This is a genomic window from Pseudomonas cremoris, assembly GCF_014230465.1.
In genome coordinates this window covers 173,015-230,361 of record NZ_JAAXCY010000005.1, presented here as the reverse complement: position 1 = coordinate 230,361, position 57,347 = coordinate 173,015, and the positions used below count along the sequence as shown (strand labels likewise).

51 protein-coding genes (2 of these 51 running past the window's edge) are annotated in these 57,347 nt (G+C 61.3%); 24 read left to right on the top strand and 27 right to left on the bottom strand.

Translation table 11 applies throughout. From position 1 onward, the window contains the following. Window positions 1–542, bottom strand: the 5' portion of a protein-coding gene (locus HF257_RS14120; RefSeq protein WP_185706501.1) for a glutamine--tRNA ligase/YqeY domain fusion protein. It extends 1,159 nt beyond the left edge of the window; only the first 542 of its 1,701 coding nucleotides appear in the window; its start codon is at window positions 540–542; its stop codon lies beyond the left edge, outside the window. Between the two features lie 260 nt (window positions 543–802). Here HF257_RS14120 and HF257_RS14115 point away from each other — a divergent pair, with 260 nt between their 5' ends. Together HF257_RS14115 and lpxH are read left to right on the top strand one after the other, a co-directional pair. Beyond that, window positions 803–1,306 (top strand): peptidylprolyl isomerase, encoded by a 504-nt coding sequence (locus HF257_RS14115; RefSeq protein WP_016977438.1) that lies wholly within the window; start codon window positions 803–805, stop codon window positions 1,304–1,306. After that, window positions 1,303–2,052 (top strand): UDP-2,3-diacylglucosamine diphosphatase, encoded by a 750-nt coding sequence (lpxH, locus tag HF257_RS14110; protein WP_185706499.1) that lies wholly within the window; start codon window positions 1,303–1,305, stop codon window positions 2,050–2,052. Before HF257_RS14115 ends, lpxH begins: the two co-directional genes overlap by 4 nt. 135 nt (window positions 2,053–2,187) lie before the next feature. Here the strand turns inward: lpxH and HF257_RS14105 are convergent, their stop codons facing one another. The 7 genes from HF257_RS14105 to HF257_RS14075 form a co-directional block, all read right to left on the bottom strand. Beyond that, window positions 2,188–3,717: a DHA2 family efflux MFS transporter permease subunit gene (locus tag HF257_RS14105; RefSeq protein ID WP_185706497.1), complete on the bottom strand. Its 1,530-nt coding sequence runs from the start codon at window positions 3,715–3,717 to the stop codon at window positions 2,188–2,190. Continuing rightward, window positions 3,717–4,910, bottom strand: a complete 1,194-nt coding sequence (locus HF257_RS14100; protein WP_185706495.1) for an efflux RND transporter periplasmic adaptor subunit — start codon at window positions 4,908–4,910, stop codon at window positions 3,717–3,719. Before HF257_RS14100 ends, HF257_RS14105 begins: the two co-directional genes overlap by 1 nt. A 15-nt stretch (window positions 4,911–4,925) precedes the next feature. Continuing rightward, window positions 4,926–6,377, bottom strand: a complete 1,452-nt coding sequence (locus HF257_RS14095; RefSeq protein ID WP_185707172.1) for an efflux transporter outer membrane subunit — start codon at window positions 6,375–6,377, stop codon at window positions 4,926–4,928. Further along, window positions 6,377–6,847, bottom strand: a complete 471-nt coding sequence (locus HF257_RS14090) for a MarR family winged helix-turn-helix transcriptional regulator (protein ID WP_185706493.1) — start codon at window positions 6,845–6,847, stop codon at window positions 6,377–6,379. Before HF257_RS14090 ends, HF257_RS14095 begins: the two co-directional genes overlap by 1 nt. Window positions 6,848–7,023: 176 nt before the next feature. Beyond that, the gene (locus HF257_RS14085; protein ID WP_185712091.1) at window positions 7,024–10,695 is read right to left on the bottom strand and encodes a translocation/assembly module TamB domain-containing protein; all 3,672 of its coding nucleotides are present in this window, start codon (window positions 10,693–10,695) and stop codon (window positions 7,024–7,026) included. Beyond that, complete coding sequence (locus HF257_RS14080) at window positions 10,695–12,422, bottom strand: autotransporter assembly complex protein TamA (protein WP_185706489.1); 1,728 nt, start codon at window positions 12,420–12,422, stop codon at window positions 10,695–10,697. The genes HF257_RS14085 and HF257_RS14080 overlap by 1 nt, the downstream gene beginning before the upstream one ends. A gap of 64 nt (window positions 12,423–12,486) precedes the next feature. Further along, the gene (locus tag HF257_RS14075) at window positions 12,487–13,137 is read right to left on the bottom strand and encodes a GNAT family N-acetyltransferase (RefSeq protein ID WP_185706487.1); all 651 of its coding nucleotides are present in this window, start codon (window positions 13,135–13,137) and stop codon (window positions 12,487–12,489) included. A gap of 169 nt (window positions 13,138–13,306) precedes the next feature. Here HF257_RS14075 and xthA point away from each other — a divergent pair, with 169 nt between their 5' ends. Further along, window positions 13,307–14,119 carry an exodeoxyribonuclease III gene (xthA, locus tag HF257_RS14070; protein WP_185706485.1) on the top strand — a complete coding sequence of 271 codons (813 nt, stop codon included), beginning with the start codon at window positions 13,307–13,309 and terminating at the stop codon, window positions 14,117–14,119. A gap of 92 nt (window positions 14,120–14,211) precedes the next feature. Next, window positions 14,212–15,543: a substrate-binding domain-containing protein gene (locus HF257_RS14065; RefSeq protein ID WP_185706483.1), complete on the top strand. Its 1,332-nt coding sequence runs from the start codon at window positions 14,212–14,214 to the stop codon at window positions 15,541–15,543. A 54-nt stretch (window positions 15,544–15,597) separates the two neighbouring features. Here HF257_RS14065 and HF257_RS14060 read toward each other — a convergent pair whose 3' ends face one another. Beyond that, window positions 15,598–16,827, bottom strand: coding sequence for an acyl-CoA dehydrogenase (locus HF257_RS14060; protein ID WP_185706481.1), 1,230 nt, complete (start codon window positions 16,825–16,827; stop codon window positions 15,598–15,600). A gap of 151 nt (window positions 16,828–16,978) precedes the next feature. Between HF257_RS14060 and HF257_RS14055 the strand changes: the two genes are divergently transcribed. The 3 genes from HF257_RS14055 to HF257_RS14045 are packed head-to-tail and all read left to right on the top strand — an operon-like array spanning window position 16,979 to window position 19,277. Then, window positions 16,979–17,914, top strand: a complete 936-nt coding sequence (locus HF257_RS14055; protein ID WP_016974062.1) for a LysR family transcriptional regulator — start codon at window positions 16,979–16,981, stop codon at window positions 17,912–17,914. A 54-nt stretch (window positions 17,915–17,968) separates the two neighbouring features. Continuing rightward, window positions 17,969–18,361 (top strand): MerR family transcriptional regulator, encoded by a 393-nt coding sequence (locus HF257_RS14050; RefSeq protein ID WP_185706479.1) that lies wholly within the window; start codon window positions 17,969–17,971, stop codon window positions 18,359–18,361. 16 nt (window positions 18,362–18,377) lie between these two features. Beyond that, a complete protein-coding gene (locus HF257_RS14045) occupies window positions 18,378–19,277 on the top strand; it encodes a hydroxymethylglutaryl-CoA lyase (RefSeq protein WP_185706477.1) in 900 nt (299 codons plus the stop codon). Window positions 19,278–19,893: 616 nt separating this feature from the next. On the opposite strand, the gene HF257_RS14040 is transcribed toward HF257_RS14045, so the two are convergent. Beyond that, on the bottom strand, window positions 19,894–21,531 hold the full coding sequence (locus HF257_RS14040) for an AMP-binding protein (RefSeq protein WP_185706475.1): 1,638 nt from the start codon (window positions 21,529–21,531) through the stop codon (window positions 19,894–19,896). A gap of 162 nt (window positions 21,532–21,693) precedes the next feature. Here HF257_RS14040 and HF257_RS14035 point away from each other — a divergent pair, with 162 nt between their 5' ends. The 4 genes from HF257_RS14035 to HF257_RS14020 are packed head-to-tail and all read left to right on the top strand — an operon-like array spanning window position 21,694 to window position 27,217. Then, window positions 21,694–22,857 carry an isovaleryl-CoA dehydrogenase gene (locus tag HF257_RS14035; RefSeq protein WP_185706473.1) on the top strand — a complete coding sequence of 388 codons (1,164 nt, stop codon included), beginning with the start codon at window positions 21,694–21,696 and terminating at the stop codon, window positions 22,855–22,857. An 11-nt stretch (window positions 22,858–22,868) separates the two neighbouring features. Next, window positions 22,869–24,476: a carboxyl transferase domain-containing protein gene (locus HF257_RS14030; protein ID WP_185706471.1), complete on the top strand. Its 1,608-nt coding sequence runs from the start codon at window positions 22,869–22,871 to the stop codon at window positions 24,474–24,476. A gap of 15 nt (window positions 24,477–24,491) precedes the next feature. Beyond that, complete coding sequence (locus HF257_RS14025) at window positions 24,492–25,298, top strand: gamma-carboxygeranoyl-CoA hydratase (protein ID WP_185706469.1); 807 nt, start codon at window positions 24,492–24,494, stop codon at window positions 25,296–25,298. Continuing rightward, complete coding sequence (locus tag HF257_RS14020; protein ID WP_185706467.1) at window positions 25,295–27,217, top strand: acetyl/propionyl/methylcrotonyl-CoA carboxylase subunit alpha; 1,923 nt, start codon at window positions 25,295–25,297, stop codon at window positions 27,215–27,217. The genes HF257_RS14025 and HF257_RS14020 overlap by 4 nt, the downstream gene beginning before the upstream one ends. On the opposite strand, the gene HF257_RS14015 is transcribed toward HF257_RS14020, so the two are convergent. Then, entirely contained in the window at window positions 27,214–27,852 is a 639-nt protein-coding gene (locus HF257_RS14015; RefSeq protein ID WP_185706465.1) for a LexA family protein, read from the bottom strand. The genes HF257_RS14020 and HF257_RS14015 overlap by 4 nt on opposite strands. Window positions 27,853–27,983: 131 nt before the next feature. Here HF257_RS14015 and HF257_RS14010 point away from each other — a divergent pair, with 131 nt between their 5' ends. Then, window positions 27,984–28,334 (top strand): DUF6124 family protein, encoded by a 351-nt coding sequence (locus tag HF257_RS14010; RefSeq protein WP_185706463.1) that lies wholly within the window; start codon window positions 27,984–27,986, stop codon window positions 28,332–28,334. Between the two features lie 465 nt (window positions 28,335–28,799). Continuing rightward, window positions 28,800–29,951 (top strand): M14 family metallopeptidase, encoded by a 1,152-nt coding sequence (locus HF257_RS14005; RefSeq protein ID WP_185706461.1) that lies wholly within the window; start codon window positions 28,800–28,802, stop codon window positions 29,949–29,951. Here the strand turns inward: HF257_RS14005 and HF257_RS14000 are convergent. Together HF257_RS14000 and HF257_RS13995 are read right to left on the bottom strand one after the other, a co-directional pair. After that, window positions 29,948–30,487, bottom strand: a complete 540-nt coding sequence (locus HF257_RS14000; protein ID WP_185706459.1) for a cytochrome b — start codon at window positions 30,485–30,487, stop codon at window positions 29,948–29,950. The two genes, HF257_RS14005 and HF257_RS14000, sit on opposite strands and share 4 nt — an antisense overlap. Next, complete coding sequence (locus HF257_RS13995) at window positions 30,484–31,566, bottom strand: catalase family peroxidase (RefSeq protein ID WP_185706457.1); 1,083 nt, start codon at window positions 31,564–31,566, stop codon at window positions 30,484–30,486. Before HF257_RS13995 ends, HF257_RS14000 begins: the two co-directional genes overlap by 4 nt. Window positions 31,567–31,735: 169 nt before the next feature. Between HF257_RS13995 and HF257_RS13990 the strand changes: the two genes are divergently transcribed. Together HF257_RS13990 and HF257_RS13985 are read left to right on the top strand one after the other, a co-directional pair. Beyond that, window positions 31,736–32,242, top strand: a complete 507-nt coding sequence (locus tag HF257_RS13990; protein ID WP_185706455.1) for an RNA polymerase sigma factor — start codon at window positions 31,736–31,738, stop codon at window positions 32,240–32,242. Then, entirely contained in the window at window positions 32,239–32,973 is a 735-nt protein-coding gene (locus HF257_RS13985) for an anti-sigma factor family protein (protein ID WP_185706453.1), read from the top strand. Before HF257_RS13990 ends, HF257_RS13985 begins: the two co-directional genes overlap by 4 nt. Here the strand turns inward: HF257_RS13985 and HF257_RS13980 are convergent. The 7 genes from HF257_RS13980 to HF257_RS13950 form a co-directional block, all read right to left on the bottom strand. Continuing rightward, on the bottom strand, window positions 32,970–33,905 hold the full coding sequence (locus tag HF257_RS13980; protein ID WP_185707170.1) for a Csu type fimbrial protein: 936 nt from the start codon (window positions 33,903–33,905) through the stop codon (window positions 32,970–32,972). The genes HF257_RS13985 and HF257_RS13980 overlap by 4 nt on opposite strands. 61 nt (window positions 33,906–33,966) lie before the next feature. After that, window positions 33,967–36,360, bottom strand: a complete 2,394-nt coding sequence (locus HF257_RS13975) for a fimbria/pilus outer membrane usher protein (RefSeq protein ID WP_185706451.1) — start codon at window positions 36,358–36,360, stop codon at window positions 33,967–33,969. Window positions 36,361–36,401: 41 nt separating this feature from the next. After that, window positions 36,402–37,187 carry a fimbrial biogenesis chaperone gene (locus tag HF257_RS13970; RefSeq protein WP_185706449.1) on the bottom strand — a complete coding sequence of 262 codons (786 nt, stop codon included), beginning with the start codon at window positions 37,185–37,187 and terminating at the stop codon, window positions 36,402–36,404. A gap of 26 nt (window positions 37,188–37,213) precedes the next feature. Next, entirely contained in the window at window positions 37,214–37,714 is a 501-nt protein-coding gene (locus HF257_RS13965; RefSeq protein WP_185706447.1) for a Csu type fimbrial protein, read from the bottom strand. Window positions 37,715–37,719: 5 nt separating this feature from the next. Next, window positions 37,720–38,253 carry a Csu type fimbrial protein gene (locus HF257_RS13960; protein ID WP_185706446.1) on the bottom strand — a complete coding sequence of 178 codons (534 nt, stop codon included), beginning with the start codon at window positions 38,251–38,253 and terminating at the stop codon, window positions 37,720–37,722. An 18-nt stretch (window positions 38,254–38,271) separates the two neighbouring features. Next, window positions 38,272–38,817 (bottom strand): spore coat protein U domain-containing protein, encoded by a 546-nt coding sequence (locus tag HF257_RS13955; protein ID WP_185706444.1) that lies wholly within the window; start codon window positions 38,815–38,817, stop codon window positions 38,272–38,274. Beyond that, window positions 38,811–39,311, bottom strand: a complete 501-nt coding sequence (locus HF257_RS13950) for a Csu type fimbrial protein (protein ID WP_456300216.1) — start codon at window positions 39,309–39,311, stop codon at window positions 38,811–38,813. Before HF257_RS13950 ends, HF257_RS13955 begins: the two co-directional genes overlap by 7 nt. A gap of 215 nt (window positions 39,312–39,526) precedes the next feature. Here HF257_RS13950 and zapE point away from each other — a divergent pair, with 215 nt between their 5' ends. After that, a complete protein-coding gene (gene zapE, locus HF257_RS13945; RefSeq protein ID WP_185706442.1) occupies window positions 39,527–40,615 on the top strand; it encodes a cell division protein ZapE in 1,089 nt (362 codons plus the stop codon). Window positions 40,616–40,654: 39 nt separating this feature from the next. Continuing rightward, window positions 40,655–41,956, top strand: coding sequence for a protein kinase (locus tag HF257_RS13940; protein WP_185706440.1), 1,302 nt, complete (start codon window positions 40,655–40,657; stop codon window positions 41,954–41,956). Window positions 41,957–42,078: 122 nt separating this feature from the next. On the opposite strand, the gene HF257_RS13935 is transcribed toward HF257_RS13940, so the two are convergent. Together HF257_RS13935 and HF257_RS13930 are read right to left on the bottom strand one after the other, a co-directional pair. Beyond that, entirely contained in the window at window positions 42,079–42,786 is a 708-nt protein-coding gene (locus HF257_RS13935) for a YebC/PmpR family DNA-binding transcriptional regulator (RefSeq protein ID WP_185706438.1), read from the bottom strand. A gap of 100 nt (window positions 42,787–42,886) precedes the next feature. After that, entirely contained in the window at window positions 42,887–43,744 is an 858-nt protein-coding gene (locus HF257_RS13930; RefSeq protein ID WP_185706436.1) for a LysR substrate-binding domain-containing protein, read from the bottom strand. Between the two features lie 110 nt (window positions 43,745–43,854). Here HF257_RS13930 and HF257_RS13925 point away from each other — a divergent pair, with 110 nt between their 5' ends. The 3 genes from HF257_RS13925 to HF257_RS13915 all read left to right on the top strand — a co-directional run bounded on the left by HF257_RS13925 (window position 43,855) and on the right by HF257_RS13915 (window position 46,477). Beyond that, window positions 43,855–44,982, top strand: coding sequence for a 2-aminoethylphosphonate--pyruvate transaminase (locus HF257_RS13925; protein WP_185706434.1), 1,128 nt, complete (start codon window positions 43,855–43,857; stop codon window positions 44,980–44,982). Then, window positions 44,979–45,806, top strand: coding sequence for a phosphonoacetaldehyde hydrolase (gene phnX, locus HF257_RS13920; protein ID WP_185706432.1), 828 nt, complete (start codon window positions 44,979–44,981; stop codon window positions 45,804–45,806). The genes HF257_RS13925 and phnX overlap by 4 nt, the downstream gene beginning before the upstream one ends. Window positions 45,807–45,919: 113 nt before the next feature. Beyond that, entirely contained in the window at window positions 45,920–46,477 is a 558-nt protein-coding gene (locus tag HF257_RS13915; RefSeq protein WP_185706430.1) for a cytochrome b, read from the top strand. Here HF257_RS13915 and HF257_RS13910 read toward each other — a convergent pair. Then, on the bottom strand, window positions 46,467–47,351 hold the full coding sequence (locus tag HF257_RS13910; RefSeq protein ID WP_185706428.1) for a 1-aminocyclopropane-1-carboxylate deaminase/D-cysteine desulfhydrase: 885 nt from the start codon (window positions 47,349–47,351) through the stop codon (window positions 46,467–46,469). The genes HF257_RS13915 and HF257_RS13910 overlap by 11 nt on opposite strands. Window positions 47,352–47,408: 57 nt before the next feature. Then, entirely contained in the window at window positions 47,409–49,448 is a 2,040-nt protein-coding gene (locus tag HF257_RS13905) for an NADPH-dependent 2,4-dienoyl-CoA reductase (RefSeq protein ID WP_185706426.1), read from the bottom strand. Between the two features lie 212 nt (window positions 49,449–49,660). Here HF257_RS13905 and HF257_RS13900 point away from each other — a divergent pair, with 212 nt between their 5' ends. The 3 genes from HF257_RS13900 (at window position 49,661) to HF257_RS13890 (ending at window position 53,148) form a co-directional block, all read left to right on the top strand. Further along, window positions 49,661–50,791 (top strand): carbon-nitrogen hydrolase family protein, encoded by a 1,131-nt coding sequence (locus HF257_RS13900; RefSeq protein WP_185706424.1) that lies wholly within the window; start codon window positions 49,661–49,663, stop codon window positions 50,789–50,791. After that, on the top strand, window positions 50,788–51,822 hold the full coding sequence (locus HF257_RS13895; protein ID WP_185706423.1) for an AraC family transcriptional regulator: 1,035 nt from the start codon (window positions 50,788–50,790) through the stop codon (window positions 51,820–51,822). The genes HF257_RS13900 and HF257_RS13895 overlap by 4 nt, the downstream gene beginning before the upstream one ends. A 333-nt stretch (window positions 51,823–52,155) precedes the next feature. Continuing rightward, the gene (locus HF257_RS13890) at window positions 52,156–53,148 is read left to right on the top strand and encodes a transketolase-like TK C-terminal-containing protein (RefSeq protein WP_185706422.1); all 993 of its coding nucleotides are present in this window, start codon (window positions 52,156–52,158) and stop codon (window positions 53,146–53,148) included. Window positions 53,149–53,195: 47 nt separating this feature from the next. Here HF257_RS13890 and HF257_RS13885 read toward each other — a convergent pair whose 3' ends face one another. After that, window positions 53,196–53,666: a MarR family winged helix-turn-helix transcriptional regulator gene (locus tag HF257_RS13885; RefSeq protein WP_185706421.1), complete on the bottom strand. Its 471-nt coding sequence runs from the start codon at window positions 53,664–53,666 to the stop codon at window positions 53,196–53,198. A 145-nt stretch (window positions 53,667–53,811) separates the two neighbouring features. Between HF257_RS13885 and aceE the strand changes: the two genes are divergently transcribed. Further along, a complete protein-coding gene (gene aceE / locus HF257_RS13880; RefSeq protein WP_185706420.1) occupies window positions 53,812–56,472 on the top strand; it encodes a pyruvate dehydrogenase (acetyl-transferring), homodimeric type in 2,661 nt (886 codons plus the stop codon). 1 nt (window position 56,473) lies between these two features. On the opposite strand, the gene HF257_RS13875 is transcribed toward aceE, so the two are convergent. Further along, window positions 56,474–57,253 carry a DUF2242 domain-containing protein gene (locus HF257_RS13875; protein WP_185706419.1) on the bottom strand — a complete coding sequence of 260 codons (780 nt, stop codon included), beginning with the start codon at window positions 57,251–57,253 and terminating at the stop codon, window positions 56,474–56,476. 89 nt (window positions 57,254–57,342) lie between these two features. After that, window positions 57,343–57,347, bottom strand: the 3' portion of a protein-coding gene (locus HF257_RS13870) for a LysR family transcriptional regulator (protein ID WP_185706418.1). Its footprint extends 895 nt past the window's final position; only the last 5 of its 900 coding nucleotides appear in the window; its start codon lies beyond the right edge, outside the window — the gene reads right to left on this strand; its stop codon occupies window positions 57,343–57,345.

Sequence of the window (57,347 nt, the reverse complement as noted above, 5' to 3'; positions counted from 1 at the left end):
GCACCGTCCGGGAACTCACCGGCACGCATGCGGGCAAACCAGTCCAGGTTCTCTTCTACCGAACGGTCGCGGAACGGGCTGTTCTTGCCAGGCTCGGTCAGGCTGCCGCGGTATTCCTTGGCTTGTTCCGGGCTCAGGTCGTCGACGTAGGCCTTGCCGGCCTTGATCAGCTCGACAGCCCAGTCGTGCAACTGGTCGAAGTATTGCGAGGCATAGCGCACTTCACCGGACCATTCGAAGCCCAGCCACTTCACGTCGCTTTCGATGGCGTCGATGTATTCCTGGTCTTCCTTGGCCGGGTTGGTGTCGTCGAAACGCAGGTGCGTGACGCCACCGAACTCCTGGGCCAGGCCGAAGTTCACACAGATCGACTTGGCGTGACCGATGTGCAGGTAGCCGTTAGGCTCTGGCGGGAAGCGGGTGACGATCTGCGTGTGCTTGCCCGAATCCAGGTCCGCCTGGATGATCGGGCGCAGGAAATTGACCGGGACGGCAGGTCCGGCCTTGGAATTCGAGGTAGGGTCGACAGTGGGCTTGCTCATAGGATCCTTGAACAGACAGGTTCGTGGCCGGTTGGGGCCAGATAAAACAAAGCGCTCATAATAGCCGAAGCGGTCAAGACACTGACAGGTCGCGACCAAAAACTGCTGCTTTAATTACTGCTTTAATGACGAACGCGATAAAAAACCACCTCGAAATTCCTGCTGGGCACGCTAAACTGCGCGCCTTGGCCCAAGTTTCGCCAAACCGGTAAGGCGCTGCCTGCGTCCACACCCACGAATTCCTTGAAAGAGAAACGACCATGACTCAAGTCAAACTGACCACCAACCACGGTGACATCGTCATCGAGCTGAACGCCGAGAAAGCGCCGATCACCGTCGCCAACTTCATCGAGTACGTGAACGCCGGCCACTACGAAAACACCGTTTTCCACCGTGTCATCGGCAACTTCATGGTCCAGGGCGGCGGTTTTGAGCCAGGCATGAAAGAAAAGAAAGACAAGCGCCCAAGCATCCAGAACGAAGCGGACAACGGCCTTTCCAACGACAAGTACACCGTCGCCATGGCCCGTACCATGGAGCCGCATTCGGCCTCCGCGCAGTTCTTCATCAACGTCGCCGACAACGCCTTCCTGAACCACAGCGGCAAGAACGTGCAGGGTTGGGGCTACGCGGTATTCGGTAAAGTCACCGAAGGCCAGGACGTCGTCGACAAGATCAAAGGCGTTCAAACCACCGGTAAAGCCGGCCACCAGGACGTTCCGGTAGAAGACGTTATCGTCGAGAAAGCCGAGATCGTTGGGTGATATTGCTGATTTCAGACTTGCATCTGGAAGAGGAGCGCCCGGACATCACCCGGGCGTTTCTGGATCTGCTCCACGGCCGCGCCCGTGGCGCCCAGGCGTTGTACATTCTGGGGGACTTTTTTGAAGCCTGGATTGGCGACGATGGGATGACACCCTTTCAACGTTCGATTTGCGCAGCCCTGCGCGAACTGAGCGACAGCGGCACCCCGATTTTCATCATGCATGGCAACCGCGATTTCCTGATCGGCAAGGCGTTCTGCAAAGCAGCCGGCGCTACCTTGCTCAAGGACCCGAGTGTCGTGCAGTTGGCAGGTGAACCCGTGCTGTTGATGCACGGCGACAGCCTCTGCACCCGCGACGTTGGCTATATGAAGCTGCGGCGCATCCTGCGTAACCCGATTGTGCTGTTTATCCTGCGACACCTTCCGCTCAGCACCCGTCATAAACTGGCGCGCAAGCTGCGCAGCGAGAGCCGTGCGCAAACGCGCATGAAGGCCAACGACATCGTTGATGTGACACCCGAGGAAGTGCCGCGGGTGATGCAACAGTTTGGCGTGCGCACCCTGGTCCACGGCCATACCCACCGCCCCGCCATTCATAAGCTGCAGATTGGCGACCAGGCGGCCAAGCGCATTGTGCTGGGGGATTGGGACAAGCAAGGGTGGGCGTTGCAGGTGGATGAGCAAGGGTTTGCGTTGGCGGCGTTTGATTTTGTGAACCCGCAGCTGGCATTGCCTGGCGCATAACCCCTGACAACACAGTTCAAATGTGGGAGCGGGCTTGCTCGCGAAAGCGTTGTGTCAGTCAACTCATGTATCAACTGAAACACCGCCTTCGCGAGCAAGCCCGCTCCCACAGGTTTGATCGCGTACATCCCGAAATCAGTGGCCAGAAGCCGCAGGCCCCGCCTTCGCCGTAAACGGTGGCTTCGCCAACCACACCAGCAACATCAACCCCATGAACATCCACCCCAGCAACGTGAAGTAATCCACGGTGGACATCATGTACGCCTGGCTGGTGAGAATCTGGTCCAGTTGCGCGTAGGCCTTGTGCCCTGCCCCACCCAGCGCCTGCAACGCATCGCGAGTGGCCGAGTCGTAGGTGGTCATGTTCTCGCTCATGTACGCATGGTGCTGGTCAGCCCGGCGAATCCAGATCCAGGTGGTCAAGGACGCCGCGAAGCTGCCGCCCAAGGTCCGCAGAAACGTCGCCAAACCAGCGCCGTCGGCAATCTGGTGCGGCGGCAGGTCGGACATCAGGATGGTCAAGGTGGGCATGAAGAACAGCGCCACGCCAATACCCATGAACAGCTGCACCAGGGCGATGTGCTGGAAGTCCACCTCATTGGTGAAGCCCGCCCGCATAAAGCAGCTTAGGCCAATCGCCAGGAACGCCAGGCCCGCCAGCAAGCGCAGGTCGAACTTGTGCGCATATTTGCCCACGAACGGCGACATCAGTACCGGCAAGATACCGATCGGCGCCACGGCCAGCCCGGCCCAGGTGGCGGTGTAACCCATCTGGGTTTGCAGCCACTGCGGCAAGATCAGGTTGATGCCGAAGAAGCCCGCATACCCCAGGATCAACACGATGGTGCCGATGCGGAAGTTGCGATAAGCAAACAACCGCAGGTTGACCACCGGGTGCTTGTCAGTGAGCTCCCAAATGATGAACACCGCCAGGGCAATCACCGAAATTGCCGCACCAATGATGATGAAGTTGGATTCGAACCAGTCCAGGTCATTGCCCTTGTCGAGGATGATCTGCAAGGCACCTACCCCGACGATCAGGCTGAGCAGACCGACGTAGTCCATCGGCTGATAGCTAGTTTCCACTGGACGTTTCTTCAACTGCGAACGCACCACCATCACCGCAAAGATGCCGATGGGTACGTTGATAAAGAAGATCCACGGCCAGCTGTAGCTGTCGGTGATCCAACCGCCGAGGATGGGGCCCGCAATCGGCGCGACCACCGTGACCATCGCCAATAACGCCAGGGCCATGCCACGCCTGGCGGGCGGGTAGACCGCGATCAGCAAGGTCTGGGTCATCGGGTACAACGGCCCTGCTACCAAGCCTTGCAGCACCCGAAAGCCGATCAGCTCGGGCATGGACGTGGAAATACCGCACAGGAACGAGGCCAGAACGAACAGGATGGTCGCCCACAGGAACAGCTTCACCTCGCCGAACCGGCGGCTCAGCCAACCGGTCAGCGGCAAGGCGATAGCGTTACTCACCGCAAACGAGGTGATCACCCAGGTGCCCTGCTCCGAACTCACGCCGAGGTTGCCGGAAATGGTCGGCAACGCCACGTTGGCGATGGTGGTGTCGAGCACCTGCATAAAGGTCGCCAGCGACAGGCCAATAGTGGCCATCAACAGGCTGGGTGGCGTGAAGGAGGCGTTATTGCTCATTAGCGTTGCACAGCCTTGGGTGCGGCGAGGCTGTTGTCATGGATCAACTGGGTGATCATGGCGTCGGCTTCGGCCAATTGGCGGTCATACACGTTGGTGGTGAACGAGGCTTTTTGCGGCGCTTGTTGCGCCAGCACCGGGCCGCTCTGGTCGTGCAGGTCGACGTTGACCACGGTGGACAGGCCTACCCGCAGTGGGTGCTTGGCCAGTTCGTCGGCGTTGACGTGGATGCGCACCGGTACCCGTTGCACGATCTTGATCCAGTTACCGGTGGCGTTCTGCGCGGGCAGCAAGGCGAACGCGCTGCCGGTTCCGGCGCCAAGGCTGTCGATGGTGCCGCTGAACTTGACGTCACTGCCGTAGATATCCGACTCGATGTCGACTGGCTGGCCGATGCGCATATTGCGCAGTTGGGTTTCCTTGAAGTTGGCGTCAATCCACAGCTGGTCCAGCGGGATCACGGCCATCAAGGCCGTGCCTGGCTGTACGCGCTGGCCCAATTGCACGGTGCGTTTGGCCACATAGCCGGTGACCGGTGCGATCAAGGTGCTGCGCGCATTGGTCAGGTAGGCCTGGCGCAGTTGAGCGGCGGCGGCTTGTACGTCCGGGTGAGACGAGATCACGGTGTCATCCACCAGCGCGCTGCTGGTCTTGAACTGCTGCTGCACGTTGGCCAGGGCGTTTTGCGCCGAGGTCAGGTCGTCACGGGCGTGGGACAGTTCTTCCTGGGAAATCGCGCCGCCGGCGGCGAGATTCTTACGACGGTTGTAGTTGTCCTGGGCCTTTTGCACATTGGCTTGTTGCGCCAGTACCTGGGCTTTCATGCCATCGACGTTGCTGTACAAACCACGCACCTGGCGCACGGTGCGGGCCAGGTTGGCCTGGGCACTTTGCAGGCCGACGGCCGCATCGTTCGGGTCGAAGTTGACCAGCACCTGGCCTTCGTGGACCAGGTCGCCATCGTCGGCGCCGATGCTCACCACAGTACCGGTGACCAGCGGGGTGATTTCCACCACGTTGCCATTCACGTAGGCGTCGTCGGTGCTTTCGCTGAAGCGCCCGTAGAGCTCATACCAGCCCCATACGCCCACGACGCCGAGGATGACGATCAGCGCCAGGCCAATCAGCATGACCTTGCGCTTGCGTGGGTTGGTGTCTTTTTCTGTTGCGGCGTTGCTGTCGGCAGTGGCCATGACTAATACCTCAAATTATTCCGTACGCGTTGCTGGGGTGGCCGCTGCCACATTTGCGGCGTTGAACCCGCCACCCAGGGCTTGCATCAATTGAATCGACAGATCGATCTGCGCGGCATTCAAGGTCGCCAGCTGACGCTGGGCCTGCAGCAATTGCTGCTCGATGCTGAGCACATCCAGGTAATTACCGATGCCGGAGCTGTAGCGCTGCACGCCGGTGTCGTAGGACTGCTGGGCAATGTCGGCAGCATGTTGCTGGGCCTGGATCTGCCGGCCGGTGTCGCGCAACTGAGCAAGGGTGTTGCCAATATCGCCCAGGGCTTGCACCAGGGTTTTGTTGTACTGGGCCACGGCCAGGTCGTAGTCGGCGTCGCGCGCATCGAGGTCAGCACGCAGGCGACCGCCGTCGAAGATCGGCAGCGAAAGGGTCGGCGCAATACTGAAGAAGCGGCTGGCCGAACCGAACATCGCATCCCCCAGCAACGACTCCGCCCCAGCGCTCGCGCTCAGGTTGAGGTTGGGGTAGAAGCGGGTCTTGCTCGCGGCCACGTTTTTGCTCGCGGCCTCGACACGCCAACGGGCGGCGATCAGGTCAGGGCGGCGACCCAGCAGTTCGGCAGGCAACACCGAAGGCACGGCTACGGCGCTAGGCTTGAGCACGTTGGGGCGGGTCAACTCGCTGCCACGGTCCGGGCCTTTGCCGAGCAACACGACCAGGGCGATCTTGGCACTCGACAGTTGTTTTTCCGCGTCGATCAATTGCGACTGGGAGCTGGCTTCCAGGCTTTCGGTCTGTTGGTACTGGTATTGGCTGTCGATGCCCGAGCTCAAGCGACGCTTGCCCAGGTCGAGCATCTGGCGGGTGCGCTTGAGGTCATCGCTCGCCAGGTCACGCACGATATGCGCCTGGCCCAGGTCGCTGTAGGCCTTGGCCACGTTGGCGGCCAGGGTCAGGCGTGCGGCCTGTTGGTCGACTTCGGCGGCGCGGGCCTGGCCCAGCGCGGCTTCCCAGGCAGCGCGCTGGCCACCCCACAGGTCGAAGTTGTAATTGAAGCTGGCGCCGATGTTACGCACGGTGGCGTAGGCATCGCCCTGCCCCAGCGGGTCTTGGTCCTTGGCCAGGCGCGAACGGCTGACACCGGCGCTGGCGTCCAGGGTTGGCATGCGCGCGGCGTCGGCAGCAAAGGCCGCAGCTTGCGCCTGGTGGGCACGGGCGCTGGCCACTTGCATGTCGGGGCTGTTCTGCAGGGCTTCCTGGATCAGGCCGTCAAGTTGTGGGTCGCCGAGGCTTTTCCACCAGTCGGCGGTGGGCCAGGCAGCCTGCGACAAGGTTACGCCGCTCAACGACTTGCCGGTTTGCAGGGTATTGGCATCGAGGCGCTGGCCCTGGGTGTCGAGACCACTGAAATTGGCGCAACCGGCCATGCTCATGGCCACCAACACGAGGCTAAGTGCGCGTGTGTTCATCATTTACCTACCCGCAACAGCGTGATCGAGTCACCTGCGGCTATCAGAATTTTCTTGAGAATCCGTTCCAGGGCTTCCAGCTCGCCGGGTTCCAGGGAGCCCGCCAATTGGTTCAAGGCGTCGGTGCCGACGTGGGGCAAGGTGTCCGCAAGTTTCTGGCCTTCGGCCGTCAATACGAGCTGAACCTGGCGACGGTCCTGGGCGGTGCGTTGGCGCTCAAGCAGGCCCTTTTGCTCCAGGCGATCGAGCATGCGCGTCATCGAGCCGCTGTCCAGCGACAGGTGGCGACACAGCTCGGCCGGAGTGTCGATGCCGTAGAGCGCCATGATCACCAACACCTTGAACTGCGCGGCGGTGATGCCGTACGGCTCCATGTGGGTGTCGATGATGCGGTCTTTGAGCAATGCGGCGCGGCCCAGCAACAGGCCGAGGTGGCAGTTGTGGAAGTTGTCGGGGGTGAAGTGTTTCATTGGGAAGTCACCTTATTACTGCCTAGGCAGTGAAAGTATGACCAGATGTTACTGCTTAGGCAGCGAATGTCAAATGGAATAATTAGCTTGCTTTGTATTTTTTGAGCTTTAGAGGTGGAATGCGAGCAAGCCCGCTCCCACACAAGCCCTTCCAACATTTTGAACGGAGGCGGGCGTTAGAAGTCGCGTTTGTAGAAGATATCCAGCGAGCTGGCCACACCACTTGCCACTTCCAGATACACCTTCTTGCTCAACAAATACCGCAACGCGATCGTGCTGGCCGGCTCGAACACGCCCACCCCATAACGCAGGCTGAGCTTCTCGGTGATCTTGCCGCTGGCCACCACCGCCGTGGAGGTGCCGCTGCCTTGGGTGTCGAGTTCAAAGTCCTGGATGCCCAGGTTCTTGGCCAGGTCCGAGGTGACCCCGGCGCTGCCCATCAGGCCCAGGCCCAATGCGGCTTGGGCGAGCATGTTGTTGTCTTCACCGGTGCTGCTCAACGGACGGCCCAGCACCAAGTAGGACAGCGCCTGCTCCTGGCTCATGGCCGGCTCGGAGAAGATCTGCGTGGTGGGCTGTTCAGCGCTGCCGCTCAGGCGGATACCGGCGACGATGTCGTCGGTCTTGCGGATGGCTTCAATGTCGAGGTACGGCTGGTCGAGCGGACCGGCGAACAGCAACCGCGCACGCCGCACATCGAGCTTCTGGCCGTAGGCGCGGTAGCGGCCATCGTTGAGCCAGAGTTCGCCTCGGGTGTCGAGGTTGTCGCCAATATGCACATGGCCCTGGACCTTGGCGGTAAGGCCAAAGCCCGAGAAGTTGAGCTGGTCTTCACCCGCTGCCACGTCGATATCCATGGCCATGGCCATCGGCGGCTTACCCTCCTCGGTCTGGCTGCCGACGATCACGGTGTCATCCGACACCTTGACGGTGGACGGTGGCAACTCGCGCACGGTGATATCGCCGCGCGGGATCTGCACCTTGCCAGCGATGGCCAGCTTGTCATTCTTCATGCTGATTTTCAGGTCGGGCGCCACTTCCAGCACGGCGTAGGGCTCCACCGTGACCGGCAACTGCGAGCCTTGCAGACTGAGGTCCACCACCAACGCTTGGCCCCAATCGATCTGCCCCTTGAGGCTGCCCTGCCCGGCCTTGCCACTGCGCCACGCGCCATTGAGCTGCACGCTCTCGCCGGCGATCAGCGCCTGCACATTCAGACCTTCCAGGCTGATGGGCAGCTCGGGGCCAGAAACCTCACCGCCGATCAGGTTCACATTACCGTTGACCTGAGGCGCCAACAGGCCACCCGAGATGCGGCCGCTACCGTTGAGCTTGCCGTTGAGTTTTTCCACCATCGGCACAAATGGCCGCGCCACCGCGAGGTCCAGGCCAGTGAGGCTGAAATTGCCGGTGATGGGTTTGTTCTTGGGCAGCGGGTTAATCTGCGCCTGCACCATCAGCTCGCCGAGCTTGCCGCCACGGAAATTCAACTGGGTGTCGATACGCTTGGGGTTGAGAGTGGTTTCCAGCTTCAGGGTGTCGTACGGAAAGTCCAGCCAGTGGTCCTTGTCCTTGACTCGCAGGGTGCCACCGCTGGCGTCTACCGACACCACGCCTTTGGGGCCGCTGGCGGGCAGGTCGAGTTGCACGTCGGCGTTGAGCTTGCCCTGCCACGCAAAGTCCTTGGGCAAGAACGCCGCCAGGCTGTCGATGGGGAATTGCTTGAGGTGGTAACGCAGCTTGGGCTCGGGCATCAGGCGCTGGTCTTCACCGCACAGGCTCGCCGCGCCGGACACCCAGCAATGCGCGGCGAAGGTCAGCTTGCCGTCGGCCAGGCGCTCGATCTTCGCTGGGGCTTGCAGCTTCCAGTCCTGGCCACCGGCCTGCACATCGCCACTGGCCAGGCGCCCGCGCCAATTGCCCTTGTCGAGGTTGCCGTCCAACGCCAGGGCCAACTTGACCAGCGGTCCGGCCAGGTCCAACTGCACCTTCTGGCTCTTGATATCGCCTTGGGCGCTGGCGGTGAGCGTGCCGACCTGAGTGTCGCCGGATTGAATGCCGCTGCCCTTGAGGTCGATCTTCGCGCGCTGGGCGTTATCGAGGGTCGCGTCGAGGGTGAGGTTTTGCAGGCGGTTGTCGGCGAAAGCCAGTTGCTGGCCCTTGAGATCAAGTTTGCCCTGCGGTGCCTTGAGGCTGCCCGCAACGTCGAGACGGCCATTGATCTGCCCGCGCAATTGCGGCCACAGCTGGGCCAGGCGCGCCAACTTGATATCAATCTGCCCGGCCAGGCGTTGTTGCAGGCTACCGCTGCCGTTGATGCGGTTGTCACCCAGACGAATATCCAGGTTGGCCAGGGTCCACTGCTCACCCGTGCCTTCGGCCTTGGCCGCCAGCACGGCGGTTTGCCCGCGCAGGCGACCCTTGAGGTCGAGGTCGGCGTTCAGCTTGAGTTGCTCATTCTTGAACTCGCCCTTGCTGCGCAGCGGCCCGGCCAAGGTGCCAGGCAACTCGGCGACCCAATAGGCCGGGTTTAGCGCCGACAGATCCAACGCCGTATCCCAGGCGATGCCATCGGCGAACTGGACGTTCAGGTGGCCTTCGGCCTTGCCCTGGCCTGCCGTAAGTTTCAGCTCGGGCAGGAAGATTTGCTTGAGGTCGCCACTGAAAGGCGTGACCACATTGAACTTGCCCGCCGGGCCGTCGAGGTCGGCCTTGAGGTTGCCCAGGTAGTTGCCGTCTTTATAGGAAATCTCACCATTAAAGGTACGCAACGCTACTTGGGGTTCGTCGATCAGCGGATAGAGGCGATGCCAAGGGAAATCCAGCCAGTCGATCTTGGCGTCGGCGCTGAAACCTTGCTGCCAGTCCAATTGGGCGGTGAGTTTGAGGCTTTGTTTATCGCCTGCCGTCAGGTCCAAGCCGGCAATCTGCGCGCCCTTGGCGTCGACCTTGCCTTGCAGCAGCAGGTCCACCGGGCCCTTTTGCGCAGGTAGCACGGCTTTGCCCAGCAGTTGATAGCCACGGCTCAGGTCGCCTTTGGCGGTGAGGTCCAGTTGATTGAGTTGCAGGGTGTCGGGCAGATCGGCGCTGGGTTTGAAGCCATCGGCGGTGATATGCACCTGGGCTGGCAGGTTCTCCACCAGCGGTTGCAGCTCGCCCGTGAGCTTGGCGGGCAGGTAGCCGCTGCTGTCGGCGTCGAGCTTGAGGGTCTTGAGCAGGTCACCATCGACCTTGAGGGCGACCTTCCACAGTGCGCCATCCGGCGCGTACGGCAGGCTCAGGTTACCGGTGGCGGTCAACGGCCAATCGCCGACAGGTTGCAGCAACCCGGCCAGGTCCAAGACAAGGCCATCGCGTTGCAGGTGCACCGATTCGATCTGCATGCCAGCAGCGGTCCAATGCGCCGCCAATTGCAGGCCCTTGAGTTCTTCGCTGCCGTTATACAGCAGGCTACCCACGCGAACGTCGCCCAACTGGATGGCAACCGGCAGCTTCAGCTCGGGCAATTGGATCGGCCCGCTGCTTTCTTCGGTACTGGGAGGAAATTGCAGACTGACCTGCTCTACATCCAACTGATTGATGCACAAGGTCATGCGCAACAGGCACGCCGGCGACCAATCAAATGTCGGCGTGGTGACCTCGACACGGCTGCCATCCTGCTGCCACAGCAGGTGATCGGCGCTCCACTGCCCACCCAAGTGGCCCTGGAAGTTCTCGACGGTCAAACCCGGCACGCGGCCCAAGGCCCAACGGCTGCCGGCCTGGGTACCGAGTACCGTCCACAGCGCCAGCAACACCAACGCGAGGATGGCCAACACGGCCAGCCCCGCTATTTTCAAACCACGCATCACAGCTCAGGCCCCATGGAAAAGTGCAAACGAATGCCGCCCGGATCTTCGAGGGCATGGGCCAGGTCAAGGCGAATCGGGCCAACCGGCGAAACCCAGCGGATACCGACGCCGACGCCGGTTTTCAAACTGGGCATTTCCAGGGTGTTGAAGGAGTTGCCCTGGTCGATGAAGGTCGCGATCCGCCATTTTTCGGCAATGGAATATTGATACTCGGCGCTCATGGCCACCATGTAGCGGCCACCGATGCGGTCGCCCCGATCGTTCTCGGGTGACAGGGTCTGATACTCGTAGCCGCGCACGCTCTGGTCGCCACCGGCAAAGAAGCGCAGCGACGGCGGCACCGACTTGTAGCCATTGGTGGCGCTGCCGCCGAACTGCGCACGCGCGAGGAAGCGGTGGTTATCCCACAGGGTGGTCAGGCCCTTGATCATGGCCGTGCCATAAAGCAGGTTGGTGTCGGAGCCCAGCCCTTCCTTGGCTACCTTGGTGTCGAATTGCAGGCGATAGCCATTGTGCGGGTCGATGCGGTTGTCACTGCGCAGGTAGGAATAGCTGACGCCCGGCATGACCAGATTGCTGAGGCCCGAGTCATTGCCCAGGCGATATTCTTCGCGCTGGTATTTGAGCGAGATCACCCGGGTCCAGCCGCTGGGCAACTTGCTGTGCCATTCAGGGCCGAGGGTGAGCAATTTACTCACGGTGTCGGTGTTGGCGATTTCTTCGTTCTGGTAACCACCGGCAAAACGCAGCTTGTCGGTGAGCGGTGGGTCCAGCGGAATGTCGTACCACAAGCCGACGTTCTGGCGCGGCGCCGACAACTCGGCCTCCCAGCCATAGCTGTGGCCCTGGGGATTGACCCAGTGCCGGGTCCAGTTGGCCTTGCCGCGCGGGCCGACGTCGGTGGAGTAACCGAGGCCCAGGCCCATGGTGCGCGGCTTGCGGGTTTCCAGTTGCACCGCCACCGGGATCACATCGTTGGTCGAAGCGGCTGGCGCTGCGTCCACGCGCACGCCTTCGAAGAAGCCACTGCCTTGCAGGTTCTGATTGAGTTCGGCGATCAGTTCGGAGTCGTAAGGGGTGCCACTTTTGAACGGCACCATGCGTTGCAGCAGCTCGTCATCAAAGGGTGTATCGCCCTTGAAGTTGACCTTGCCCAAGGTATAGCGCGGGCCACTGTCGTAGATCAGTTCGATATCGGCCACACCGGCCTGCGGATCCACCGAGAGCTTCTGACGGGTAAAGCGCCCGCTGAAAAAACCGTAGCGCGAGGCCTGGTTCTGGATCAGACGCTTGGCGTCTTCATAATGGCCGTGGTTGAGCACGGCACCGGATTTGAGGTCGTCGCTGGCGGGCACGCGAAACGCCCTGAGGTTCGCGGCCTCGCCGTCGACCCGAATGGTCACGTTGCGCAAATGCACCGGTTCGCCGGGGTCGATGGTGAGAACAAGGCGCGGGTTCTTGCCGCCCTTCACATCACTTTCGATCTGTGGCTGATAGAAGCCCAGAGCCTGGGCGGCTTTGCGCGCCTGCTCCTCGGCGCCGCGGCTGAACCGCAGCAACGCCTCTTCATCACGATCGCCCACCCCGCCGATGTAGCCTTCGATGTTGGCTTTCAACGCGTCGTTTGAGGGCTTGATCCGCACGTCCAGTTCGCTTTGCGCCAACGCGCCGCAGCTTGTGAACAGCAGAATCAAGCCGCTGGTGTATCTTCCTGGAAACTTCATAGGCGGGGATGCTACACGAGCAAGGGAGATTCTTTGAACCTGGATTTATCTGAATAATTCTGGATCAAGGCGTTGCAGCATGTAACGGCTGAGGGTTGGGATGGAAAAACACATGCTCCAGGATAGGTCCTACGGCGACCTCGCCGATTTCCTCGTAGCCCTGGCGTTTGTAGAACTCCAAGTAGCGAGAATTCCCCGTATCCAGCACCACACCGGACGAATGCGGGTCTTCCGCGCACCAGTTGTGCACCGCTTCCAGCAACTGTTCACCGTAGTGTTTGCCCTGAAACTGCGGGTGAATGCCCAACAATGGCAGCACGTGCACCGACTCGCTGGGCAGGCATGCCAGCACCGCATGGTGGTAGTCCAGGTAGCGTCGGGTACCGCGTACGCCGGTGCTTAGCCACATGCGCAGTTGCCAGGCCCAACTCTCGGTAATGCCCAGGCGCCGTTGCGGCGGCGCGATCAGCGCAATGCCGATCAACCGGTCGTTGACGAACAAGCCGATGGCGGGAAGTTTCTGAAAGAAATGTTGCTTGACCAGTTCACGCACCGTGGCACGCACCCGTTGTTCGTAGCCTGGGCGCTCGGCTTCGAAGATGTAGGCGAAGGTCGGCTCATGCCGATAGGCCTGGTACAACAGGGAACGGGCTTCGCGGGAATAGCCGCTGTTGAGCAGGCGAATTTCAGCGGGTGCAGTTGAAGTGTCCGGCATACAGTCAATCTCCCTGGGCGCTGCTCAAAAGGCAGCGTTCTTATGGGTACGAACCTACACAGCACGAGTCGTTCCCAGACATTAGCAGTGCAACTGTCCTACCGCCACGCTGGCCCACATCCGACTTGTCGGCTAGCATCGCCCTTTTGCCAAGACTGGACTGCCGACCATGAAAATCGTCTCCTTCAATATCAACGGGCTGCGCGCGCGCCCTCATCAGCTGGCGGCACTGATCGAGAAGCACCAACCGGATGTGATCGGCCTGCAAGAAACCAAGGTCCACGATGACCAGTTCCCGCTCGCCGAAGTACAAGCCCTGGGCTATCACGTGTACTACCACGGCCAGAAAGGCCACTACGGCGTAGCGCTGCTCTCACGCAAAGAAGCCCTGAGCGTGCACAAAGGGTTTGCCACCGACGAAGAAGACGCCCAGCGCCGGTTTATCTGGGGCACCTTCGCCGATGAAAACGGCAACCCGATCACCATCATGAACGGCTACTTCCCCCAGGGCGAAAGCCGCGACCACCCGACCAAGTTCCCGGCCAAGCAGCGTTTCTACGAGGACCTGCAGCAACTGCTGGAAAGCCAGTTCAGCAACGAGCAGCCGTTGGTGGTGATGGGTGACATCAACATCTCCCCGGAAGACATCGACATTGGCATCGGTGCCGACAACGCCAAGCGCTGGCTCAAGACCGGCAAGTGCAGCTTCCTGCCGGAAGAGCGCGAGTGGATGGCCCGCCTGAAAAACTGGGGCCTGGTGGACAGCTTTCGCCACCTCAACCCGGACGTGGCCGACCGTTTCAGCTGGTTTGACTACCGCAGCCGTGGGTTTGAGGATGAACCCAAGCGTGGGCTGCGCATTGATGTGATCCTGGCGTCTAATGGCTTGCTGCCACGAGTGAAGGATGCCGGAGTGGATTACGAGCTGCGCGGGCTGGAAAAGCCGTCGGACCATGCGCCGATCTGGCTAGAACTGAGCTGACAACCTTTTTGATCAGCAGTGTGCCAGTCACACTGCTGAAATCTTACTGACTTATTCTCGCGGCACTCCCTTTGGCTTAAGAAGGTGCCGGCATGAGGCTGCGCGTTCTGTTCCTGCTGGTCCTGTTCCCCCTGTCCGCTGTTGCTGCCCCCCTACCCGCTCCCGATCAAGGCCCCGCGTTGCGCATCCAGGGTTCCAACACCATTGGCGCCGCCCTCGGCCCTGCGTTGGTCAAAGGCTTGATGGAACATCAGGGGCTGCAGGTGGTGCACAGTGAACCCGGTGCGGGCGCCAATGAACAGCGCGTGCTCGGCAAGACTCGCCAGGGCAAGACGGTGACGATCGAAGTCGCGGCCCACGGTTCCAGCACCGGATTCAGCGCGCTGAAAAAGTCCGCTGCCGATCTGGCGGCAGCCTCCCGACCGATCAAGGACAGCGAGCTGGTCGACCTCGAACCCCTGGGCGACCTGAAAAGCCCCGACGCCGAGCAAGTCATCGCTATCGACGGCCTGGCGATCATCCTCAACCCGCAAAACCCGCTGAATACCCTGAACACCGAACAACTGGCGCAGATCTTCAATGGCGAGGTCAGCACCTGGGAAGCATTGGGTGGTGTCGGCGGGAGCATTCATTTATATGCTCGGGATGATCAGTCCGGCACCTACGACACCTTCAAGGAGCTGGTGCTGAGCCGGCGCGGTAAGCCCTTGGCGGTTGCGGCCAAGCGATTCGAGTCCAGCGAGCAGTTGTCCGACGCAGTGAGCCATGACCCACAGGGCATCGGCTTTATCGGCCTGCCCTATGTGCGCCAGGCCAAAGCGGTGGCGATTGTCGATGGTGATTCTCAACCGATGCTGCCTTTGAACAGCCTGATCGCCACCGAGGATTACCCGTTGTCACGGCGGCTGTTTTTCTACCTGCCGCCTTCGGGCCACAACCCGTGGGCCAAGGCGCTGGTTGACTTCACCCAGAGCAGCAAAGGCCAGGCGATTGTCGCGGCCAACGGGTTTATCGCGCAGCAGGTGCAGGCGATGGCTGTAGAGCCGCGCCCGTCGATGCCGGAGGGTTATCAAGCCATCGCACGGGATGCCCAGCGCCTGACCGTGAACTTCCGTTTTGAAGAGGGCAGCGCGAGCCTGGACAACAAGGCGCGCCAGGATTTGCAGCGGGTAGTGGCGTATCTGAAGAAGCACGGAAAGCTCGACAAACAGGTGACACTGGTGGGGTTCGGTGACGCCAAGAATGACCCGCAGCGCGCAGCGTTGCTGTCGAAGTTGCGAGGGATGGCGGTGCGCCGGGAGCTGGTGAAGAACGGCGTGGTGCTAAGGGATATCCAAGGGTTTGGCGCGCAGATGCCGGTGGCGGCGAATACGGCGGATGAGGGGCGGATCAAGAATCGGCGGGTGGAGGTTTGGGTGTACTGAACCCTGGGGTGATCGTTCCCACGCGGAGCGTGGGAACGATCACCCCATTTGGTCTTACTGACCGCTACGCATCAGCTCACGCGGCACATACTTGCCAATTTCGAACTTGCCAATCGCCGCCCGGTGCACTTCATCCGGGCCGTCGGCCAGGCGCAGGGTGCGTTGCATGGCGTACATGTAGGCCAGAGGGAAATCGTTGGAAACCCCGGCACCGCCGTGAATCTGGATCGCACGGTCGATCACCTTCAATGCCACGTTCGGCGCGACGACCTTGATCTGGGCGATTTCGCTTTTCGCCACTTTGTTGCCCACGGTGTCCATCATGTACGCCGCTTTCAAGGTCAGCAGGCGCGCCATGTCGATTTCCATGCGCGAGTCGGCGATCTTGTCGATATTGCCGCCCAGACGGGCCAGCGGCTTGCCGAACGCGGTGCGGCTGACAGAGCGTTTGCACATCAGCTCCAGTGCGCGCTCGGCCATGCCGATAGAGCGCATGCAGTGGTGGATGCGGCCTGGACCTAGGCGACCTTGGGCGATTTCGAAGCCACGGCCTTCGCCGAGCAGGACGTTTTCGTACGGCACCCGCACGTTGTCGAACAGTACCTCGGCATGGCCGTGGGGCGCGTCGTCGTAGCCGAATACCGGCAGCGGGCGCACGATTTTCACGCCGGGGGCGTCCACCGGCACCAGGATCATCGAGTGCTGCTGGTGGCGCGGCGCATCGGGGTTGCTCAAGCCCATGAAGATCAGGATCTTGCAGCGCGGGTCGCAGGCACCGGAGGTCCACCATTTCTTGCCGTTGATCACCCACTCATCACCCTGGCGCTCAGCGCGGGCGGCCATGTTGGTAGCGTCTGAGGAGGCCACGTCCGGCTCGGTCATGGCGAAGGCCGAGCGGATCTCGCCGCGCAGCAGAGGCTCTAGCCAGCGTTGTTTCTGCTCTTCGTTGGCGTAGCGCACCAACACTTCCATGTTGCCGGTGTCAGGTGCGGAGCAGTTGAACGGCTCCGGGCCCAGCAGCGAGCGGCCCATGATTTCGGCCAACGGCGCGTATTCGAGGTTGGTCAGGCCGGCACCCAGCTCGGATTCCGGCAGGAACAGGTTCCACAGGCCTTCGGCCTTCGCCTTCGCTTTCAACTCTTCCATGATCGCAGTGGGCTGCCAGCGGTCGCCTTCGCTGACCTGGCGCTCGAACACCGGCTCGGCCGGGTAAACGTAAGTGTCCATAAACGCGGTGACGCGTTCACGCAGTTCCTGAACCTTGGGCGAATAGGCGAAATCCATGAGCAGCTCCCTTCTGTGAGAGGTTGTTTAGGTCATGGGGTCGATGCTAGTAGAGCTACGAAAATTTACCTAACCTATTCTCGGCGTGTATTAACATTCATCACCGATATATGATCGACGTATGGCCACCTAACAATAAGAGCGCAACGAAATGAATCTGAGCAAGGTCGACCTCAACCTCTTTATCGTCTTCGACGCGATCTACACCGAAGCCAACCTGACCCGCGCCGGGCAGATTGTCGGCATCACTCAACCGGCGGTGTCCAACGCGCTGGCGCGTCTGCGCGAGACCTTCAACGATCCACTGTTCGTGCGCACCGCCCAAGGCATGGTGCCGACGCCCATGGCGCAGAACATCATCGGCCCAGTGCGCAACGCGCTGTCGTTGCTGAGGGTGTCGGTGCAGGAAAGCCGCATTTTCAACCCGCAGCAGGCGGCCAAGACCTATCGCATCAGCATGACCGACCTCACCGAAGCGGTGATTTTACCGCTGCTGTTCCAGCGCCTGCGCCGCCTCGCGCCAACGGTGGTGATCGAGAGTTTCCTGTCCAAACGCCGTGAAACCACCAAGGAACTCGCCGCCGGGCGCCTGGATTTTGCCGTGGATGCACCGCTCAACACCGACCCGCAGGTGCGCCACGTCAAACTGATGGAAGACCGTTACGTGTGCGCGATGCGCAAGGGCCATCCGCTGGCGGGCAAGGACAAGCTGACGCTGGATGATTACCTGGGTCTGACCCACATTCATATCTCCAGCCGCCGCAACGGCCTGGGGCATGTCGACCTGGCCTTGGGCAAGATGGGCCTGCAACGCAAGATCGCCCTGCGCTCCCAGCATTACCTGATGGCCTCGCAGGTACTGCAGCAGACCGACATGGTGATGACCGTGCCCGAACGTTTCGCGCGCCGCCACGAACTGCATTGGTTCAACCTGCCGGTGAACGACGTGCCGCCCGTGGAAACCCATTTGTACTGGCACGAAAGCACCGACCAGGACCCGGCGAACCGCTGGATGCGCGAGCAGATGATCGAGTTGTGCCAACAGGTCACAGCCCATGAAAAGAAGTTGGATGGCAAGCAGGCTTGACGTTAACGTCAACCTGCCTTTAGCTTAACGCCAAGACTTTCTTGAGCGCCGTCCATGAGCACCACCTACAGCATCTCCGACCTCGCCCGCGAGCTCGACATCACTACCCGCGCCATTCGCTTCTATGAAGAACAAGGCCTGCTGGCCCCGGAACGCCGGGGCCAGGAGCGCATCTACTCGGCGCGGGACAAGGTCAGCCTCAAGCTGATCCTGCGCGGTAAACGCATCGGTTTTTCCCTGGCCGAATGCCGCGAACTCATCGAACTCTACGACCCCACCAGCGGCAACCATGTGCAACTCAACAGCATGCTGGGCAAGATCGCCGAGCGTCGCGAGCAGTTGGAACAGCAACTGCTGGACATCGAACAGATGAAGCTGGAGTTGGACACCGCCGAAGAGCGCTGCACCCAGGCCCTCGCCCACACCATGAGCCAGGTTGGCCATTGATCAGAAGGTAACTGCCATGTCCCTCCCCTCTCATGTGCGCCTGGTGGAAGTTGGCCCGCGCGACGGTTTGCAGAATGAAGCCCAACCTATCAGCGTGGCAGACAAGGTCCGGTTGGTGGACGCGCTGAGTGCCGCAGGCTTGAGCTATATCGAAGTGGGCAGTTTTGTCTCGCCCAAATGGGTGCCGCAAATGGCCGGCTCTGCCGAGGTGTTTGCACAGATCCAGCGCAAGCCCGGGGTGACCTACGGCGCACTGGCACCGAACCTGCGTGGCTTTGAGGACGCATTGGCGGCCGGCGTCAAGGAAGTCGCGGTGTTTGCAGCGGCGTCCGAGGCGTTTTCGCAGCGCAACATCAATTGCTCCATCAGTGAAAGCCTGGAGCGCTTCGCACCGATCATGGCGGCGGCCAAGAGACATGGCATCAGTGTGCGTGGGTATGTGTCCTGCGTTTTGGGTTGCCCCTACGAAGGTGAGATCGCCCCGGAGCAAGTCGCGGCGGTCGCGCGGGAACTGTATGCCATGGGCTGCTACGAAGTGTCGCTGGGCGACACCATCGGCACCGGCACCGCAGGCGCCACGCGGCGGTTGTTCGAGGTGGTGGGCGCTCAAGTGCCAAGGGACAAACTGGCGGGGCATTTCCACGACACGTACGGCCAGGCCGTGGCGAATATCTACGCCAGCCTGCTGGAAGGGATCAACGTGTTCGACAGCTCTATCGCGGGCCTTGGCGGCTGCCCGTATGCCAAGGGTGCCAGCGGTAACGTCGCCACCGAAGATGTGCTGTACCTGCTCAATGGCTTGGGCATCGAGACCGGTATCGACCTGGAGGCATTGATTGGCGCGGGCCAGCAAATCAGCAGCGTGCTGGGCCGACCCAGCGGATCACGCGTGACCAAGGCGCGTAACGCCAGTTGAGTCGCTTAGCCGTGACAATGTGTTACCGCTCGCCTACCTATCGAGTAACACGGGAACATATTTTGTCGCATTTGCCGTAGGGCATTTCCTTCACAAAATCCAACTCATTGATTTTAAAGGAATTAAAAAAGTTGGCACGGCTTCTGCTATCTCTATGGCATAACAAGAATAAAAAGCGCCAAACCTAATAAAAATAAGACGAAACGACTCTGACATAACAAAAACAACACGGCAGAGACGCAGCTAACAGATTTTTTTGGAGAAGATGTGCTTCGCAGGGAACGGCAATGCCGAAACCCGCAACCGGTTAGAGAAAAATAAAACTACCTCAGGTAGCTACCCACTGGTTGGATCGGTAACGAAGAAGCAGATCAGCGCTCAAAAAAATACGTTTGCTCTTGATCCCGGATGGGGGTCGCCAAAAACAGCGGTAAAGGGTAACGGTTGCCAAAAACAACAATAGACCGCCCCTCAATAATAAAAAAAGAGCACGCAACGACAAATTAAAGGGGACCTTTGGGTCCCCTTTGTGCTTTCTGGTGTTTGATAGTTCCCTGTCGAATTTTGATCAACATGTGGGAGCGGGCCTGCTCGCTCCCACATTGGATCTGTAGCGTCAGGTAGATCGGGTTCGCAGCTCCTCGATCGAAATCTCGCGCATGCGAAATTTTTGGATCTTGCCCGTCACCGTCATCGGAAACTCATCCACAAACTTGAAATGCTTGGGCGTCTTGAAGTGTGCGATCCGCCCCTTGCACCACGTTTGCAACTCAAGCTCATTGGCCACGTGACCGGGATGGAACTTGACCCAGGCGACGATGGCTTCGCCGTAGCGCTCATCGGGAATGCCGATAACCTGCACATCCGCCACCGCCGGATGAGTGAAGAAAAACTCCTCCAGCTCACGCGGGTACACGTTTTCGCCACCGCGAATGATCATGTCCTTGTTGCGTCCGGCGATGCACACGTAACCGTGTTCATCCATGCTCGCCAGGTCGCCGGTGTGCATCCAGCCGGCGTCGTCGATGGCTTCGTGGGTGGCGTCTGGGTTGTTCCAGTAGCCGAGCATCACGCTGTAGCCACGGGTACACAATTCGCCGATTTCGCCACGTGCGACGGTGTTGCCGGCAGGGTCGATGATCTTGTTTTCCAGCTGTGGCTGAGTGCGCCCTACTGTGGTGACACGGCGTTCCAGGTCGTCGTTGGCGCCGGTCTGCAAGGACACCGGGCTGGTTTCTGTCATGCCGTAGGCTATTTGCACCTCATTCATGTGCATCTCGCTGATCACCCGGCGCATCACTTCGATGGGGCATGTAGCACCGGCCATGATGCCGGTGCGCAGAGTTGACAGGTCAAAGTCGCCAAGCTGCGGATGATCGAGCATGGCGATGAACATGGTTGGCACGCCGTACAGGCCGGTGGCGCGTTCTTCGCCGACGGCAGTGAGCGTCAGCAGCGGGTCGAAGCCGTCATTCGGATAAATCATCGTGGTGCCGTGGGTGATGCAGCCCAGGTTGCCCATCACCATGCCGAAGCAGTGGTACAGCGGCACCGGAATCACCAAGCGGTCCTGCGCGGTCAGGCCGAGGCTTTCGCCGACCATGTAGCCGTTATTGAGGATGTTGTGGTGACTGAGGGTGGCCCCCTTGGGGAAACCGGTGGTGCCGGAGGTGTATTGGATGTTCACGGGCTGGTCGAAGTGCAGGCTGGCTTGGCGCGTCTGTAACTGTTCGGGCGGAACGCCAGCGCCGAGGGCCGCCAGTTGCGACCAGGGCATGAACTCCGGCGGCGGGCTTTGGTCCAGGCTGATCATGCCGCGCAGGTCCGGCTTCAACTCCAGCAGCATAGCGTGGTAATCGGAGCTCTTGAACGCGCCGGCACAGACCAGCCACTGGCAACCGGACTGCTTGAGCACGTACTCCAACTCACTGCTGCGATACGCCGGGTTGATGTTGACCAGGATCACCCCGAGCTTGGCGCTGGCGATCTGGCTGATGCACCACTCGGCACAGTTGGGCGCCCAGATCCCCAGGCGGTCGCCGGTTTGCATGCCCAGTGCAATAAAGGCACGTGCGTGCAATTCAACCGCCTCGGCCAGTTGCCGCCAGGTATAGCGGCGCTGCTGATGACGCACCACCAAGGCCTCGCCATCAGGGTAGTGCGCGGCGGTTCTATCGAAGGCTTGGCCAATGGTCATGGCCAGCAAGGTCTTGTCCTGAGAGCCCCGGCTGTAGCTCTGGTTCGGTTGTTCCATAACGACCCCTATTGTATTTGTTGTAGGTGGATAGCGCTTGGTTGACGTAAACGTAAACTACGATTGACAGGCTTGCAACGCAAGGCTTACGTTAACGTAAAGGTGAGCGCCCTCCCCGACCGCCCGCCACACAAAAACAACGTTCAATTTAAGGTGCCTGTCATGAGTTACCCGTCCCTGAACTTCGCCCTCGGCGAAACCATCGACATGCTGCGCGATCAAGTGCAGTCCTTCGTGGCCAAGGAACTGGCACCCCGTGCGGCACAGATCGACAGTGACAACCTGTTCCCCGTCGATATGTGGCGCAAGTTCGGTGACATGGGCCTGCTGGGCATCACCGTGCCAGAGGAATACGGCGGCGCCGGCCTGGGCTACCTGGCGCACGTGGTCGCCATCGAAGAGATCAGCCGCGGCTCGGCTTCGGTGGGCTTGTCCTACGGCGCCCACTCCAACCTGTGCGTCAACCAGATCAACCGCAACGGCACGCACGCCCAGAAGCTCAAGTACCTGCCCAAACTGATCAGCGGCGAACACATCGGCGCGCTGGCCATGAGCGAGCCAAACGCCGGTTCCGACGTGGTCTCGATGAAGTTGCGTGCGGATAAACGCGGCGACCACTACGTGCTCAACGGCAGCAAGACCTGGATCACCAACGGCCCCGACGCCAACACTTACGTGATCTACGCCAAGACCGACCTGGAAAAGGGCCCACACGGCATCACCGCCTTCATCGTCGAGCGCGACTGGAAAGGCTTCAGCCGTGGCAGCAAGTTCGACAAGCTGGGCATGCGCGGCTCCAACACCTGCGAGCTGTTTTTCGATGACGTGCAAGTGCCCGAGGAAAACATCCTCGGTAGCCTCAACGGCGGCGTGAAAGTGCTGATGAGCGGCCTGGACTACGAGCGTGTGGTGCTGGCCGGTGGCCCGATCGGCATCATGCAATCGTGCATGGACCTGATCGTGCCGTACATCCACGACCGCAAGCAGTTCGGCCAGAGCATCGGCGAGTTCCAACTGATCCAAGGCAAGGTCGCCGACATGTACACCCAGCTCAACGCCTGCCGCGCCTACCTGTACGCAGTGGCCCAAGCCTGCGAGCGCGGCGAGACCACGCGCAAGGACGCCGCCGGGGTGATTCTGTTCAGTTCCGAGCGCGCCACACAGATGGCCCTTGATGCGATCCAGATCCTCGGCGGCAACGGCTACATCAATGAATTCCCTGCCGGACGCCTGCTGCGCGACGCCAAGCTGTACGAAATTGGCGCAGGCACCAGTGAGATTCGTCGGATGTTGATCGGTCGCGAACTCTTCAACGAAACCCGCTGAAGGAGCGCGCCATGGCCACCTTGCACACCCAACTCAACCCGCGTTCGGCGGAGTTCGCCATCAATAGCGCGTCGATGCGCCAACAGGTCGACGCCCTGCACTCCCTGCTAGCCCATGTGCAGCAAGGCGGCGGCGCGAAAGCGCAGGAGCGGCACACCTCGCGCGGCAAACTGCTGCCGCGCGAGCGCATCAATCGCCTGCTCGACCCGGGCTCGCCGTTTCTGGAGCTCAGCCAATTGGCCGCCCATCAGGTGTACGGAGAAGACGTGCCCGCCGCTGGCGTGATTGCCGGGATCGGCCGGGTGGAAGGCGTCGAATGCATGATCGTCGCCAATGACGCCACGGTAAAAGGCGGCTCCTACTACCCGCTCACGGTGAAAAAACACCTGCGCGCCCAGACCATCGCCGAGCAAAACCGCCTGCCGTGCATCTATTTGGTGGACTCCGGCGGCGCCAACCTGCCGCGTCAGGACGAGGTGTTCCCCGACCGCGAGCACTTTGGGCGCATCTTCTTCAACCAGGCCAACATGAGCGCCCAAGGCATCCCGCAGATCGCCGTGGTGATGGGCTCGTGCACCGCCGGTGGCGCCTATGTGCCGGCCATGGCGGATGAAGCGATCATGGTGCGTCAGCAAGCCACCATCTTCCTCGCCGGGCCGCCGTTGGTGAAAGCCGCGACCGGTGAAGTGGTCAGCGCCGAAGACCTGGGCGGTGCCGACGTGCACTGTAAAATTTCCGGCGTGGCCGACCATTACGCCGACAGCGATGAACACGCGCTGGCGCTGGCCCGGCGCAGCGTGGCCAACCTCAATTGGCGCAAACAAGGCGAACTGCTGCAACGCACGCCAATGGCGCCGCTGTACAGCGGCGAAGAGTTGTACGGCGTGATACCCGCCGATGCCAAGCAGCCCTTTGATGTGCGCGAAGTGATCGCACGGTTGGTGGACGGTTCGGTGTTCGATGAGTTCAAGGCGCTGTTTGGCACGACGCTGGTATGCGGCTTTGCACACGTGCATGGCTACCCGATTGCGATCCTGGCCAACAACGGGATTCTGTTTGCCGAAGCCGCGCAAAAAGGCGCGCACTTTATCGAGCTGGCCTGCCAGCGCGGAATTCCCTTGCTGTTCTTGCAGAACATCACCGGCTTTATGGTCGGCCAGAAATACGAAGCCGGCGGTATCGCCAAACACGGCGCCAAGCTGGTGACCGCCGTGGCCTGCGCCAAGGTGCCGAAGTTCACGGTGATCATCGGCGGCAGCTTTGGTGCCGGTAACTATGGGATGTGTGGTCGCGCCTATGACCCGCGTTTCTTGTGGATGTGGCCGAATGCACGCATTGGCGTGATGGGTGCCGAACAGGCCGCCGGCGTGCTGGTGCAGGTCAAGCGCGAGCAGGCCGAACGCGCAGGCCTGGGGTTCAGTGCCGAAGAAGAAGCCGCAATCAAGCAGCCGATCCTCGATCAATACGAAACCCAGGGCCACCCTTATTACTCCAGCGCGCGCCTGTGGGATGACGGTGTCATCGACCCGCTACAGACCCGCGACGTGTTGGCGCTGGCGCTCTCTGCCGCGTTGAATGCCCCCATCGAGCCGAGCCGCTTCGGCGTATTCCGCATGTAAATGGAGCTGTATCCCATGAGCGATTTCAACACTCTCGAACTGATCACCGACAGCCGTGGCTTTGCCACGCTGTGGCTCAGTCGTGAAGCCAAGAACAACGCGTTCAATGCCCAGATGATCCGCGAACTGATCATCGCCCTCGACCACGTGCAGGGCGATCCCTCCTTGCGCTTTTTGGTGCTGCGCGGGCGCGGCAAGCATTTCAGCGCGGGTGCCGACCTGGCCTGGATGCAGCAATCGGCCGAGTTGGATTACCACACCAACCTGGACGACGCCCGTGAGCTGGCAGAACTGATGTACAACCTGGCCAAGCTGAAAATCCCAACCCTGGCGGTGGTGCAAGGCGCAGCCTACGGCGGCGCGCTGGGCCTGATCAGTTGCTGCGATATGGCGATTGGCGCCGATGATGCGCAGTTCTGCCTGTCGGAAGTGCGCATCGGCCTCGCCCCTGCGGTGATCAGCCCATTTGTCGTGCAGGCCATCGGCGAACGGGCGGCGCGACGTTACGCACTGACCGCCGAACGCTTTGGCGGGCAGCGAGCGCGGGAAATCGGCTTGCTGGCGGAAAGCTACCCAAGCGCTGAATTGGCCCTGCACGTGGAGCAGTGGATCGCCAATCTGCTGCAGAACAGCCCGGCGGCGATGCGCGCCAGCAAGGACCTGCTGCGTGAAGTCGGCAACGGCGCCCTTACCCCGGCCCTGCGCCGCTATTGCGAAAATGCCATCGCGCGTATCCGCGTCAGCGCCGAGGGCCAGGAAGGCCTGCGCGCGTTCCTGCAAAAACGTGCGCCGAACTGGCAAGCACAGGAGCCGCGCTCATGAGCACACTGACCACCGTGCTGGTGGCCAATCGCGGCGAGATTGCCTGCCGGGTGATGCGCACCGCCAAGGCCATGGGCTTGACTACCGTGGCGGTGCACAGCGCCATCGACCGAGATGCCCGACACAGCCGTGAAGCCGATATCCGTGTGGACCTGGGCGGCAGCAAGGCCACCGACAGCTACCTGCAGATCGACAAATTGATCGCCGCGGCCCACGCCAGCAGCGCTCAGGCGATTCATCCAGGCTATGGCTTTTTGTCGGAAAACGCAGGTTTTGCCCGTGCAATTGAAGCCGCAGGGCTGATCTTCCTCGGCCCGCCGGCCTCGGCCATTGACGCCATGGGCAGCAAGTCTGCGGCCAAGGCCCTGATGGAAACGGCTGGCGTGCCATTGGTGCCGGGTTATCACGGTGAAGCCCAGGACCTGGAAACCTTCCGTTCCGCGTGCGAGCGCATCGGTTACCCGGTGTTGCTGAAAGCCACGGCCGGCGGCGGTGGCAAGGGTATGAAGGTGGTCGAAGACGTCAGCCAGCTTGCCGAAGCCCTGGCCTCCGCCCAGCGTGAGGCGCTGTCGTCGTTCGGCAATGGGCAGATGCTGGTGGAGAAATACTTGCTCAAGCCGCGCCACGTGGAAATCCAGGTGTTCGCCGACCAGCACGGGCACTGCCTGTACCTCAATGAGCGTGACTGCTCGATCCAGCGTCGCCATCAAAAAGTCGTCGAGGAAGCACCGGCTCCTGGCCTGAGCATTGAGCAACGCAAAGCCATGGGCGAAGCCGCCGTACGTGCGGCCCAGGCCATCGGCTACGTGGGCGCGGGCACCGTGGAGTTCTTGCTGGATGCGCGCGGCGAATTCTTTTTCATGGAGATGAACACTCGCCTGCAGGTGGAACACCCGGTGACGGAAGCGATTACCGGCCTGGACCTGGTGGCCTGGCAGATTCGTGTGGCCCAGGGTGAGGCATTGCCGATCACTCAAGAGCAGGTGCCGCTGATTGGGCATGCGATCGAAGTACGCTTGTATGCCGAAGACCCGGCCAATGATTTTCTACCGGCCACCGGCAATTTGACGCTGTATCGCGAGTCCGCACCCGGCCCTGGACGCCGCGTGGACAGCGGCGTGGAACAAGGGGATAGCGTGTCCCCCTTCTACGACCCGATGCTTGGCAAACTGATTGCGTGGGGCGAGGACCGTGAACAAGCAAGGTTGCGGTTGTTGAGCATGCTCGATGAATTCGCCGTCGGCGGGCTCAAGACCAACCTGGGCTTTTTGCGCCGGATCATCGGCCACCCGGCCTTTGCGGCAGCTGAGCTGGATACCGGTTTTATTCCGCGTTATCAGGATGAGTTGCTGCCCGAGCCCGGAGCGTTGAGTGAGGCGTTCTGGCAGGCTGCCGGTTCGGCCTTCATACAGAGCTTGCCGGCGGGTGATGGGCCTTGGGCTGACACACGTGGGTTCCGCACGGGCTTACCCGTCGAAGTGTCCCTGCATCTGAGCTGTAATGGGCAGGATCGGCTGGTCACGCTGACTGGAAAGTCTCGTCTGCACGGTGAGCAGTTGCTGATTGAGGATCAGGGCGTGCGTCGCGCCCATCTGGCCGTTCGCAACGAAGCAACCGTGTATCTGCGGTGGGATGGCGAGATGCACGCGGTAAGCCTGTTCGACCCGATTGCAGCGGTGGAAGCCAACCAGACCCACCAGGGCGGCCTGACGGCGCCAATGAACGGCAGCATCGTACGTGTGTTGGTGGCGGTGGGCCAATCGGTTGAAGCTGGCGCACAGTTGGTGGTGCTTGAGGCGATGAAGATGGAACACAGTATCCGCGCACCCCAGGCTGGGGTGGTCAAGGCGCTGTTCTGCCAGGAGGGTGAAATGGTTGCCGAAGGCAGCGCACTGGTGGAAATCGAGACGGCGGATTAAAACTTGGCTGTCGCCTGCACCACGACGCCAAGGACGCGGCAGTCGTCGGTGAACAGGACTTTGGGATACGTCGGATTGAGCGGCACCAGGTAAAGCTGGCCGCTCTCTTCGCGTAACTGGCGAAAGGTCGCCTGAGCGCTATCGGCCCATTGGGCGACTACCAGTTTTCCGGGTTCGGCGGTAATCGCCGGGTCCACCAGAATCATCATGCCTGCACTGATGCTCAAGCCGCTGGGCGCGGTCATGGCGTCGCCCGTGACGGGTAACCAGTAGGCTTCGCCCGCGGCGTGGTAATCCGTCAGTTCGAAGCGTGGCGCGCTATATGTCGCACGGTCTTCACGGACTTCGCACAGGCCTTTCCATTCGTTGACCGGGTAGCGGAAATACGGGTTGTAGTGTTTTTGCGGTGACCGGGGTTCATCGTCGCTGCGTTCGCGAATCTCCAGCACCACTTCCAGATCACCGAGCCCCAACTCGCGGAGCAGGCGATTCATGTCTTCCAGGCTCGGTACCCGTCGCTTGTTGAGCCAGTGGCCCACACCGCCCTGGGTCATGCCCAAGCGTTCAGCCAGCTCGCCCTGAGTGACCTTACGGTCTTTCATGTTGGCCTTGACCAACGCTATCCAGTTATCCATGGAGCGTGACCATACGCGAGGTATTTTGCAGGGCAATAAACAGTTTGTAGTAATCCATAAAACGACATAAATACGATACGTACTATTATCGGGCATGAGGTTTTCAACACCCACCCGGAGCACCGCCCGCTATGACGACAAGCCCCAGCCACCTGACAGAACCACCTGGACACGATGAACTGCACGACATGCGCAGCAGCGGCGCAGCCCAACGTGCGCTGGACTATTACCTGAAGGAAGAACTGTCGGCGCAACACCCGGACGGGGCGTTGTTTGCAATAAAACCCGGCATCAGCCAGGAAGAAGCCCTGGTACATGCCTCTGACCTGCTACGCAGCGCCGCCGCTACCGCTTATGAATCAGCGAGTAGCCATCAGGGCAACCAACGTGACCTGGCGTTTTCCGTGGTGTATTTGATTGATATGGCGAAGGCGATGGTGGAGCGGTCGTTGCAGGCGCCAGAGGCTCAAGCGAACGCATAACAGACGCGAAGCAAAAATATTTCTATCTCGCGGATAAAAACATTTGACTTGCAAATGATAATGATTATTATTGGACCTAGCTGATCGCGAGATCAGTCGATAGACCAAGGGACCTTAGGTCGGACTCTTGGAATATCTCCTCATCAGGCTAATCACGGTTTTTGACCCGGCTCTTTGGCCGGGTCTTTTTTTTGCCAGTTTCCCTGGCGTGGCTTCAGGCTAATGAAGACTGTGTGTTGCTCGATGGCGCGCATGGTAGCAAAAGACCATCGCCAAAAGAAAGCCGAACCAGCGCTCTAGACCGGATCTTTGCGAATTAGCGCTTGAGAATCAATCTCATAGACTCTAAGCTGCTGCGGCGTCAAGGACGACGCCCCCTCCTCCCTGCAACAATTTTGCGTCAAGATTTTGCCCCGCGCCTGTGTAAGATATCTGCTACAACACTCATATTCAGGCAACCAGACTATGACCGTGGCCTTGACGTCCATCAGGATCAGCACCGACTTCGACAGTGGCAATATCCAGGTACTGGATGCCCATGACGCCTATCAGTTACTGCTGGCAATCAAACCCGACACACGCAGCCAACATTTCCAATGGTTCCACTTCAAGGCCGAAGGCATGCACGTGGGCCACACCCACACGTTTCGCCTGAGTAATGCAGGCAAGTCCTCTTACCCACACGCATGGAGTGACTACAACGCCGTAGCGTCCTATGACCATATCAACTGGTTTCGGGTGCCTTCGCGCTTTGATGGGGAAATCCTGCATATCAGCCTCCAGACGCGTCAAAAGTACGCCTGGTTTGCCTATTTCGAACCCTATAGCCGTGAGCGACACGACTGGCTGATCGACCAGGCGCTGAACCGCGCAGGTACAAAACTGCTGGCGACCGGGAAAAGTGCCGAAGGCCGTGATATCCAGTTGCTGCGTCGTGGCAAGGGCGGCGAAGGCCGACGAAAGATCTGGATCATCGCCCAGCAGCATCCCGGCGAGCACATGGCTGAATGGTTTATGGAAGGCATCATCGAACGCCTGCAGCAAGACGGCGACACCGAGATGAAAAAGCTGTTGAAAGTTGCCGATCTTTACCTGGTGCCCAACATGAACCCGGACGGCGCTTTCCACGGCCATCTGCGCACCAACGCCATGGGCCAGGACCTCAATCGTGCCTGGCAGAGCGCTAGCCAGGAGATCAGCCCCGAAGTGCTGTTCGTCCAGCAGCAAATGGAACACTACGGCGTGGACCTGTTCCTCGATATCCACGGCGATGAGGAAATCCCCTACGTCTTCACCGCCGGTTGTGAAGGTAACCCCGGCTACTCGCCGCGCATCGAAAAGCTGGAGAAACATTTTCGCAGCCACTTGAGCTCACTGACCCGCGACTTCCAGACCACCCACGGCTACACCCGCGACCTGCCGGGCGAAGCCAACATGACGCTGGCCTGTAACGCCGTGGGTGAGCAATACGACTGCCTGTCGCTGACCCTGGAAATGCCCTTCAAAGACAACAACGACGCCCCCAACGCGCACACCGGTTGGTCGGGCAAACGCTCGATGCAACTGGGCAAGGACGTGTTGAGCAGCATCGCCGATATCGTCAACGTCCTGCGCTAGGGTTTGGTGCCGGTCATGCTCTGCAGCACACCATCGCGGCGGATCAACCCATGGAACAGCGCCGCCGCAAGGTGCAACAGTACCGTCAGAAACAACAGGTAGGCGAGATACCCATGGGCCTTGCGCAACACCGCAAACAACGGCGCGTTGGCCCCCACCAGCGCCGGCAACTGCAGCGAACTGCTGAGCATCACCGGGTCCCCCGCGGCTGAAATCATTGCCCAGCCCAGCAACGGCAACACCAGCATCAAGCCGTACAACACCAGATGGGACGCCTTGGCCGCCAGCGCTTGCCACAACGGCACGTCAGCGGGCAACGGCGGTTGCTGCGTGGAAAAGCGCACCACCAGCCGCACGATCACCAACGCCAAAATCGCAATCCCCAGTGGTTTGTGCAGGTGGATCAACCACTCATGCCGTTCCGAAACCGATGCCGCCAGGCCGGCACCGATGAACAGCATGGCGATGATCATCAGCGCCATCAACCAGTGCAGCAGGCGCGCCAACGGAGCAAAAAACCGTGGTTGAGCATTCATGGCTTCGACTCCTGGGGGGCGCTGTGCAACGCGCTGACTTCACCGGCGCGGCGTAGGTACGAACTGGCATACGCCGCCGAGCGGGCGGCCAGCAATGGGTCATTGGAGGCTTCGATGCCACTGGGCAAAATCAGCGGGTCGAAATTGATGTCGCGGCAATCACCGTCAGCTTGTGGCTGGCTGCTTTGCAGCACCAGGGTGCCGGCGTTCAGCACCTTGTGCTCGCCGGTCCAGGTCTTGCTCGCATCGTCCAACGGGTCACCTGGGTTGGCCAAGGTCATAGTCAATTGCCAGCGCAAAGACCCAGCAGCCAGACGTTGCCCCAAGTCTTTTTCGAGGAAGTCGCCACCGGCCGGCGCGCTATCACCCACGGCATCCTGACTCTGTGGTACCACGCCCCACCGCACGGCCTGGCGCTTGCCGTCGGCGCTCACCAGGAAAAACGCGTTGATGCCGTTATAGGTTTCGGTTGCGTAGCTCGCCGACGGCTTGGCGGTCTTGACCCACGCCAGGAACGGCGCCGTCTCGGGATGGGCGGCAAAAAACGCTGGCATCGCTGCAGGGTTCGGCTTGCCCGTGGCCGGATCGGGCGCGCCAGCCTTGAGCATCTGATAAAACGCCTCGGGCGTGCCGACCGGGAACACCGGCATGCTGTTCATCCCCGTACGCCACTGCTGGCCGTTGGCCTGGCTGAACTGCACGGCAAAGCTGCGGATGGGCACACTGCTGTCCGGCGCATAGGGGTTGCCGCTGGGCAATGCAAACCGCCCAATCACCGGGGTCTTGGCGTCGCTGAACACCTGGGCACTGGAGTAGGCTCGCGCCTCGGCACTGCTTTCAAAGTATCCGGCTACACAGACGCCCTTGGCATGGTTACGACGGAAGCCCGGGTGCACGCCATTGTTGGTTTCCAGTGCATTGACCAGGGTTTTCGGGCGCAGGCGTTGTGGGTCGAGGGTGCCATTGACGTAGGCAAACGCCCCCGCCACAACCGCAACCACGCCACCAATCGCCGCGAGTCGCGCGATCAGGCTCGCTTTACTCAACGGGGGACGGGGCGGTGATGAGTGATCTACCATGAAGGAACTCCAGGGCCAAAGGCCTTAGGGGGTGAAACATAAGGTCGGAGCATTAGGACGAACGCCAATCCGCTCTATTCCCAGGCCCTGGATTTATTTTTCGCAGCCTGGAATAACCGTCGAAGCCGGACGTCTCCCTAGTCCCAGCGTAGTGACCAACCAGACTCCCATGCATGAACTCGACGAACAGTTACGTGAACTCATCCCCAGGCTGCGACGCTTTGCCGTGTCCCTGACCCGTCACGCCAGCAGCGCCGACGACTTGGTGCAATCGACCCTGGAACGGGCAATCACCCGTTGGGCCGACAAACGCCTGGAAGGTGATCTGCGCGCGTGGCTGTTCTCGATCCTCTACCGGCAGTTCCTCGACGCCCACCGCCGTACGCGGCGCTATGCCCGCATGCTGGAATTCTTTACTGGCCGCGATGACGCGCAGCCGTCGGTGGAACGCACGGTCATCGCCCAGTCGACCCTGCAAGCCTTCGATCAACTCACCACCGAGCAACGCGCGCTGTTGCTGTGGGTATCGGTCGAGGGCTTGAGCTACAAAGAAGTCGCCGAGATCCTCGATGTGCCGATCGGCACCGTGATGTCGCGCCTGTCGCGGGCACGCCAAGCCCTGCGTTTACTCAGTGATGGCGAAATTGCCAGCCCTTCCCTGCGGATACTCAAATGATCAGCCTGCCCCCCAGCGAACGCGATTTGCATGCCTACGTCGATCACCAACTGCTGGAGAGCGACCGCCGTGTGCTTGAAACCTACTTGGCAGCCCACCCCGACGTGGCCGCCCAGGTCCATGCGTGGCAGCAGGACGCGCACTTGCTGCGTGCCGCGTTGGGCGGTGCCCTGCAACAGCCCGCCAACCCGGACCTGGACCCGGCATTGATACGTCAGCGCATCAAGCACCAATCACGCAGGCATTTGGCCACGGCGTCGCTGCTACTGATTGCCGTCAGCCTCGGCGGCCTGGGGGGTTGGCACGCCCGCGAAGCCACGCAGCCGCCGCTGCTGCCAATGGCCGATGCGATGCAGGCTTACCGGCTGTTTGCCCAGGACGGCATCATGCCCGCCGATTACCAGGCCCAGGGTAGCGGCAATATGCAGGCTTGGCTCGACCGCTACTTCAACCAGGCCCACCGCCTGCCGGACCTGAGCGCGGCGGGGTTTACGCCGGTCAGTGGGCGTTTGCTCACCACCGACCAAGGCGCAGCGGCGATGGTGCTGTATGAGGACCAGCAAGGTCGGCGTATCAGCTTCTACATCCGCCCGCCGGGTCCGGATAATGGTTTCCTGCCTCGAGGCAGCCGTAGCGCCGATGGCTTGCAGGCCGAGTATTGGTCCGGCGCCGGCTACAACTATGCGATGGTCCGCCCGGCGGATCAGCCGTCGCCGCTGCAGACGTTCTAGAACCCGACGTCCAGAATCACGTTATCCAGATAGGTACCACCCGGAGGCGTGGCCTGGTCGGTGTAGATCTTGGCGTTGTAGTTGAAGATCTGGCTGCCGGTGCCCAGGCCATTACCGGGGTTGACGTCGGCCGTGCCACTGGCCCGTCGCGCCGCGCCCACACTGCCCCAGCGGGTGGTGCTGGCACTCACAAAAATGTCGTAGGCCAACAGGTTGGTACCGGAAATCATCTGCCGTCGCCCTCCCACGCTGACCGGATGCTGGCCATCACTGAGCCCGACGGTATAGGCACTGCCCTTTGTGCAGTTGACGCTGGCCTGACCGGTCACGGTGGAAAAACCACTGACCACCGGCGCGCTGCCGAAGCTGATGGGAGGCGTGGTGATCTGACAGTCGTTGGTCACCAGCATGCTGACGGTCAACGTGGCCGTATTGGTACCAGTGTCGCGGCCCAGGCAGACGCCGATCAGGTTAATGCCCGAGCAATAGTTCCAGCTCCAGAGAATGCTCAGGGTTTCGCTGTACAAGCCCGCTGCCACGTTGCTACCCGTGAGGCTGCCCAGGTACAGCGGCAGGGTCTTTGTGCCGGGGCCAAACACCAGCCCATAAGACTGAGCGATACCACCACTGCCGCCAAAGTCGAACGCGGTACCGCGTGTCATCGGATAGGTCGTGGTGTTGTTGGCATAGAGGGTATAGCGGATCACGTCGCCCGTCGGCCCAAGCATTCCGCCCTGGGTCGACCCCGTGACAGTAGCGATGAAGTGGTCGCCACTCCCCAGCACCGACAGCAACAGTGGTGCGCAGCTCAAGCCGGCGTTGGGGGTGGAACTGGGCTGCACCGTGGTGAGCACCGACATCGAACTCACCGAGCCAAAACTGGCCGGTGAGGTAGCAACCACACTGCATGCGGCGTGTACCTGCCCCGCCATCCCCAAGCTCGCCAACAGACCCCACAGCCGTCCCTTGCCCCGCACACGCACACTCCTTAACTCATTGACACACCAGCGGACCAACCAGAGGCACCTGCTCCTGGGAAGTGTCCAGATCAAAGGTTGCCTGGCAGCTCTGCCCACTGCCGAGAGTGACCTGCAGGGTGTTATGCACCGCCAGGTTTTCCAGGTAGACCAAACCGTCCCAGCCGACCACCGCCACCCCACCGCTTTGTTCGTGGCGTACCTGGCTGCCCAGGGGCAAGTCCTGATGCTGGGAATCCACCAATGTGATACTGGCCGCCACCACCCGGCGCACCGGAAATTCCAGCAAATAGCCACTGCCCCGACGTACCGCCACCCGCTGCTCAACGTTGGCGACTTGCACGTTGGTGGGCAGGTTCAACGGGTCGATCTCATATTTGGCGCGGTAATAGGCGCTGCTCCACGGCACCAGTAAATGCCCGTTGCGGTCCGTTTCGCCGACCACCTGGTTCTCGTAGCGCACGGGCACCCCGGCAAAACCGTCGGTACTCACCACGACAAAGGCATCGTTGACCTGGTTGGCGGTAAAGAACTGCTTGTCCATCCACACCAGCGAGCCGGCGGCATCGGCCCAACGGGTTTGCGCATCGCGGGTGCCATACACACCGGCCTGCAACTGCACCGACTGCAAGCGCCAAGTCAGGTCAGCCTGGCGGTAGGTCGGGGCGTCGCCACTGGCATAGCCCAGGTTGAAACCTACACCGCCCGCCGCCGGGACCGCGCGGCTGTAATTGACCCGCTGTTGCACCTGGCCGGTATTGCTGCGCTCGCTGCCCATGCTAAGGCTGCCGTAGACATCGAACGGAATGATCAATTGCCCCTGCACCGCCCAGTTGCTGTCACCCATCTCACGGTTGGCCGAGAGATAAAAGCTGGTGTTGCGCCACAGCGATTTGCTCCACGTCAGGTTAAGCAGGCGAGTGCGCGAATCATCCGCCGCCTGCACATCGAAATAGCCCGCGCCCAGGCTGCCGAAGTCGTTGAGGTTCAGGCTCAGCGTCACCTGTTCGCTGCGCTTGCTGAGGCTGGCGTAAGGGGTGTCGATCAGGGTGAGATCGGCGTATTGGTCACGGCGCTCAATCCGCTGATAGGACAGGCTGTAGCGCTGGCTGCTGTACTGATACCCCAGGCTCAGTTGCTGCCCCGAACCGCCATCGAACTGGCTTTGACTCACTGCCGTATTCAATACGCCAAAATTGCCCAATCGCAGGTTGCCACCCACACCGCCGAGGGTCAGGTCATTCGACGCTTCGGCATGCCCTTCCACGGTCAACGCATCCGATAGCCCGTATCGAAAAGTGCCGCTGGTCACTCCCGGCCCGTAGCCAAAATCGCGCACGGTGTAGTCACGACGCAAATTACCGGCGGACACCGAAAAATCCGTCAGGCCCTTTTGCAGCAACGTGCTGGTGACATAGAACGGCACCGTGGTCGAGACCTGCCGCCCAAGTGCATCAGTCGTCACCACCACCGCTTCGCCAGCACCGTTGATAAACGGTACGTTGGTGAGGGTGTAGGGCCCGGGCTGCAGGTCGGCGCTGCTGGATTTGTAGCCGTTGATAAACAGGTCGACCGACGACGGCACTGCGGCTTCCCCGGCGAACTGCGGCAAGGGGTATGTCACCAAATCCGGACGCACACCAAAATCGCGGGACACCTGCACCCCACCCAGGCGCACCGAACTGCTCCAGGGCAACGCGCCGCTGATCACATCGCCCGCTTCGTAGGTCAGCAGGCGCTCATCGTCAGAGAAACGCCAAGTGGTGTCGTAGCGTCGGTAGCCATTGTTGAGGGTGCTGCCTTCGGTTTCACGGCCAATGGTGGTGCGGTATTGGCCGGTATTGGACAGCGTGCCCCAGATATCGAACAGGCGTACTTCGTTGAAGATGCCAAGGTAGGTGCCACTGTCGTCGGTGTCGTTGAGGTAGGCATCGTAGTTGAGCAGCGCGCCAAAACTGGTCAGCGCTTGGCCCCGCGGGTAGTTATTGCGATTGCCGATAAACTGCTCCGGTAACCACGCGGGTGGCACCGTGAGCACCAGGCGCTGGGCCTGGGTGTCGTAGTCGCTGTGCAGGCCCGGCAACTTGTCCAGGTCGACCTCGACGGGCAGGTCTCCCGGCAGTTTCATCCCGATCTCCTGCAACACGCTCGCCGGCAGAAACAAGCTCCCCGCTCGTTGACTGACGGCAACCACCCGTCCGGTATCTCGCTGGTTGACCACCAGTTCCAGGAACAATTGAGCATCGGCTACAGCCTCCATACTGCTGGGAGGGGGCGGCAACGGCGCAGCCATGCCCAGCGGTGCAAACACCAGACCAGACACGCTTCCCGCGACCCACACCGACCGCCATAGACAACGAGCCCGATCCAGGCTCACCAAGGCTTTGTGTCCATCAATGGACATCTCCATCCGCTAAAACCAAGGGCTATTCCCTGCCCTGTTGCACGCCTCTATCGGCCCGGTGCAATACTCTCCAGTTGTGTTGCGCCATTGATCCGCACCTGCAAGGGCTGGTCCGCGGGCAAACCGTCCGGTACTTGCCAGCGCATGGTCGCGCCCGGCAGCACATAGCCCATCAGGCCGTCCACCAGCGGGCGTGATTGGCCGCCCTGCTTGAAGCTGGCATCGGTCAGGCGGGCATGCACTGCGCCCTGGTTACGCATCTCCACATAATTGTGGCCAGCAACGCTGACTTTCTTCCAGCTCAGGTCTGGTTTGCCGGCGGTCTTGGGGTCACGGTCACGGGTGCCGTCGACCTTGCTCCAAAGGCCTGGACCATACGCGAACAACGGCACCGAATAGCGCATCTGAAAACGCACCGCTGCGGCGGTCTTGCCATCTGCCGGAGCCGCCACGGGCACTGCCGATGGGATCTCATCGATGATGATGCGGTACGCCAACTCCTGGCCTGGCGGCACCTCCTTCGTGCGGGTCAGGCGTACCAACTGCTTCTGTCCCGGTTCGATCTTCGCCACCGGCGGGCTGCCGATCACATCACGTTGGCTCTGGTATTGCTCATCGAAGCCGTTCTGGCTCCAGGCAAACACGCGAATCTGCAGGTTGGCGGTCTCGGTACCACGGTTCTCCAGCCACAACGCGCTGGCCTGTTGATCGGCCTCCAACACCGGATCAATCGGCCAGATCAACACAGAGCTGGCCGCCTGCGCCTGCCCCACCGCCAAGCCCAGCAAACCGAAACAACCCGCTACCCACCACCGCCGGGAAGCTGAAAACATAGACCCCACTCCTTATGCCAATCGCCTTACCACGTCAGCTGCACCTGCAGCGTGTCGCTGTACGTCCCCCCAGGCGTGTTGCCCGGTAACTGCACCCGGCCGTAAATCGGCAAGGTAATGTTGTTGGCGTTGCTGTAGACCACGCTGACGCTTTGGCTGATGCCAAGGCTTTGGCTGAACGCCGCATCGCGAAACAGCTCATAGGCCACCTTGGCCGTGCCGCTATTGAGCTGCATGCGCCGACCGCCGCTGTTATACAAACCGCCATCGACCGTCATGCTCAACGCGACCCCTGGCGTGCATTGCAGAACCACCGAACTGGTCAGTGCCACCGACGCAGTACTGGTCGCCAGTGCCGAATAGCTGCCAAAGGCCAGGCTTCCGTAATTGGTGCCGCCGCTGGCTACCAGGCAGCCCGGTGTAATCGTCGCGCTGACCTGGAACGATTGGCTGGTCACAGCCAGCAGCGACACCGGCATCCCCCAGCCGATGCACACCGCCAGCGCCGCCCAACGCACACGGTTCATGCTCGTTAGAACGTCAGCGTCACGTTTACCGTGTCGGTATAAGTACCGGCCGGCAGCCCCGCCTTACCGTTGGCCTTGCCATAGATATTCACTGCCTGGGCCACGCCCGTGCTGGGCGCGAGGTTGATCACCCCGCCGATCGCCAACAGGTTCGAATGGCCACTGTCGGTATAGAGGTCGTAAGGGACGTAGTTGGCCACGCCGTCGTACAACGCACGCCCCCCACCGACGGATTTACCGTCGTTGGCACCGGCCGATACCGTCAGCGTCGGCGATGTTCCCGCCGAGCAAAGAATGGACAATGCACCGCCGCCGCCCCCCAGCACCTGGCCATCGGCTTCGGTGAACAGGCTATTGGCAGTGCCGAAGTTCAACGCACCGAAGCTCATCCCACCAGTCGCCGCCGCGCCGTTAACCTGGCAACTACTGGTCAGTATCAGCGTCGCAGTCACTGTGCCGGCCACCGTGGCCGCCTGTGATCCTGACACCCACGCCAGTGCCAGTAATGGAAAAACTGCCTTGGATACAAGTGCATGCATGATATTCATCCTCATGGTTTACCAATCCAGAGTCACCGTCAGGGTGTCTGTGTAGATTCCGGCCGGTAAGGCCCTGGTATTCGCCACCACCGAGCCAAATACCGGGATCGGTACTTGGGCGCCCTTGGTCACGACGAAATTGCGTTGCTGGCCGATGCTATAGGTGCTGCGACCCAGCGGGTCAGCCGACAAACGATAGGGAATAGTCTGGCGACCGTTGCTCAGGCGCCGCGTGGTGCCGTCGCCGTTTACGCCACCATCGATGGTCACGGTGAAACTGCTGACCAGCGAGGGGTTGCAGGACACGGCCAAAGGCGCCTTATCACTGTCGGTGACGCCACTGGTGAGGCGGTTGTCCCAGGTGGGTCCATGACTGCCGAAATCGAGCAAGGCCGAGCCACTGTCCGGGGTCACCGGGGCGCTCTCGACGCCTTTACTCACCTCGCAACTGGCAGTAATCACCAACCGTGCGTGGATCTGCCCAGCGACGGCCGCCGCCTGCGCATCATCCGCCAGCAGAAGCAGGCCACCCATGGCCACCAGGGCCAGACAACGGCTCACCATGTGACCGTGACCTTGAGCAGGTCGGAATAACGACCGACGGCGGGAATGTCCTTGAGCGGTTCGATGCGGCCGTAGAGAGGCAAGTCGACGCTACCGGAATCCGGTACACGACCGCTGAGCGGCACATCCACCGGCAACGGGATACGCCGCGCAGCATCGGCGTAGATACGATAAGGAATGGGTTTTCTCGAAGGAACGGCGGCGCTCAGGTAACGCACTTCACCAGTGCCACCATGCAGTCCGCCGTCGACACGCATCTGGTAAGGCGTGTCGGGGTTGCACTCCAGGCGTGGCTGGCGCTGGCTGATCAAGGCCGCACTCAGGGGCCCGGCCGGGTCATCCAGACGCGGGCCGCTGCCGAAATCCAATACGCCAAGTTGCTCGATACCCGCCTCGCGGGTCATGCCCACCAACTGGCAGCCCCGCTGCACGTCAATACGCACCTCAACCTGCAGTTGTGCGCCGTAAGCCGTGTTGCAGAGCATCGCGCTCATGACTATCCCTACTGCTCGTCCCTTCACAGCCCCAAATCCTTGTACAGGGGTGACTACGTTGTAAGAGGTTAGTCAGTCAGCGGGAATCTGCCAGTGTTCGGGGAAATGCACCGACGGCATGCCGTTTCGAGATAGCTGGGCGCGCCCTTCTCTATTGGTCAAATCGCGATGAGCGCCCTAAAGTGAGCGACCACTGAAATGCAGAGTGATTTGCCTTGGCCGCGCGTTCCCTGATCCGTCGATTGTTCGCAAAAAAAACCGACACACTCGACGCCTCGCCCATTCCAGCTTTTTTTCAGAAAAAAGCCGCGCAGCAGGGCTATACCCTCAGCGCCGGCCAGACCTCGGCTATCAATGCCCTGGCCCGCGAAACCCAGCGCCTGCTCGCCGGCCAGCCCGCGCGCAGCCTGTATCTGCACGGGCCAGTGGGACGTGGCAAAAGCTGGCTGCTGGATGGTTTTTTCCAGGCGTTGCCTCTGCCGGAAAAACAGCGCGTGCACTTCCACGATTTTTTCGCCCGACTGCACCAAGGCATGTTCCGCCATCGCCAACAATCCGACGCCCTTGCCGTGACCCTGGATGAGCTGCTGGCAGGTTGCCGGGTGCTGTGTTTTGACGAGTTCCACGTCCATGACATCGGCGATGCGATGCTCATTACACGCCTGTTCAAGGCGCTGTTCGAACGCGGCGTACTGGTACTGGTGACCTCCAACTACCCACCCGAAGGGCTGCTGCCCAATCCCCTGTACCACGAACGTTTCAAGCCGGTGATCGACCTGATTGCTGCGCGCATGGACGTGCTGGAGGTCAGCTCGCCGCAAGACTTTCGCAGCCTGCCCCAGGCCCAGAGCACGCAACGTTTCACCACTGGCAAATACGTGTGGCCGGGCACCGCCAACCAGCGTGAAGTACTTGGCCTCCCTGCTGCCGATTGCCCGGCGCAGCCGCTGGCGGTCGGCAACCGCCAATTACGCTGCCGCCGCGAGCAAGGGCGCTCCATCGCCTTCACCTTCAACGATCTGTGCGAGCAACTCACGGCGGTGATGGACTATCTGCTGTTGTGCCAAGACTTCGACCACTGGATCATCGACGGCCTGCCCCACCTGGCGGAGTGCCCGATTGCCGTGCAGCAACGCTTTATCAACCTGGTGGACGTGCTCTACGACAAGGACAAGCACCTGATCCTGATCGGCGAGCAGCCGCTTGAACACGCGTTGCATGGCCAAGCCATCGACCTTGCCCGCACCGCCAGCCGCCTGGGTCAATTACAACAAGCCAACCCGCAGGCCGCCCCGGTATCATGAGCGCCATTCACGCCCCATTGCCCTGAGATCGCGTTGTTCATGCATACCCTCGCCCAACTCAAAGCCGGCCAACTGGCTGGCATCACGCGCCTGGACCTGTCCTGCGGGCTGACCGAATTCCCCCGGGAAATCTTCGAACTGGCCGACTCCCTGGAAATCCTCAACCTCAGCGGCAACGCCCTGAGCAGCCTGCCGGATGACCTGCACCGCCTGCCCCATCTGCGTGTGCTGTTTTGCTCGGACAACGCCTTTACCACGTTGCCGGAATGCCTGGGCCAATGCGCCAAGCTGAGCATGATCGGCTTCAAGGCCAACCAGATCAGCCTTGTACCCGCTGCCGCGCTGCCGCCCCTGCTGCGTTGGTTGATCCTCACCGATAACCAGATCAGCCAATTGCCCGATGAGCTGGGCGCGCGACCTTTGCTGCAAAAGCTCATGCTCGCCGGCAATCACCTGGCGCAATTGCCGCAAAGCCTGGCCAACTGCCATAACCTCGAACTGCTGCGCATCGCGTCCAACCGTTTCACCCAACTGCCGCAATGGCTGCTGGCACTGCCAAGCCTGACCTGGCTGGCCTACGCCGGTAATCCAGTGGAAATGGCGGTTGAAGTTCAGGCTGACGATGCGACGCCGAACATCCCATGGGCCGAGCTGGAGCTGGACGAAGTGCTGGGCGAAGGCGCCTCTGGGGTCATCCGCAAGGCCTTGTGGAAAGCCTCGGGCAAGCCCGTGGCGGTGAAACTCTACAAGGGCACCATCACCAGCGATGGCTCGCCGCTGCACGAAATGCAGGCGTGCATTGCCGCCGGGCTGCATCCCAACTTGATCAAGGTGGAAGGCCGCGTGGTCGGCCATCCGGATGACCAGGCCGCGCTGGTGATGGACCTGATCGACCCGAGCTACCGCAACCTCGCCGCCCTGCCAAGCCTGGCCTCGTGCACCCGCGATATCTATGCGCCCGACACCCGTTTCAGCATCGAGGTGGCGTTGCGCATGGCCCGGGGGATTGCCTCGGTAGCGGCGCACCTGCACCGGAACGGCATCACCCATGGCGACCTGTATGGCCACAATATCCTGTGGAATGAAGCGGGCGACTGCCTGCTGGGGGACTTTGGCGCGGCGTCGTTCCATGCCACGGCGGACACCTTGGAAACCCGCGCGCTGCAACGCATTGAAGTGCGGGCGTTCGGGGTGTTGCTGGGGGAGTTGCTCGAGCGGGTTGAAGCGGGGGTGAGTGGGGAGCTGCTGGCGCTAAGGGACAGATGCTGTCAGCCGGATGTATTGGCGCGGCCTGGTTTCGAGGAAATTGAAGCTCTATTCAACTCTAACCAACACCACTGAACCAATGTGAGAGCGGGCTTGCTCGCGAAAGCGGAGTGTCAGTCGATGCATCATCAACTGACAGACTGCATTCGCGAGCAAGCCCGCTCCCACATTTTGACCGCATGTATCCAGTTGGATAATCAGCCAGCCAGCCCGACGAACATGTCCTGCACGTCATCGTGGTTGTCCAAACCTTCCAGAAAGGCCTCAACCTCAGCCATCTGCTCATCGGTCAACCCGCTTACCGGGTTCTTCGCGATGTAGCCCAGCTTGGCCGACAGCACGGTGAAACCCTGCTCCGGCAACGCCTTCTGCACGGCATCCAGGTCGGTGGTCTCGGTGATGAACAAGGTGCTGCCTTCCTCTTCGCCGTCTTCGAAATCCTGGGCACCGGCTTCGATCGCGGCCATTTCCGGGTCAGCGTCCGGGGTGTCCGGCGAGGCTTCGATCAGACCAACGTGGTTGAAGTCCCAGGATACAGAGCCGGAAGCCCCCAGTTGCCCTTTGCGGAACGCCACGCGGATTTCCGCCACGGTACGGTTGATGTTGTCGGTCACGCACTCGACGATCAACGGCACCTGGTGCGGGGCGAACCCTTCGTAGGTCACACGGTGGTACTGCACGGTTTCACCCAGCAGGCCTGCGCCTTTCTTGATGGCGCGTTCCAGGGTTTCCTTGGGCATCGAGGCCTTTTTGGCCTGCTCCACCACCAGACGCAGGTGGGCGTTGGTCGCGGTGTCGGCACCGTTGCGCGCGGCGATGGTGATTTCTTTCACCAGCTTTCCGAAGATCTTGCCCTTGGCATTGGATGCCGCTTCTTTATGTTTGACTTTCCACTGTGCGCCCATGACTCACTCTCTTTTCGTCCATCGCGCCCAAACGTCTACTGGCCGGCGCTTTGGGGGCAGAGTTTATAGCGCAAAAACCCATCGTTCCACCAAAAAACCATCAAGGCACCCACTCGAAAAACGCCTGGATCAGGCGCAATGAGCGGCGGCGCTCCATGCAGCCAAGCATGTGCCGGTTGACCAGCCCGTTACCCTGTAGGGGGATGGCCTTGACTCGCGGGTCCGGGCTGACCTCCATCGACGACACCACCCCAATCCCCAACTCAGCGGCAACCGCCTCGGTGACCGCCTCGCGGCTGTCCAACTCCAGCAGCACCTTGGGCTGCACACCGGCGGCCTGGCACGCGTCATCGAAGGTACGCCGGGTGATGGAACTGGGTTCGCGCAGCACCATGATCACTTCGTTCAATTGCGCGAGGTCGATGCCCCCGGACTGCGCCGCCCATGGATGATTGGCCGGCACCAAGGCGCAAATCCGCGATTCGTTCAAGGGCTGCAGGTGCAGGCCTCTGCGCGGTTCCACCTCGGTGAGCACCGCCACATCCGCATGCTCGGACAGCAGCGCCGCCAAGGTTTCCTGGGCATTGCCCAAACGCAGGTTGACGGTGATGCCGGGGTAGCGCGCCCGCAGGCTGGCGATCATCGGCATCACCAGGTGCGGGCCGTCCGCCGCCACTTCCAGGCGCCCGGTCAGCAATTGGCGGTTGGCCTCCAGCAGGGTCTGCGCTTCGTCCACCAGGCCAAAAATGGCCCGGGTGATCGCCGCCAGTCGTGCGCCCTCCTCGGTCAACTCCACGCGCCTGGCGGTGCGGCGCAGCAACGGGATCTGGTAGTGCTCCTCGAGGGCTTTGATATGCCCGGTCACCGCAGGTTGGCTGATAAACAGCCGCGCCGCCGCACGGGTGAAACTGCCCTCGCGGGCCACGGCATCGAATGCACGCAGTTGGAACAGGTTCATAGCTATCGGCCTCACTGATAGCTCGCATAACAACAAACAATTTGATTGATGACAAGCCAAACTGCAATTTAGGCGCCGTAGATTCAGCCCCAGCTTTGCGAGGATTTGTGATGACCACCGCTGCGCCCATCCTGCTCACTCCCGGCCCTCTGACCACCTCCGCCCGCACCCGCCAGGCCATGATGGTGGACTGGGGTTCATGGGACGAGCGCTTCAACCAGCTCACCGCCAGCGTCTGCGAGCAATTGCTGGCAATCATCGACGGCGCCGACAGCCACCATTGCGTGCCGTTGCAGGGCAGCGGCACCTTCGCCGTCGAGGCCGCCATCGGTACGCTGGTGCCGCGTGACGGCAAGGTTCTGGTGCTGATCAACGGCGCCTACGGCAAACGCATGGCGAACATCTGCCAAATACTGGGTCGCGAGTTCAGCACCTTCGAAACCGCCGAAGACGAACCCACCACCGCAACCGACGTGGACCGCCTGTTGCACGCCGACAAGGCCATCACCCACGTCGCGTTGATCCACTGCGAAACCAGCACCGGCATCCTCAACCCGCTGGCCGAGATCGCCAAGGTCGTGAAAAGTCATGGCAAGCGCCTGATCATCGACGCCATGAGTTCCTTCGGCGCACTGCCGATCGATGCCCGCGCCGTGCCGTTCGACGCGCTCATTGCCGCTTCGGGCAAGTGCCTGGAAGGCGTGCCAGGCATGGGTTTTGTGTTCGCTGACAAACAGGCGCTGGCTGCCGCCCAAGGCAACTGCCATTCCCTGGCGATGGACCTGTTCGACCAGCACGCCTACATGACCAAGACCGGCCAGTGGCGTTTCACCCCGCCGACTCATGTGGTCGCAGCCCTGCACGAAGCGCTGCTGCAATACGCTGAAGAAGGCGGCTTGCCCGCGCGTCATCAACGTTATGCGCGCAACTGTCAGGCGTTGCTGGACGGTATGGCCGAACTGGGCCTGCGCAGCTTCCTGCCCGAAGCGATCCAGGCACCGATCATCGTCACGTTCCACGCGCCACAGGACCCGCGCTACCAGTTCAAGGCGTTCTACGAACGGGTCAAGGCCAAGGGTTTTATCTTGTATCCGGGCAAATTGACCCAAGTGGACACCTTCCGCGTGGGCTGCATCGGCCACGTCGATGCCACCGACATGCACGCCGCCGTCACCGCCATTGCACACGCCTTGCAGGCCATGGGCATCACCCTTTCTTCTTCTGGAGCACACGCATGAACTATCAAAAACCCAACACCCTGCAAGCGGTGATCCTCGACTGGGCCGGCACCGTGGTCGACTTCGGCTCTTTCGCCCCCACGCAGATCTTTGTCGAGGCCTTCGCCGAGTTCGACGTACAGGTTTCCATCGACGAAGCCCGTGGCCCGATGGGCATGGGCAAGTGGGACCATATCCGTACCCTCTGCGACCAGCCGCACGTTGCTGAACGCTACCGCAAGGTCTTCGGCCGTATGCCGACGGATGATGACGTAACCGCGATCTACCAGCGCTTCATGCCACTGCAGATCGAGAAGATCGCCGAGCACTCGGCCCTGATTCCCGGCGCCCTCGACACCATTGCGCGGCTGCGCCTGAACGGGATCAAAATCGGTTCCTGCTCCGGTTACCCCAAGCAAGTCATGGACAAAGTGGTCGCCCTGGCCGCCACCAACGGCTATATCGCCGACCACGTGGTGGCCACAGACGAGGTGCCCAACGGTCGCCCTTGGCCGGCCCAGGCCCTGGCCAACGTGATTGCCTTGGGCATTGATGATGTGGCGGCCTGCGTGAAGGTCGACGACACCGTGCCGGGCATCCTCGAAGGTCGCCGCGCGGGGATGTGGACCGTGGCGTTGACCTGCTCCGGCAACGCGCTGGGCCTGACCTACGAGCAGTTCCGTGCCCTGGACGCCGCTACCTTGGCGGGCGAACGCACGCGCATCGAAACGATGTTCGAAGGTTCACGCCCGCACTACCTGATCGACACCATCAACGAGCTGCCAGCGGTGATTGCCGATATCAACCTGCGCCTGGCCCGCGGTGAAATGCCGCAAAGCCACTGATAGAGGTCAAGACAACGGCATTGCGCCAGGCAAAGCGCTCAAAACCGGCATACAGTTAAAGGACTCCGTCGCCAAAGAACGGAGGTTTGCCCTGATGAGTGAGGAACACAGCGATGCCGTGGAAAAACTCCGATACGCGTTACAGCACCATGTCGATTGCGTTGCACTGGTTGATGGTGGTGCTACTGGCGGTGGTCTACGCCTGCATTGAGTTACGCGGGCAGTTCCCCAAAGGCAGTGGTGGGCGAACGTTGATCGTCGAAATGCACTTTATGTTCGGCCTCACCGTGTTTGTGCTGGTTTGGCTGCGCCTGTTTGCGCGCAGCCTGGGAATGGCACCGAAGATCGTGCCCGCACCGCCGCAATGGCAAAGCCTGTTGGCAACCCTGATGCACTTTGCGTTATACGCGTTGATGATCGGCATGCCGATTGCCGGTTGGCTGATCGTCAGTGCCGAGGGGCATTCGGTGATGTTCTACGGCATCGAGTTGCCGCCATTGATCGCCGAAAACAAGGCACTGGCCAAGGAAATAGAAGGCTGGCACGTGCTGTTCGGCAAGGTCGGTTACTGGCTGATTGGGCTGCACGCGTTGGCGGGGATCTATCACCACTACATCCTGCGCGATAACACCGCGTTGCGGATGATGCCGGGTAAACGCGCTAACTATTAAACCCTCGACGGCCTTGCAGGCCGCCGGTATGAATGAAGATCAGGCGGGTGCCGGGGCGAAAGCGCCCGGCCTCGACCTGCTGCTTTAATGCCAACAGCGCTTTGCCGGTGTAGAGCGGCTCCAGTGGCAAGCCGCACGCTTGCTCCGTGGTTTGAATAAACTCGAGCAACACCGGGTCGACCTTGGCGAAGCCGCCTCGGCTAGCGTCGAACAGCTCGTACTCTCCCTGCACGATAGCCTGCACGTTCTGCGCAATACCGTGGTCATCCGGCACCGCCATGGCGCCGTATACCGGATGCGCACCCGCCTCCGCCAACACCAACCCCGCCAGCGTGGTCCCCGTACCCGCCGCCAGCCACCACGCGTCGTAATCGTCCCAGCCCAACGTGTGCAACTGAGCGCGCGCCTGTTCGAGCAGCACGCCGCAACCGACCGCACCGGCAAGCCCGCCACCGCCTTCGGGCACAGGATGAAAATGCGGATATTGCTCGCGCCACGGTTGCCAGAAATCCGGCTCATGCCGCGCACGATAGCCGCCATAGCCTAGCCAATGCAGTTGCATGCCAAAAGCTTTCAGGTCGTGGATGGTGGCGTTTTCTTGAGGGTTGCCGCGCAACAGGCCGACGGTGGCAAAACCAAAGCGTTTTCCCGCCGCCGCCAACGCATGCAGGTGATTGGAATACGCACCGCCCAGGCTGATGACGCCGCGGGCGCAGTGCGCCTGGGCCAAATGCCCGGTGAGCTTGAACCACTTGTTGCCGCTGATCAGCGGGTCGATGCAGTCCAGCCGTAACACGGCCAACTCCACACCTTGCAGCCAATCCAGCTGCAAGGGTTCAAGCGGTGCGTGGGGAAGCCAATCGAAAGGGCCCATCGAAGTGCATCTGCGTCATAAAAGGGGCGGTAGTCTATCACCGCCCCTCCTGTCGCCTTACAGCTCGGCGGCGAGGCGTGAGCCCTGGTTGATAGCGCGTTTGGCATCCAACTCGGCCGCCACATCGGCGCCGCCGATCAGGTGCACGTTCTGGCCTGCCGCGACCAGGCCGTCCTGCAGCTCGCGCAGTGGGTCCTGGCCGGCGCAAATGACGATGTTGTCCACCGCCAACACCTGCGGCTCGCCTTCGGCGCCGATGCGGATATGCAGGCCTGCATCGTCAATCTTCAGGTACTCGACGCTGTTGAGCATCTGCACGTGTTTATTCTTCAAGCCGGTGCGATGAATCCAGCCGGTGGTCTTGCCCAGGCCGTCACCGACCTTGGAGGTTTTACGTTGCAGCAGGAACACATCACGTGCCGGGGCGTGAGGCTCAGGCTTTATACCGGCCACGCCGCCACGGGCTTGCAGTTGGGTGTCGATGCCCCACTCTTTCCAGAACGCTTCGCGATCCAGGCTGGTAGACACGCCTTGGTGCACAAGGAATTCCGACACGTCGAAACCAATACCGCCCGCACCGATCACTGCCACGCGCTTGCCAACCGGTTTGCGTTCCAGGATCACGTCCAGGTAGCTCAGCACCTTGGCATTCTCGATGCCGGGAATCGCCGGCGTGCGCGGCGCAATGCCGGTGGCCAGGATGATCTCGTCGTAGCCGCCCGCCTTGAGTTGCTCGACATCCACTCGGGTGTTGAGGCACAGCTCAACGTGGGTGGTCTGCAATTTACGCTTGAAGTAGCGCAGGGTTTCGAAGAACTCTTCCTTGCCCGGCACGCGCTTGGCGATATTGAACTGGCCGCCGATCTCGCTGGCAGAGTCGAACAGGGTCACTTGATGGCCACGTTCAGCCGCGACCGTGGCAGCGGCGAGGCCGGCAGGGCCGGCGCCGACCACTGCGATTTTCTTGATCTGCTTCACCGGCAAGTAATTCAGCTCAGTCTCATAACACGCCCGCGGGTTGACCAGGCAGGTGGTCAGCTTGCCGCCAAAGGTGTGGTCCAGGCAGGCCTGGTTGCAACCGATGCAGGTATTGATTTCATCCGCACGCCCGGCCGCTGCCTTGTTGACGAACTCCGGGTCGGCGAGAAACGGCCGTGCCATCGAGACCATGTCCGCGTCGCCTTCGGCCAGGATTTGCTCGGCCACTTCCGGGGTGTTGATACGGTTGGTGGTGATCAGCGGAATCTGCACGGCGCCACGCAGCTTGGCAGTGACTTTGCTGAACGCACCGCGCGGTACTTTGGTGGCGATGGTCGGGATCCGCGCTTCGTGCCAGCCGATGCCGGTGTTGATGATGGTCGCACCGGCGTGCTCGATGGCCTTGGCCAACTGCACGATTTCTTCCCAGGTGCTGCCGCCTTCCACCAGGTCGAGCATCGACAGGCGGAAAATAATAATGAAGTTTGGCCCTACCGCGTCCCGCACCCGGCGCACGATTTCCACTGCCAGACGCATGCGGTTTTCATAGCTGCCGCCCCAGCGGTCGGTGCGATGGTTGGTGTGCGCGGCAAGGAACTGGTTGATGAAGTAGCCTTCGGAACCCATGATTTCCACGCCGTCATACTCGGCGACCTGGGCCAGCAGCGAGCAGGTGACAAAGTCCTGGATCTGCTTCTCGATACCCTCTTCGTCCAGCTCCTTAGGCTTGAACGGGTTGATCGGCGCCTGGATCGCGCTCGGTGCAACCTGCTTGGGGCTGTAGGCATAACGGCCGGCGTGGAGGATCTGCATGCAGATCTTGCCGCCTGCCGCGTGCACCGCCTGGGTGACGATCTTGTGCTTTTGCGCTTCTTCGTCGGTGGTCAGCTTGGCTGCCCCCGCGTACACGCCGCCTTCATCGTTTGGACCAATGCCGCCGGTGACCATCAGGCCCACGCCGCCACGGGCACGTTCGGCAAAATAGGCCGCCATGCGCTCGAAACCACCGGGCTTTTCTTCCAGGCCAGTGTGCATCGAGCCCATCAGGGTGCGGTTGCGCAAGGTGGTAAAACCCAGGTCCAACGGGGCCAGCAGATGCGGGTAGGCAGCAGCGGTCATGGTCAAGCTCCACAACAGATCATCACGGGACGTGGCAGGCTCGAATGGCCTGCCATCGGTTTATGTCCCACAGACTAAGAGGCGGTGGACGACGGCTCAATGACCGAAACTGACAAGTTATTGATCCAAATGCACAGCGCCCCTTGGCAATCCGTTGCGCGGGCCCTACCCTAGTCGGCGAACCCTGCACACGGTCTGTTGTCTGTTGCCCCATGCGTAAACTTCTAGCTTTTACCGTCTCCCTGGCCTTGGTTGCCGCCATCGCCGCGTATCTGGTCTGGACCCAGGAGCGCCCCGTGGCGCATTACCTGTCGGACCTGCGGATCACCCTCGCCGTGAACGAAGGCCTGCCGGCCGATCGCGGCAACTTGCTGGGCATCCAGCCGGAGCTGTTCCCGGCGGACTACCAGAGCCTGGAGCGCCTGCACCTGAAACTCGCGGCCTACCTGCAAAAGGCCCGCGACCAGGGGTTGATCAATGACAAGACCATCGTGGTGCTACCCGAACATATCGGCACCTGGCTGATGCTCAAGGGCGAAAAGAATGAGGTGTACCAGGCGTTGCATGCAAAGGATGCGATGAATTGGTTGTCCGTCAGCAATCCACTGCAGTTTGCCCGCGCCTGGATCAGTGCGACCGGCGACAACCGCACCGATGACGCCTACCTGCGCATGAAGGCTTCCGGCATGGCCCGCGACTACCAGGCGCTGTTTGGCGGCCTGGCCAAGGAGTTTGGCGTCACCCTGGTGGCCGGCTCCATCGCCCTGCCCAACCCAAGTGTGAGCCAGGGACAATTGCAGGTCGGCCATGGCGCTTTGTTCAATGCCAGCCTGGTGTTCAACGCCGACGGCTTGCCCGTGGGCCAGCCCCAGCGCCAGCTCTATCCGATCTATGATGAGCGCGGGTTTATCGCACCCGGCGACGAAAATGTCGTCAGCGTGGTCGACACCCCGGCTGGGCGCTTGGGCGTGCTGGTAGGCAGTGACAGCTGGTACCCCGATAACTACCGCAAGCTCAACGAGCAAGGCGCGCAATTGATTGCGGTGCCGGCGTTCGTACTCGGTCGCGACACCTGGGACCGGCCTTGGCGCGGCTTCAAAAGCGTATCCACGCCGCCGGAAATCAGCCTCAGGCCCGAAGAGCTCAGCGAGGGCGAAGCGTGGCGTCGCCTGACCTTGATCAGCCAACAACCCATCAGCCAAGCCGCTGCGGGCATGAGCGTGTTCCTGCGCGGGCAGTTCTGGGACCTGGGCACCGCCGGGCATAGCTTCCTCAGCAGCAACGGGCAGATCAGCGCCGACGACGGTGCCCGTGGCGCGCGCCTGTTGAATGTGTGGTTGTGAAGCCGGTACGGCTGGGGGACCTGTCGGTGGGCTTCGTGCACACCCTGGCCGATGCCATTCAAAGCCACGGCCTGGACCCGCAACCGCTGCTGCTGCAATACGGCCTTGATCCGGCGCGCCTCGCCGAGGCCGGGGCACGCTTGTCGATTCCGCGCTACATGCGCCTGGGCCATGCGGCCATCCAACTGACCGGCAACCCCGGCCTGGGCCTGCGCATGGGCCAGCTCAGCCGTTTGAGCCAGGCCGGCCTTGCGGGCGTGACGGCGGCCCAAGCGCCCAATGTCCGCGAGGCCGCGCGCACCCTCACTCGCTTCGAAGCGCTGTACGGCTCCAATTATCGCGGGCAATCGAGCTTTCATGAAGATGCCGAAGGCGCCTGGCTGCGGTTCTATTCCATCAGCCCGTATAACGCCTACAACCGCTTTGTGGTGGACTCGATCATTGCCGGCTGGCTGTTTCAGTTGTCGGCGCTGGTGCAGCAACCGGTGCAGGCGCAACGCATCGAAATCGAGTTCGAAGCACCGGACTACAGCGAACAGTACAGCGTGTTGGGGGACGGTCACCTTCTGTTCGGCGCCGAGTCCAATCAACTGCGTCTGAACCAGCACACCCTGGCGTTGCGCAACCCACAGCATTGCCCCAGTACCTGGCACCTGTTGTTGCAGCTATGTGAACGGGAATTGGAGCAGTTGACGCGCACCCGCAGCCTGCGCGAGCGCATTACCCGGTTGCTCGGGCCGATGCTCAATGGTGGCCGGGAACCCGACCTGGAAGAAGTGGCGGCACGCTTGAAGCTGCCTACCTGGACACTGCGCCGCAAACTGGCCGAAGAAGGCACTCAGTTCCGCGCGATTCTCAACGATACCCGCCGCGACCTGGCCATGACCTACATTCGCGATACGGAACTGGCATTCGGCGAAATCGCCTACCTGCTCGGTTTTGCCTCAGCCCAAGCGTTTCAACGGGCGTTCAGGCGGTGGAACAACCAGACCCCAGGGGAATTTCGCCGCAGTCAGCGGCATTCCGCCTGAAGTCGGTCTTACAGCTCTGTTGCGTCGTCTGCCGGTTCCAACGGGTCCAGCTCAATCGCGTGGTACTCGAGCAGTTCTTCCTGGTAATCGTCCATGCTGGACTCCTTCTTGAATTAAAAGCGGCTGCAGATAAATGACCTGCATCACCAGCCTAAAGTGCCGTCGTGACGAAAAAATGTCGACGCCATGACGTTCCTGCGCTTCAGGATTAAACGTAGCAGCGTTGTAGGAATTTAGCACCTGGGTTTTCACCAACTATTGCAATCATTGCAATTGCAATCAAATGACCTTCTCCGTTAGGGTACGGGCATCCGCTCTCAGGAGACTCAACCCATGCCCGCCTCTACCGCCCACGCTGCACAGCTCTGCCTCGATGCTTTGAGCACTGCCGACCCTTCCTGCCATTCGCCGTTGTACACCGTGATGACCATGGCCAATACGCTGGAACTCAGCCGTCAGGCGTGGGTGATTCGGGGTCAGACACGCTCTCGGCGCCCGGGCAGTTGGCCCACCTGGTTTGCACGCAATACTTCGGAAAAGCCAATGCTGTACCTGCACAGCGCGGCATCGTCGGCGCAGTTGTGTGCCCTGTCGGAGGCTACGGCGCTGCGCGGCATTTTGTGCAACGACATCGAGAACCACCCCTCCCCCTGGCCCAAGGGCGCACAGCCGTCCTTGCCTCTTTGGCTGACCACCCACCCACGCTGTACGCCGTACGACCCATCCTGCGGCGAAGAAGCCCGGGCGATTGTGCTGGGCGGGTTGCGCAACTTGTATGTCGAGGGCCAGCCGGGGTTTTACTACCTGGCGCTGCATGATCACGAGCGCGCAATGCCATTGGATGAAAGGGACCGTGAGGCGGCACTCCAGGGTATGTACCCCATCCAGCGCCGGCCAATTGCTGATGTTCGATTGCTCGGGGCTGGGCAGGCCCTTGAGGAGGTCATCCAGGCAGCGCAATTGCTGGAGCAGGATTGGGGAGTGACTTCGCAAGTGTGGAGCTGCCCCAGCTACACCCGATTAGCGCGCGAGGCAGCCGTCGCTGAGCGCTGGAATCGCCTGCATCCCACGGCCACCAAGCGTAGCTGTCACTTGCGCGAATGCCTTGAGGGAAGTGAGGCGCCCGTGATTGCTGTCACCGGATATCCGCAGCCGATCGTCGATCAACTGGCGGGGTACGTCGATGCCAGGTTTGTCGCGCTGGGGGCCGCGCCGAGCCGGTATTGGGTTGTGGTGTCGGCGCTAAGGGCGCTGGTGGAGGAAGCGCGCCTGGATTGGCGACAGGTCGAGATAGCGATGAATCGTTATGCACTGGAATGCGATTAGCTGTGGGAGCTGGCTTGCCTGCTCCCACAAGGGTTCTCGGTTGTTCGTTAGGTTTTGCGGCGGCTACGGGTCTGCACACCCGCCTCCGCCGCCATCCCCGCCGCTCGCTCCAACACATCGGCAAAGCCTTGGCGCTGCTCCGGCTCGATTTGCGACAGGAACAGCTCATCCACGGTGCTCTCGTAGATCTTCCACATCTTTTTACGTAACACCCGCCCGGCATCCGTGATCGAGGCAAACGCCGCACGACCATCACCGTCGGAGCGCGAGCGTACCACCAGGCCGTCCTTTTCCAGGCGGTCGACCAAGCGTGTCAGGTTGTAGCGCTCGATGGCCAGCACATCGGCCAGTTCGTGCATGCGGCGGGTGCCGTCGGGGCCGCTTTCCAAGCCCCACAACGCGTCGTACCAGGCATAGGGCGGCAAGCCGGCTTCGGCCAGGCGCCGTTCAATTTCACGGATGACCGTCCTGTGGGCCCTGACAAAACGGAACCATACATCAGGCTCTTTCGACGACATGCAACACCATCCGGGGAATTTCAAGAAGGTTGCAATAGTAGCTCATCCCGCGCTAGATTCGATCATGTAGTTGCAATTGCAATTACTTTGACGGCACTCCCACAAGGAGCCCGCCACTTGAAATCCGCCTACCCTGGAGCCTCACATGACCCCGAATAACGCAGTCAGACGCGACGACGATCCACAGGAAACCCGCGAGTGGCTGGAGTCCATCGAATCGGTGCTGTCCACCGAAGGCCGCCCGCGCGCTCACTACCTGATCGATCAGTTGCTGGATTTCGACGTGGCGCGGCATGGCGACTTCTACGGGCGGGTCACCACCCCCTACGTCAACACCATCCCGGTGGACCGCCAACTGCCCTACCCCGGCAACCTGGCCATTGAACGCCGCACCAATGCGTATATCCGCTGGAACGCCATGGCGATGGTGCTGCGTGCAGGCAAACACTCAGGTGTGGGTGGGCACATCGCGACCTATGCGTCAGCCGCGGTGCTGTATGACGTAGGCTTCGACCATTTCTTCCGTGGGCGTACCGACAGCTTCGACGGCGACCTGGTGTACATCCAGGGCCACTCCTCCCCCGGCATCTACGGCCGCGCCTACCTGGAAGGCCGCATCAGCGAAACGCAGTTGGATAACTTCCGCCGCGAAGCCGGTGGCGAAGGCATTTCCTCCTACCCGCACCCACGGCTGATGCCGGACTTCTGGCAATTTCCCACCGTGTCCATGGGCCTCGGCCCGATCACAGCCGCTTACCAGGCGCGCTTCATGCGCTACCTGGAATTTCGTGACCTCAAGCAGCACCAGGGCCGCAAAGTGTGGGCCTTCCTCGGTGATGGCGAAATGGACCAGCCGGAATCCCTGGCCGCCATCTCCCTGGCCGGGCGCGAGAAACTCGACAACCTGATCTTCGTGGTCAACTGCAACCTGCAACGCCTGGACGGCCCGGTGCGCGGCAATGCCAAGGTGATCCAGGAGTTCGAAAGCCTGTACCGCGCTGCCGGCTGGAACGTGATCAAGGTGATCTGGGGCGGTGGTTGGGATGCCCTGCTGGAAAGGGACAGGAGCGGCCTATTGCGCCAGCGCATGATGGAGTGCGTGGACGGCGACTATCAAAATTACAAATCCCAGAACGGCGCCTACGTGCGCGAACACTTCTTCGGTAAATACCCGGAGTTGCTCGCGCTGGTTGCGGATATGTCCGACGACGACATCTGGAAACTCTCACGGGGCGGGCATGACCCCGACAAGGTCTACAACGCCTACGCTGCCGCTGTGCGCCACACCGGCCAACCGACGGTGATCCTGGCAAAGACCGTCAAGGGTTTCGGCATGGGCGAAGCCGGCGAAGGCCAAAACATCAATCACCAACTGAAGAAGATGGGCGCCGACGCGGTGAAAGCCTTCCGCGACCGTTTCGACTTGGAAGTGGCGGATGAACAGCTCGCCGACATCCCGTACATCAAGCCCGCCGCCGACAGCGAGGAAGCCCGCTACTTTGCTGCGCGCCGCCAAGCCTTGGGCGGCTATGTACCCGCACGCCACAGTGCCGTGGAGTCGCTGCAGATCCCCGAGCTGAGCGCATTCGCCACCCAGCTCAAGGACACCGGCGACCGCGCGATCTCCACCACCATGGCTTTTGTGCGCATCCTCGGCACCCTGCTCAAGGACCCGCACCTGGGCAAACTGATCGTGCCTATCGTGCCAGACGAATCGCGCACCTTTGGCATGGAAAGCCTGTTCCGTCAGATCGGCATCCACTCCGCCGTCGGCCAGCTCTATACCCCACAGGACGCCGGGCAATTGAGCTACTACAAGGAGAGCAAAGACGGACAGATCATGCAGGAAGGCCTGAACGAATCCGGTGCCATTTCCTCATGGATTGCGGCGAGCACGTCCTACAGCAACCATGGCCTGATGACCGTGCCGTTCTACATCTTCTACTCGATGTTCGGCTTCCAGCGCGTAGGCGACCTGGCCTGGGCAGCGGGCGATGCACGCGCACGCGGCTTCCTGCTGGGGGCCACGGCGGGACGTACAACGCTGATGGGCGAAGGCTTGCAGCATGACGATGGCCATAGCCACATTCTGTCGTCGGTGATCCCGTGCTGCGTGTCCTACGACCCGACCTTTGCCTACGAGCTTGCGGTGATTATTCGCGAAGGCATGCGGCGCATGTATGTCGAACAGGAGGACATCTACTACTACATCACCCTGCTCAACGAAAACTACCCACACCCGGCCATGCCCGAAGGTGTCGAGGATGGGATTCTCAAGGGCATGTACCGACTGAGCGCAAGCGAACAGCCACAGGTGCAACTGATGGGCAGCGGTTCGATCCTGCGGGAGGTGATCGCCGCCGCTGAGTTGCTGGAAAAGGATTTCGCCATGCGCAGTGCCGTGTGGAGCGCAACCAGTCTCACCGAGTTACGCCGTGAAGGGCATGCGGTAGAACGCTGGAACCTGCTGCACCCGGAAAGCGAGCCGCGTGTGAGTTATGTGGAACAATGCTTGGCCAACGAAGCTGGACCGCTGGTGATCGCCACGGATTACATGAAGCTATTCGCCGACCAGATCCGCCCATTCGTACCGGGCCGACGCTTTGTCGCGCTGGGTACCGATGGCTTCGGGCAATCGGATACGCGGGAAACCTTGCGGGAGTTCTTTGAGGTAGATCGCTACTTCATCGCACTGGCGGCCTTGAAGGCGTTGGCGGATGACGGCGTGATCGGCCGCGATAAAGTCAGTGAGGCGATCAGGCGCTACGGGATCAACGTCGACAAGGCCGACCCCGTAGCGGTCTGATTTACTGCGCAGGCGTCGGTAGCGGTGGAATCGCTTCTGTCGGCGCTGGCAGCTCGGGGTTGGTCGTCGCGGGCGCGGCGGCCGGCTCTTCATGCGGCGCAATCGGCGCAGGCTCGACAGGCGGTGCGACCGGCTCCGACGCTGCGGGCTCTGCCTTCGGCGCCTCGACCTTCTCGGCAGCCGGTGCGACTTTTGGCTCCGGCACGCCCAAGTCAGCCTTTGGCTTCTCGGCAATGTGCTCGGCCTTCTTCACCTCTTGCGGCAGGAACACGTCCACCAGCGCAAAGTAACGCTCGTAGAACTTCGGTGCGGACACGGTTTCGCTGGCCACCTTCACCATCGAGTCATCCGTGGAGCCAATCGGCATCGATACCGACCCCAACACGCCCACGCCCAGGCTCGCCGAGTTGTTGACCTTCTTCAGCGCATAGCGGTCCTGCAAGGCGTTGGCGAACATCGTCGAATGGTTGGTGCCTTTGCCATCATCGGCACACACCACGTTGAAGCTGATCTGCAGATGGGTCTCGCCGGTCTGCTGGAAACTCTTGTTACCCACCACCAGCTTCGGGTCGCTGCTGGTAATGATGTAGCCCTGGCTCAGCAAGGCGCGGCGCGCGGCTTCGCACGCCGCCACATCACTGACCGGGTAATCGCGCGAAAACGTACCGGAGTCGTCGAAATTCTCATGTTCATAAATAGCGGTCTTGGGTGACGAGCAGCCCGCGGCGCCCGCCAGCACCAGCGCCAGCCCGAGGCTACGCAAGTGAAATGATGTCGACATTGAAAATCCTGAGGAAAACGGTCCGGGCGGTATTGTGCAACAGAACGAGGCCTTGGCGCGCGCATTCCTGTCGGTAAAACGTCACAGGCCTACG

Coding starts and splice junctions, on each gene's coding strand:
- HF257_RS14100 (WP_185706495.1), bottom strand. CDS start 4,910: ATGGCCACTGCCGACAGCAACGCCGCAACAGAAAAAGACACCAACCCA.
- HF257_RS13940 (WP_185706440.1), top strand. CDS start 40,655: ATGCATACCCTCGCCCAACTCAAAGCCGGCCAACTGGCTGGCATCACG.
- HF257_RS14050 (WP_185706479.1), top strand. CDS start 17,969: ATGAGCACCACCTACAGCATCTCCGACCTCGCCCGCGAGCTCGACATC.
- HF257_RS14115 (WP_016977438.1), top strand. CDS start 803: ATGACTCAAGTCAAACTGACCACCAACCACGGTGACATCGTCATCGAG.
- phnX (WP_185706432.1), top strand. CDS start 44,979: ATGAACTATCAAAAACCCAACACCCTGCAAGCGGTGATCCTCGACTGG.
- HF257_RS13900 (WP_185706424.1), top strand. CDS start 49,661: ATGCGTAAACTTCTAGCTTTTACCGTCTCCCTGGCCTTGGTTGCCGCC.
- HF257_RS13875 (WP_185706419.1), bottom strand. CDS start 57,253: ATGTCGACATCATTTCACTTGCGTAGCCTCGGGCTGGCGCTGGTGCTG.
- HF257_RS14055 (WP_016974062.1), top strand. CDS start 16,979: ATGAATCTGAGCAAGGTCGACCTCAACCTCTTTATCGTCTTCGACGCG.
- HF257_RS14035 (WP_185706473.1), top strand. CDS start 21,694: ATGAGTTACCCGTCCCTGAACTTCGCCCTCGGCGAAACCATCGACATG.
- HF257_RS14080 (WP_185706489.1), bottom strand. CDS start 12,422: ATGAAGTTTCCAGGAAGATACACCAGCGGCTTGATTCTGCTGTTCACA.
- HF257_RS14000 (WP_185706459.1), bottom strand. CDS start 30,487: ATGAATGCTCAACCACGGTTTTTTGCTCCGTTGGCGCGCCTGCTGCAC.
- HF257_RS13930 (WP_185706436.1), bottom strand. CDS start 43,744: ATGAACCTGTTCCAACTGCGTGCATTCGATGCCGTGGCCCGCGAGGGC.
- HF257_RS13990 (WP_185706455.1), top strand. CDS start 31,736: ATGCATGAACTCGACGAACAGTTACGTGAACTCATCCCCAGGCTGCGA.
- HF257_RS13905 (WP_185706426.1), bottom strand. CDS start 49,448: ATGACCGCTGCTGCCTACCCGCATCTGCTGGCCCCGTTGGACCTGGGT.
- HF257_RS14075 (WP_185706487.1), bottom strand. CDS start 13,137: ATGCCGGACACTTCAACTGCACCCGCTGAAATTCGCCTGCTCAACAGC.
- HF257_RS14095 (WP_185707172.1), bottom strand. CDS start 6,377: ATGAACACACGCGCACTTAGCCTCGTGTTGGTGGCCATGAGCATGGCC.
- HF257_RS13965 (WP_185706447.1), bottom strand. CDS start 37,714: ATGAACCGTGTGCGTTGGGCGGCGCTGGCGGTGTGCATCGGCTGGGGG.
- HF257_RS14060 (WP_185706481.1), bottom strand. CDS start 16,827: ATGGATTTCGCCTATTCGCCCAAGGTTCAGGAACTGCGTGAACGCGTC.
- HF257_RS14025 (WP_185706469.1), top strand. CDS start 24,492: ATGAGCGATTTCAACACTCTCGAACTGATCACCGACAGCCGTGGCTTT.
- HF257_RS13980 (WP_185707170.1), bottom strand. CDS start 33,905: ATGGCGGGGCAGGTACACGCCGCATGCAGTGTGGTTGCTACCTCACCG.
- HF257_RS13985 (WP_185706453.1), top strand. CDS start 32,239: ATGATCAGCCTGCCCCCCAGCGAACGCGATTTGCATGCCTACGTCGAT.
- HF257_RS13950 (WP_456300216.1), bottom strand. CDS start 39,311: ATGAGCGCGATGCTCTGCAACACGGCTTACGGCGCACAACTGCAGGTT.
- HF257_RS14040 (WP_185706475.1), bottom strand. CDS start 21,531: ATGGAACAACCGAACCAGAGCTACAGCCGGGGCTCTCAGGACAAGACC.
- HF257_RS13955 (WP_185706444.1), bottom strand. CDS start 38,817: ATGGTGAGCCGTTGTCTGGCCCTGGTGGCCATGGGTGGCCTGCTTCTG.
- HF257_RS14065 (WP_185706483.1), top strand. CDS start 14,212: ATGAGGCTGCGCGTTCTGTTCCTGCTGGTCCTGTTCCCCCTGTCCGCT.
- HF257_RS13975 (WP_185706451.1), bottom strand. CDS start 36,360: ATGGAGATGTCCATTGATGGACACAAAGCCTTGGTGAGCCTGGATCGG.
- HF257_RS14030 (WP_185706471.1), top strand. CDS start 22,869: ATGGCCACCTTGCACACCCAACTCAACCCGCGTTCGGCGGAGTTCGCC.
- HF257_RS13890 (WP_185706422.1), top strand. CDS start 52,156: ATGCCCGCCTCTACCGCCCACGCTGCACAGCTCTGCCTCGATGCTTTG.
- HF257_RS14005 (WP_185706461.1), top strand. CDS start 28,800: ATGACCGTGGCCTTGACGTCCATCAGGATCAGCACCGACTTCGACAGT.
- HF257_RS14085 (WP_185712091.1), bottom strand. CDS start 10,695: ATGCGTGGTTTGAAAATAGCGGGGCTGGCCGTGTTGGCCATCCTCGCG.
- HF257_RS14105 (WP_185706497.1), bottom strand. CDS start 3,717: ATGAGCAATAACGCCTCCTTCACGCCACCCAGCCTGTTGATGGCCACT.
- HF257_RS13910 (WP_185706428.1), bottom strand. CDS start 47,351: ATGGGCCCTTTCGATTGGCTTCCCCACGCACCGCTTGAACCCTTGCAG.
- HF257_RS13995 (WP_185706457.1), bottom strand. CDS start 31,566: ATGGTAGATCACTCATCACCGCCCCGTCCCCCGTTGAGTAAAGCGAGC.
- HF257_RS14045 (WP_185706477.1), top strand. CDS start 18,378: ATGTCCCTCCCCTCTCATGTGCGCCTGGTGGAAGTTGGCCCGCGCGAC.
- HF257_RS13885 (WP_185706421.1), bottom strand. CDS start 53,666: ATGTCGTCGAAAGAGCCTGATGTATGGTTCCGTTTTGTCAGGGCCCAC.
- HF257_RS13935 (WP_185706438.1), bottom strand. CDS start 42,786: ATGGGCGCACAGTGGAAAGTCAAACATAAAGAAGCGGCATCCAATGCC.
- HF257_RS13925 (WP_185706434.1), top strand. CDS start 43,855: ATGACCACCGCTGCGCCCATCCTGCTCACTCCCGGCCCTCTGACCACC.
- HF257_RS14020 (WP_185706467.1), top strand. CDS start 25,295: ATGAGCACACTGACCACCGTGCTGGTGGCCAATCGCGGCGAGATTGCC.
- HF257_RS14015 (WP_185706465.1), bottom strand. CDS start 27,852: ATGGATAACTGGATAGCGTTGGTCAAGGCCAACATGAAAGACCGTAAG.
- HF257_RS13960 (WP_185706446.1), bottom strand. CDS start 38,253: ATGCATGCACTTGTATCCAAGGCAGTTTTTCCATTACTGGCACTGGCG.
- HF257_RS13970 (WP_185706449.1), bottom strand. CDS start 37,187: ATGTTTTCAGCTTCCCGGCGGTGGTGGGTAGCGGGTTGTTTCGGTTTG.
- aceE (WP_185706420.1), top strand. CDS start 53,812: ATGACCCCGAATAACGCAGTCAGACGCGACGACGATCCACAGGAAACC.
- xthA (WP_185706485.1), top strand. CDS start 13,307: ATGAAAATCGTCTCCTTCAATATCAACGGGCTGCGCGCGCGCCCTCAT.
- HF257_RS14090 (WP_185706493.1), bottom strand. CDS start 6,847: ATGAAACACTTCACCCCCGACAACTTCCACAACTGCCACCTCGGCCTG.
- HF257_RS14010 (WP_185706463.1), top strand. CDS start 27,984: ATGACGACAAGCCCCAGCCACCTGACAGAACCACCTGGACACGATGAA.
- HF257_RS13915 (WP_185706430.1), top strand. CDS start 45,920: ATGCCGTGGAAAAACTCCGATACGCGTTACAGCACCATGTCGATTGCG.